The sequence below is a fragment of the Ruegeria sp. ABD4_443 genome (assembly GCF_056160865.1).
The window spans coordinates 452,115-509,029 of sequence record NZ_JBSWYA010000001.1 but is presented as its reverse complement, the minus strand read 5'-3'; the positions used below and the strand labels follow the sequence as shown (position 1 = coordinate 509,029).

The following is a 56,915-nucleotide window of genomic DNA, read 5'->3' as shown; positions in this document are numbered from 1 at the left end:
GACAGCCCATCTGACCACCGGACATATAAAGCGTCTTGGCGGCCGAGTTGATGATCTGGTCAATCGCCTGCATGGCGAAGTTGAAGGTCATGAACTCGACGATGGGTTTCAGGCCACCAAAGGCCGAACCAACTGCGATACCGGCAAAGCCATGCTCGGTGATCGGAGTGTCGATGACGCGCTTGGCGCCGAACTCGTCCAACAGGCCTTGGGAAATCTTGTAGGCGCCCTGATACTCGGCGACTTCTTCGCCCATCAGATAGACGTCTTCGTCACCGCGCATTTCCTCGGCCATCGCGTCACGCAGCGCTTCGCGGACGGTTTCGGACTTCATCTCGGCATCGGCGGGCCAGTCGGGCGACAGGTCCACAACCGGAGCGGCAGGTGCTGCGGCGGTCGCTGCGGGGGCGGGGGCCGCAGCCGGGGCGGCCTCGGGCGCTGCTGCGGGGGCAGATGCGGGCAGGGCAGAGGCGTCTTCGCCTTCTTCCACCAGCACCGCGATGGGGGTGTTCACCTTGACCCCTTCGGTGCCCTCGGCGATCAGGATCTTGCCGACGATGCCTTCGTCAACGGCCTCGAACTCCATCGTGGCCTTGTCGGTTTCAATCTCGGCCATGATGTCGCCGGACGATACGGTGTCGCCTTCCTTGACCAGCCACTTGGCCAGTGTGCCCTCTTCCATTGTGGGCGAAAGGGCGGGCATGAGAATTTCGGTTGCCATGTCTTATTCGTCCTCTCAGGCGTAGATATCTGTCCAGAGCTCGTCCAGCGACGGCTCGGGGCTTTCTTTCGAGAATTCGGCGGCCTGGTTGACGACCTCTTTGATCTCTTTGTCGATCGCCTTCAGGTCATCCTCGGTCGCGTGTTTGCCGGTCAGCAGCAGTTCGCGCACATGTTCGATCGGATCGCTCTGTTCGCGGACCTTCTGAACCTCTTCGCGGGTGCGGTACTTGGCCGGGTCGGACATCGAGTGGCCGCGATAGCGATAGGTCTTGACCTCAAGGATATAGGGGCCTTTGCCTGCGCGGCAGTGGGCCACGGCCTTTTCACCGGCGGCCTTGACGGCCATCACGTCCATGCCGTTGACGATCTCGCCCGGAATGCCGAACGCCTCGCCCCGGTGATAGATATCCTTGGTCGAGGTCGACCGCGCCTGCGACGTTCCCATGGCGTATTGGTTATTCTCGATCACGAAGATCACCGGCAGGTCCCAGATAGCGGCCATGTTGAATGTCTCATAGACCTGGCCCTGGTTCGCGGCGCCATCCCCGAAATAGGTAAAGGTCACGCCGCCGTTTTCCTTGTACTTGTCAGCAAAGGCCAGACCCGCGCCCAGCGGCACCTGCGCACCCACGATGCCGTGTCCGCCGTAGAAATGCTTTTCCTTCGAGAACATGTGCATCGAGCCGCCCTTGCCCTTGGACAAGCCGCCTTCGCGTCCGGTCAGTTCGGCCATCACGCCGCCGGGGTCCATGCCGCAGGCCAGCATGTGGCCGTGATCGCGGTAAGAGGTGATCCGCTTGTCGCCTTCGCGTGCGGCGGCCTCAAGCCCGACGACAACGGCCTCCTGGCCGATGTAAAGGTGGCAGAACCCGCCGATCAGGCCCATGCCATAAAGCTGACCGGCCTTCTCTTCGAATCGCCGGATCAACAGCATTTCACGGTAATAGGTCTTAAGCTCTTCCGCAGAAACGTTTGGTTTCTTTGTGGTTTTTCGCGCGGCCATCGTGGCGATCTCCCCCTTCCGGCAAGATAGTTTAGCGTTAAACTATCACTTAAAGCATTTCAGCCGATCTGGCGAGGGGAAATGTGACGCAGCGGTAAGCGGCGGTGTTACCCGCAGGCTATAGCCGCGCGGAATTCCTGATTTCGGGCTGTCTGCCGCTTACAAGTTGCGCTTTTCGGTGGCACTGTGTCCGGCAAATTGTTCCTGCCGGAGATGTCCCTGAAATGATGATCCTTCGCGACCCGGGTCTGGTGTTCATCAAGACCAAGAAGACGGGCGGCACGTCGATTGAAATTGCGTTGGGGCAGCACCTGAAAAAGGGCGATTTCGCCTCGCCGCTGACACCCGAGGAAGAGGCGCAGCGCAAGGGCAAGCGTCCGATCGTCAAGGACTCGGTACGGCTGTTGCGGGAAAGGTCCAACGGCGAGGTCCGCGCCCGTCAGCCGCATAATGGCCTGGACGTCGTCAATGGCTACCTGTCCGATCTGGCCGAAGGCTGTACCAGCTTTTGCGTCGAAAGAAACCCGTGGGACAAGGCGGTGTCGGCCTTCTATTTCTGGATGCATCAGCGCGGGATCGAGGTCACGAAACCTCAGCAGATGTTTGCACGGTTCTGTCAGAAACAGCTGAATTTCTTTTCGGATTTCAGATTGTATTCGATTGATGGAAACATAGCGGTCGACAGGGTTTTGCGGTTTGAAAACCTGGCAGATGACCTGAGCGCGTTTTTGACCGAACAGGGGCTGGACGGCGTGACCATCGGGGCGGTGCGGGCCAAGTCGGGTATTCGGAAGTCGCGCGGGTTCGATGTCTTCTACGGCGAGGATTGGAGCCACCCCAACGTTGATCGCGTGGCCGAGGTCTTTGCCGCCGAGATCGACGCCTTTGGGTATGACCTGCCAAAGTGACCACCGGGTGCGCCCCGGTATTGCGATCAGCGGATGACGATTTCGTCGGCGCGGATCATGCCAAGGATCGAACGGGCCTGCTGATCCAGCAAGTCAAGGTCCAGATAGGTGTCCGACAAGCGGCGGGTCAGGTTCTCCATCTGGGCGATTTCGCTGCTCAGGGCGGCAAGGTCCCGCGACAGCGCGTCCCGCTCGGCGGCGATTTCGACGCGGCGGAACAGGCCGTAATCGCCCTGGACGGCGGCAAAGGTGAAATAGACACCCAGCATGAAGGCCACCGCAAAGAATGCAACTGAGCCCAAACCGGGCCGATGAGAACGGGTCACTCTGTTACCGCCGTATGAATACTGCCTCGAAACGTGCCCTTTGGCGGGCATCTTCCGGCACTATGTCACAGGTGATTCGCCATGTGAATCCCTGAAAATGCAAAAAGTTGCGGCCTGAGTCCGGGGCGACGCGCCGCCGCCCCGGGACAAGCAAACTGGCGCGGCCTTACTGTTCCAGCGCGGCAACGCCGGGCAAGGTCTTGCCTTCCATCCACTCCAGGAACGCACCGCCCGCCGTCGAGATATAGGAAAAGTCGCTGGCCGCGCCCGACGCGTTAAGCGCGGCAACGGTATCGCCGCCACCGGCGACCGAGATCAGCGTGCCGGCGCGGGTCAGTTCGGCGGCCTTCAGGGCGGCTGCGTTGGTTGCGGCGTCGAACGGCGTCAGCTCAAACGCGCCCAGCGGGCCGTTCCAGATCAATGTCTGGCTTTGCTCGAAAATCTCGCAAATCATGGCGACGCTTTCGGGCCCGGCATCCAGGATCATGCTGTCTGCGGGGCACTGATCTGCGGCAAGAACCTGGTGCGGCGCATTGGCCTCGAATTCCTTGGCGGTGACGATGTCGACCGGCAGGACGATGCGGCAACCGGCCGACCCTGCCCGGGCCAGGATGTCGGCCGCGGTCTCGGTCATTGCGTGTTCGGCCAGCGACTTGCCCACGTCCAGCCCCTTGGCGACAAGAAAGGTGTTGGCCATGCCGCCGCCGATCACCAGGTTGTCGACTTTCTCGATCAAATTGCCCAGCAGGTCCAGCTTGGTGGAAACCTTTGCGCCGCCGACAACGGCCGTGACAGGCCGTTTGGGGTCACCCAGCGCGGATTCCAGCGCGCTCAGCTCTTGCTGCATCAGGCGGCCTGCACAGGCAGGCAACAGGCGGGCCAGCGCCTCGGTCGAGGCATGCGCGCGGTGCGCCGCCGAAAACGCATCGTTGCAATAGACGTCACCCATCTTGGCCATTCCCTTGGCCAGGTTCAGACTGTTTTGCGTTTCCTCGGCGTGAAAGCGGGTGTTTTCCAGCAGCAGAACCTCGCCTGCGCTTTGGTTGGCCGCGGCGGTTTCGGCCTCGTACCCGACGCAATCATCGCCAAAGCGGACCTTGGTGCCAAAAGCGGATTCCAATGCGGGCACCAGCTGGCGCAGCGACAGGTTCTGCCGGCGCTCGCCGCCCGGGCGGCCAAAATGGGCCAGAAGGATCGGTTTGCCGCCTGCCGCAAGAATATCGCGGATCGTCGGGACGATCCGTTGTATGCGGGTGTCATCGGTAACCACACCGTCCGCGACCGGTACGTTGATATCCACGCGCACCATCACGCGCTTGCCGTTCAGGTCCATATCATCCAGTGATTTCCAGCCCATCGTGTTACCCTCGCCCGTTGCAACAGTTGATAGGCGGTTCTTTTCCTGCATTTTGCCCTCAGGTCAATGCGTCACTTGGCTTTCGCGCGTCCGGCGCATAGGTATTTGCGCAAGACAAATCGACAGGAGGGCCAGATGGCCGAGATCAAGGATCCCGAAAACACAATCATCATCGAACTGAAGGGCGGCAATGTTGTCATCGAACTGCTGCCGGACGTGGCCCCGCAGCACAGCGCGCGCATGAAGGAACTGGCTCGCGGCGGAGAGTATGACAACGTGGCGTTTCACCGGGTGATCGACGGGTTCATGGCGCAGACCGGCGATGTTCAGCACGGCGACATGGAAGACGGGTTCAACATTCGCATGGCGGGCACCGGTGGGTCGTCGCTGCCGAACGTACCGGCCGAGTTCTCGAAGCTGCCGCATGATCGCGGCACGTTGGGCGCGGCGCGCTCGGCCAACCCCGACTCGGCAAACTCGCAGTTCTTCATCAATTTCAGCGACAACCATTTCCTGAACGGACAGTACACGGTTTACGGCCGCGTCATCGAGGGGATGGAACATGTCGATGCCATCGTGCGCGGCGAGCCGCCAGCAAGCCCCGACCGGATGATCAGTGTCAAGGTGGCCGCAGATGCGTAAGCTGGCCATTGCGTTCACTCTGCTTGCCAGCCCCGCGCTGGCAACCGGATTGCAGATTGACGTCGAAGGCGAGGGGGCCAACGGCACCATAACCATCGACCTCTTCGAGGACGTGGCGCCCGGTCATGTCGAGCAGATCACCGCTCTGGCCCGTGACGGCAAATATGACGACGTCGTGTTTCACCGGGTGATCGAAGGCTTTATGGCGCAGACGGGCGATGTCGAATACGGCAAGCTGGGCGGCGACATGCGCCGCGCTGGAACCGGCGCGTCGGACCGCCCGGACCTGACGGCCGAGTTTTCCGATGTGCCCTACGAGCGTGGCGTGGTCGGCATGGCCCGCGCAAGCGATCCCAACAGCGCCAATTCGCAGTTCTTCATCATGTTCGCGCCAGCGCCTTCGCTGAACGGGCAATATACTGTGATCGGCGAAGTGACAGACGGTATGGAGGTGGTCGACGCGATCAAGCGCGGAACCGGGCCCAACGGCGCCGTGATCGGACAGCCCGACATTATGAAAAAGGTCACCGTGATCGAGTGACCCGAATACCGGCCCCCGTCAGGGTGCCGGTCCTTCCGCGTCAGGGCAATCCGTCAACGCGGCGGGGTCAATTGACCTGTCGCTGCGCGCGGTCCCCGCCAGCGGACAGTTTGGACCGGATGCGGGCCACCAGGCCATGCCGGTCAACATGGCGCTTATAGGCCCGGTAGGACGGCGCGCGCGACAGGCACCGTTCCTCGTGCCAGGCGCGCAGGAAATAGATCCCGTTGACCCCCAGCAAAGCCAGGCAATTTGCCACCCCGGTCCAGAAATCGGCCGCGATGAACGGGATCGAGATCAGCCACCATGTCAGGTTCTTGCTGATGTATGACGGGTGCTTGCTTATGTTATAGGGAAAGTCGCAGGCCAGGCCGCGATAGGTCAGGTTCGAAAACCGCAACCCCATCCGGGCCGCGGTCAGGCAATAGATCGACAGTAGCAACAGGATCGTACCGCCCCACAGGCCGTACAGAACCGGGTAATCCCAAAGCCACGTGCCCCAGGCAAACCCGTCTTCGGTATAGTCGAAATAGCTGCGCGACATCAGTTGCCAGAACGGCGCATAGCAGATCACGCAGACCAGCCAGCCGCCCACGGTCGCCTCGGTCCAGCGGATATGCGAAACCAGCAGGCGTGTCGCGGTGGCGTAGCCAATGACCACGATTGTCAGGTCAAAGAAAAAGGCAAACCGGTAGAGGTATTGATAGATGTCAACGAAACCGGTGGCGTGCCACAGGGACCGTGTCTGTAGGAATGACCAGTCATAGACCAGGTAGCAGAACATCAACGGCAGGAAATACCCTTTGATTACCAGCGCCAGCAAATAGGATTTCAGCCCGCGCGCCCGCAGCGAGCCCTGCCCAAGCGTCAGGACCACGCGCCCCAGATGCCACATCCCGTCACGCGGGTGGCGCATGGCAAAATGCACCCCGCAGACCGTTGTCAAAACGACGGCAAGCAGCACCACCCAATAGTCACCCAGCAGCGAGAAAAAGGGGCTGTACCAATCGTCCCGGTAAAGATCGGCAGTGAAATAGAACAGGGCCAGCAGACCAAAGCTTGCCGCCAGCCCGACCAGCTTGACCCCCAGATCCGCAAGGTATCGCGGGTCCGAATAGGCCGCGGGGCGGAATACAAGCCCGCTGCCCGACCGTTGCAAAATCCTGGCCAGAAACAGCTCTGACAGGGCCAGTACGGCGAACACCGTCAGGCAAAACAGGACGGTCTGGTCACGGTCCGACACGCCGGGCATCCGCGGCCAAAGATAATGCGCCACCGGGATGGTCAGCACCGCAATCACCCCCGTGGCCGCGGGGATCGCGGATGCAGGCCGTTTGAACTTGGGCCGGGGGGTCATGAACCGGGACTTTCAGACATCATGGCCAAGGTTCCGTCTTTGCCGCGGCCATGGCAACCGCCAAGTCCCTTGGCCGGGCGATCTTTCGGGATGTGTGGCCTGTGCGGATCAATGCGCCCCGGCCGATGCAATGGCACCGCCCTTGGGCGGTGCCATGTGCTGTTCCATCGTGGTTCAGACCTCAGTCATCGGGCGCCATAAGTTTCCAGATGACGGCCCCGATGGCGCCGCCCACCAATGGCGCCACCCAGAACAGCCAAAGCTGCGCCAGCGCCGGGCCGTCGGCAAACAGCGCCACACCGGTCGACCGCGCCGGGTTCACCGAGGTGTTGGTCACCGGGATCGAGATCAGGTGGATCAGCGTCAGCCCCAGGCCAATTGCGATGGGCGCAAAGCCCGCAGGTGCCCGGTCCGATGTCGCGCCCAGGATGATCACGATGAAAAACGCGGTCAGAACGATCTCGATCACCAGGGCAGACATCATGGAATACCCCTGCGGCGAAGCCTCGCCATACCCGTTCGAGGCAAATCCGCCCACGCCCTCAAAACCGGGGGCGCCGCTGACGATCAGGTACAGGACCGCCGCGGCGACGATTGCGCCCACGACCTGTGCCACCCAATAGGGGATAAGGTCCTTGGCCGGAAACCGTCCGCCAATCATCAGGCCCAGGCTGACCGCCGGGTTGAAATGCCCGCCCGAGATGTGGCCCACCGCAAAGGCCATGGTCAGCACCGTCAGGCCAAAGGCAAACGACACGCCCAGCCAGCCGATGCCCACATCTGCAACGCCAGCCGCCAGGACCGCGCTGCCGCACCCCCCGAGAACCAGCCAGAACGTGCCGAAAAATTCGGCCAATAGTTTCTGTGACATGAAATCACCTCCTGAAATCCAAATGACATGCAGTCTAGCCCAAGTGTATCTGCTGGCACAGCTTTTCAGCACGGGGAAATTCAGGCGCAACGGCGCTACACGGCTTGCTCAGCCATCTGCCTGCCATTGGGCCGGGTCCAGCCCGAACAGTTTGGCCAGTTGGCCATAGACCGCAGAGTGGGCCGATTTCAGTGCGCGCGGCTTTTCAAAGAACACTTCGACAGCGACGGCAAAGAACTCTTCGTGACCTTCGGCCCCATAGGGGTCGATAAGGGTCGGGCGCCCTGCCTGAACCGCGTGCACATGATCGTCATAGGCAGTCAGGAACACATGTTCCCACTCGGCAAAGCTTTGACCCGGTGCCAGAACGGGTACGCCGTTTGTCCCGCCCGACAGGTCGTCGATCTGGTGGGCAAATTCGTGGAACACGACGTTCTGCCCATCATGGTCGTTCAGCGCGCCCATCCGGCTGTGGGCCCAGGACAGGATCACCGGCCCCCGGTCCCAGCTTTCGCCGGTGCGCACGACCTCTTTCTCGGTCACGACATAGCCGCTGTGCCGGGCCTGGCGCGACTTGAACGCGTTGGGGTAGATAAGAACAGTGGTCAGGTTTGAATACCACAGGTCGTTATTTGCCACCAGCAAACAGGCCTGCGCCGCAATCGACAGGCGCATTTCCTCGGTCACGTCCAGACCGTCACAGCCGTGGAACTGAACCTGATCCAGAAACAGGTTGATCTTGCCTTCCAGCCGGGCGTTCAACGCGGCGGGAATCCGTCGCAGGATCGGAACCTGCGACAGGATCAGGGCCCGCTGTTCCGCCGTCAGGGGTGCTGCCAGAAGCGTCTGGCGCGCCTGTTTCCGCGTCCAGATACGAAACCCCACGATCCCGGCGATCAGCGCCACTATGGCAAGAAATATCGTCATTGGCTGACCCTAGCGTGAACCGCGCGGCGGTGAAACTGCAATCACCGGGGCAGATACCGGGATCGGCAGGGGCCGGGGGCTGACCAAAAAGAAAACGCCGCAGGGGCAACCCCACGGCGTTTCGCGTCAATCGCACTGGGCGATGTTACTGTTTGACTTCGGCCGCCGGGTTGGCACCGGCCTTGGCGCTGCGACCGGGGTTCAGCGGATCGTCCTGACGTTGGACCGACCCTTCGAAATGCGCACCGCTTTCGATGGCGATGGTCTTGTGGATGATGTCGCCTTCGACCCGCGCGGTCGAGGTCAGACGGACCTTGAGCCCACGCACGCGGCCAACGATCCGGCCATTGATCACAACGTCATCAGCGGTGACCTCGCCCTTGATGGTCGCGGTTTCGCCGATGGTCAGCAGGTGGGCGCGGATGTCGCCCTCGACCGTGCCTTCGACCTGGATGTCGCCGGTGGTCTTGATGTTGCCGGTGATATGCAGATCAGACGACAGAACCGACGCAGGCGGTTTGGGCTTGGGCGGCGTGCTGGCCTTGGTCTCGGTCGGGGCAGGGGCCGCCGGGGTCGCCGCTGCGGCGGGTTTGGCCGCCTCGGGTGCCTTGGGTGCGGGCTCGTTGATTTTGCTCTTAGAAAACATTTCTCGCAGCCTTGATGTAAGTCATTGGATTTACGGGTTTTCCGTTCACGCGCACCTCATAGTGCAGATGCGTGCCGGTCGACCGTCCGGTGCTACCCATATCAGCAATATGATCCCCGCGCGAGACCCTTTGGCCAACCTTTACCCTGATCTTGGTGTTATGAGCGTAAAGTGTCTCAATCCCGAAGGCATGTTTTATCTTGACCAACCGGCCAAAGCCCGATTGCCAGCCCGCATGGGTGACGACGCCATCGGCGGTCGCAAAGATGTCGGTGCCCTGCGCGCCTGCGAAATCGGCCCCGTTATGCATGCGCCGGCCACCCGTCTTGGGGTCGCGCCGGGTGCCAAAGCCGCTGGTGAACCGAACTGCGTCCCGCACCGGGCTGGCGAAGGGGGCCTTTTCCGCCGCAATACGATACAGGTTCAACTGGTCCATCTGTTGCAGCAGGGTATTTGCGCGGATCTGGTCGGGGGTCAGTTCCTCACCGCGTGTGCTGAAGGATAAAGGGGTCAGCGGACCGCCCATACCGCTATATCCGCGCCGAACTTCGTCAAGGATGCGATCGGTCGGCATCCCGGCCTGGCGGAACATCTTGTCCAGCGGTTCGACCGAGATCACCATGGCCTCTTCCAGTTGCCGGAAAATCTCGTCGCTGCGTTCCTGCATCAGGCGGATTTCCAGCTCAAGCTCGTCGCGCTGGTCCAACGCCTGTTGCGCATCGGCTGCGATCTGGTCGCGTTCCGCGGCTGTTTTGGCCAGCGCGCCGGTCATGAACCCCATCTGGGCCGGGTCAACAGCCGCCGTTTGGTACATGCCGCCATCTTCGGCTTCGCTTTGCACCTCGGCCAGTTCCAGACGCGCATCTTCACGCTGTTTCATCGTGGCGCGCAGGGTGGTCTGGATGACGTCAATTCCGGTTTCCAGCTCGCGGCGGCGCGTTTCCGATTTCAAAAGCTCGGATTGCATTGCCGAAATCTGGTCAAGCGCTGCGTTGAACCGGTCATGCGCGGCCAAAGCCTCGGCTGCGCGGGCGTCGCGTTCGGATGACAGGATGTTCAGCCGTTCCTGATAGGTCGCCTGATCCCGTTTGGCCTGTTCGCGGAAATTGCCTGACCCGATGCTGTCCATCAGCAGGATCGCGGTGGCGACGGCGGTCCAGGCGATGATGACGGTGACGCCCGTGACGGCAACGATCTGCGTCTCGGAACTCAGCCGGATAAACCGGGTGTCGGTGTCGGATTTCAGAAATACCCTGCGTTCCGGAAAGTGCCGTTCCAGCAGTGAGTGAAATTTGATTCCCAGACGTGTTCGCACGCGTCTTCCCTCTAATCATCCCCAAGACTCGGGCCGGTTGTGAGTGCTTTGCCGCGCCGCCCTTGGGCGATGTGCATAGTCGGACCGGGACGATTGAGCAAGTTTGTTGCACAAGTAACGCGCTTTGACCTGTCAAACCCGCGAAATCTCGGCGGGAAATTGCCGAAACTGCGCGTGTTTGGTCACTTGTCGGCGGTTTCTGCCGGGGGCAGGTCCTCGGTCAGCGGCCAATAGAAATCGGGTGGCAACCCGGCCTCGGCCCGCTTTTCCTCGTTGAAGGGCGGTTTGAGCGTGCTGTGAAAATAGCGCCGCACCAGGTCGTGGAACACGTCCTTGGGGTCGGCATTTTCGCGACCGCACAGGAAATGAAACCATTTCGATCCATAGGCCACATGCCCGACCTCTTCGGCATAGATCACCTCAAGCGCCTGGACGGCCTGATCGGCCCCGGCTTTGCGGAACAGGTCTATCATGCCCGGTGTGACATCCAGCCCGCGCGCCTCAAGCACCATGGGAACGACGGCCAGCCGCCCCATCAGATCATGGGCGGTGTCTTCGGCGGCGCGCCACATGCCCGCATGTGCGGGCAGCGCCCCGTAGAAACTGCCGAGCTGTTCAAGACAGTCGCATACAAGATTGAAATGTTTTGATTCTTCGGCAGCGGATTTGACCCAGTCATCGTGAAATCCGATCGGCATGGGCACATGTCCGAACCGGGCAATGATGTCCCAGTGCAGATCGACCGCGTTCAACTCGATATGAGCGACGGCATGCAGCAGGGCGATCCGTCCCGCTTCGGTCCCGGGCTTGCGCTTGGGCACGTCGCGGGGCGACAAAAGCTCGGGCGCTTGCGGTCGGGCGGGCATGTCGGGGGGCGTCGCTGTCCCGATTTCGATGGCCGGTGCGTCGCCTGCGCGCGCCGCAAACCAGGCTTTGGCATATCGGTTGGACAACGCGGTTTTTTCACGGCCATCTGCGGTGTTCAGCACCTCGGTGGCCATCTGGGTCAGTGTCTTGGGCACGTCGGCACCTGTCTTTCTGTGTTTTCGCGCCGGTGACTAAACCGATTGCGCAGCCGGGTCGAGTGGGCGCGTCACAGCGCCCGCACGGCGTCGAGCACCGCATCGACATGTCCGGGAACCTTGACCTTGCGCCAGACCTGCGCAATGCGGCCTTCGGCGTCGATCAGAAACGTGGTGCGCTGTATCCCCATCGACTTGCGGCCGTACATGTTCTTTTCAACCCAGACCCCGTAATCCTCGCAAACCGTCGATCCCTCATCCGACAGCAGCGGCGTGGTCAGGTTGTGCTTGGCAACGAATTTGTCGTGCTTGGCAACACTGTCGCGCGAGATGCCGAATACCTGTGCTCCGGCATCCGCAAAGGCCTGAAGTTGCGCTGAGAAACCGATGGATTCCTTGGTACAGCCCGGCGTATCATCGCGGGGATAGAAAAACAGGACAACGGGATTGCCGCGCAGCGCCGACAGGCTTATTTGACCCCCGCCGTCGCGCGGCAGGGTGAAATCGGGGGCAATGTCTGAAATGTCGGGCATAATGCGGCTCCGGTCATGGTTCGTTACGGGTTTGCCGTATCATAGGGCGGCGCGGGCAGGTTGGAAGGTGTGGAAAGCAAATTGAACGAAACCGACCACGATAGGGACCTGCAGGCGGGCAAAGACAGGCCGCGGCGCCGGTCCCGCCGCCGAATTGCGGGCATGTGGGGCGGTGGCTTTCTTTTGCTGTTGGCCCTGATGGTCGGGGTCGTGGTGCTGGGCCAGCGGGTGCATGCCCCGCCGTGGCTGCGCGACCGGGTCGAGGCGCGGCTGGAAAGCGCAACCGGCGGTTTGCAGGTCCGGTTCGGCGATGTCAGCCTTGTGGTTCACAAGGACTGGCGCCCGCGGCTGCGACTGACCGATGTCAGCATCAGTGACGCCGACGACCGCCAGATCGCCCAGGTTTCGGACATGCAGGCCAGCCTTGCGATGCGCCCCCTGTTGCGCGGCCATGTGCGCGCCAAGCGCATCATGCTGAACGGGGCGCAAATCGCGCTGACCCGCGATCAGGACGGGGCGCTGTCGCTGGCCGTCGGGTCAGGCAGCACGCCGGTCCGCAGTGCGCCCAACCTCGCCCAACTGATCGAGCAATTTGACTCGGTGTTTCAATCGCCAGCCCTGTCGGCTCTGACATCGGTCGAGCTGGACGCGATTACGCTGGATTATCAGGATTTGCGGCTGGGCCGGTCCTGGGTTCTGGATGGCGGGCATATTCAGGCCACGCGCGACGGGGGCACGGTGCGGCTGGCCACGGGGTTTTCCGTTCTGGCCGGGCGCGACTATGTCAGCGCGATCGAGGCAAACTATACCAGCACCCTGGGCGCCCCCGAGGCGCAGTTCGGGGTTTCGATCACCGACCTGCCAGCCGAAGATATCGCGGGCCAGACCCCGGCGCTTGCCTGGTTGCAGGTGCTCAGGGCCCCCATCTCGGGCGCCCTGCGCGGCAGCATCGACGGGCAGGGCGCGATTGGCCCGGTTTTTGCGACACTGAACCTTGGCGCCGGGGCGGTGCAGCCGACCCCGGAAACACGGCCGGTGCCCTTCAGGTCGGCGCGGACCTATTTCACCTATGATCCGGCGCAACAGGCCCTGGATTTCAACGAGGTGTCGGTGGATTCAGCCTGGGGGTCGGTACAGGCCGATGGTCGGGCCTTTCTGAGCGGTATCGAAAGCGGCGTGCTTGACAGCATGGCGGCCCAGTTTCGCCTGACCGGCATCCGCATCAACCCCGCCGACCTGTTTACCGAAACGCTGGACCTGGCGCGCGCCGATCTGGACTTTCAGATGAAACTGTCGCCCTTCCGTCTGCACCTTGGTCAGGTTTCGGTCGAGGATGGCGCGCATCGGCTGCACGCAGAGGGAGAACTGGTCGGCTCACCTGCGGGGTGGAGCGTTGATCTGGATGCCCATATCGACCAGATGGACCTGGACAATGTGCAGCGCTACTGGCCGCCCAAGCTGGCCCCCAAGCCGCGCCTGTGGGTGACCGAGAACCTGTATGAAGGCGAGATGAAGGACCTTGATTTCGCCCTGCGCCTCAGGCCGGGGGAAAAGCCTGACATCTATGTGGATTTCGATTTCGACAAGGCGCGTCTGCGTTTTGCAAAAACGTTGCCCCATCTTCAGGACGCGCAGGGGCAGGCCAGCTTGATCGACAGGCGTTTTACGGTCACTGCGCATAAGGGCGTAGTGATCGCCGATAAGGGCGGGGCGGTGGATGCCTCGGGCACGTCCTTCATCATTCCCGATACCAGCATCAAGAAGGACACGCCCGGCATTGCCCGTATTCAGGCGCGTGGCGCCGTCACCGCCGCCCTTTCCTTGCTGGATCGCGCGCCTTTGCAGCTTTTGACCAAAGCGAACCTGCCTGTTGATCTGGCCGAGGGGCGGGTTTCGTTGAACGGAACATTGTCGCTGCCGCTGATCAAGGGGCTTAAGCTGGCGGACACGCGGTTTCACTTCACGGGCGAGCTAGATGGCCTTAGCACCGACCGGCTGGTGCCGGGGACGACCATCACAGCGCCGGACCTCAGCCTGTCAGGGGACCAGTCCGGTGTTTCGATCCAGGGCGATGGCCTGTTCGGGGCGGTCCCGGTCATGGCGCAATGGCGCCAGCCCATTGGCGGCGATACCGCACAGCGCAGCCACCTGGTCGGAGAGATCGAGTTGTCGCCGCGTCTGATGCAGCAGATCAATGCCGGGTTGCCGCAGGGGATGCTGACCGGGCAGGGCGTGGCGCAGTTCGAACTGGGGCTGGGCGCGGATGCGCCGCCCCGCCTGACCGCGCAATCGGACCTTGCGGGCGTGGCGCTGGCGATCCCCGAACTGGGGTGGCGCAAGTCCGCGGGAAGTCTTGGCACGATGACGACCGAGGCCACGCTGGGCGATCAGTTGGCCGTCGATGCGTTGCGGATCGACACCGCCGGGCTGCGCAGCGCGGCCTCGATTTCCTTTCGCGACGGGGCCGAACTGGACCGGGTACGCTTCAGCTCGTTCGAGATCGGCAATTGGCTGGCCGTCCCGGCCGAATTGGTCGGGCGCGGCGATGCGGCCCCCGATATTCGGGTGCTGGGCGGTGTTCTGAACCTGGGCCAGGCCACCTTTGGCGAAGGCGGCGGGGGCACTGGCGGGACGGGCGGGGCCGGTCCGCGGCTGGACGTGGCGCTGGACCGGTTGCAGGTGACCGAGACAATGGCGTTGACCGGGCTGAAGGGCAATTTTCAGACCACCGGCGGATTGCAGGGCAATTTCTCGGCCCAGGTCAATGGCGGTGCCGCGTTGCAAGGCACCGTGTCACCCGATGGCGCGCGCAGCGCCGTACGCCTGACCTCGGAGGATGCGGGCGCGGTGCTGCGCTCGGCCGGGTTGCTGACACAGGCCCGTGGCGGGGCGCTGGAGGTGCAGCTCGACCCGGTGGCCGAGCCGGGCAACTATGACCTGAACCTCGAAATTCGGAACACGCGGATCAAGGATGCCCCGGCGATGGCGGCGTTGCTGAACGCAATCAGCCTGGTGGGGCTGTTGGACGAGATGGCCGGGCAGGGCATCTATTTCTCAACCATCGAAAGCCGCATGCGGATCACCCCGACCGCCGTCAAAATCCTCAGCGGCAGTGCCGTCGGGCCGTCCATGGGCCTGTCTTTTGACGGCACCGTCGACACGGTCGCAGGAACCCTGAACCTGCGCGGCGCGATTTCGCCGATCTATCTGGTGAATGCGATCGGCAGCGTTCTGACCCGCAAGGGCGAGGGGATATTTGCCTTCAACTACACGCTCGCGGGCCCGCTGAGCGCACCGCATGTTTCGGTCAACCCGCTGTCGGGGCTGGCGCCCCTGTTCCTGCGCAACCTGATGCGCGCGCCGCCGCCAACCGTGTCGGACGAAGGGACGCCTGCGCAACCCGCCACCGAGGCACCGTCGAACCCATCCCTTGGCTCACGTGGCGAAGACAGGTGACACCGACATCAAGCGGTGGCCGAATCCCTCGGCGCGCGTTATGGCGCGGCCATGAAGCTTAGCGATTTCGATTTTCACCTGCCCGAGGCCCTGATCGCGACCCGGCCCGCCAGCCCGCGGTCGTCGGCGCGCATGCTTGTCGCCCAGGGCGATGATATTCACGACCAGCATGTGTCTGACCTGCCCGGTTGGCTGCGCCCGGGTGACCGGTTGGTTCTGAACGATACGCGCGTGATTCCGGCCCGGCTGAGCGGTCGGCGTCACCGGCACAGCGCGCAAGGTGCGGTTTCGGCCGGGATCGAGGCGACCTTGCTGGACCCGCAGGCCGATGGAACATGGGCCGCGCTGATCAAGCCGCTCAAAAAGGTGAAGCCGGGCGAAGAGATCGTGTTTTCAACCGATCTCAGCGCGGAACTTGAGCGGGTCGAGCAGGGTCAGGCCTTTCTGCGGTTCAACCTGACCGGCGATGATTTCGACGCGGCGCTGGAACAGGCCGGGGCCATGCCTCTGCCGCCCTATATCGCGGCCAAACGCCCGGCCGACGCGCAGGACAAGACCGATTACCAGACCGTCTGGGCCAAGCATTCGGGCGCGGTGGCCGCGCCGACCGCGTCACTGCATTTTGACGCGGACCTGCTGCAATCGCTTGCCGCGCGCGGTGTCGGCATGACCCATGTCACCCTGCATGTCGGGGCCGGGACATTCCTGCCGGTCAAGGTCGAGGACGTGACCACCCACAAGATGCATTCCGAATGGGGGCGCGTCAGCCAACAGGCCGCAGAGGAAATACGCGCAACGCAGGATGCCGGGGGACGGGTGATACCCGTTGGCACCACCGCCTTGCGCCTGATCGAAAGCGCAGCCCGCAGCGGCAGGATCGAACCATGGGAGGGCGATACGGATATCTTCATCTATCCCGGTTTCCAGTTCCATGTGACCGACGCGCTGATGACAAATTTCCACCTGCCCAAATCCACTTTGCTGATGCTGGTATCGGCGCTTATGGGGCAGGACCGGATGCGCGATGTGTATGATCACGCGATCAACCGGCAGTATCGCTTCTTTTCCTATGGGGATGCGTCGCTTTTGATCCCCTGAAGGGCGCGTTCACCCGACCTTATTCATCAAATGTCGTAGACAAGCGCGACCATGGCGGTTTTGATCCGATACCGCCAAGGAAGTCAGACAGTTTTCGGAGGCCCCGATGATTCAGGTTCTTTCCAGCGCGTGGGCGTTGCTGCTCGGTATGGGGTTGCTGATGGTCGGCAACGGGTTGCAGGGCACATTGCTGGGCGTGCGCGGCGAAATCGAAGGGTTCTCGACCCTTCAGATGTCCTTTGTCATGTCCGCCTATTTCGTTGGCTTCCTCGGCGGGTCGCGCCTTGCGCCCGAAATGATCCGGCGCGTCGGGCATGTTCGGGTCTTCGCGGCGCTGGCCTCGTTCATCTCGGCGGTCATGATCATGTACCCGATGCTGACGGACCCGATCGCATGGTCCCTGGGGCGGGTGCTTATCGGGTTCTGTTTCTCGGGCGTGTATGTGACGGCCGAAAGCTGGCTCAACAACGCGGCCAGCAACGAGAACCGGGGACAGGCGCTGTCGCTGTACATGATCGTGCAGATGACCGGTATCGTCAGCGCCCAGGCGTTGATGCTGGTCGGGGACCCGGCCGGGTACGAGACCTTTGTCATCGCATCGGTCCTGGTTTCGGTGTCCTTCGCGCCGATCCTTCTGTCCATTTCACCGACACCGGCCTTTGACACGACCAAACCCATGACGCTGCGCAAGCTGATGGATACCTCGCCGCTGGGCTGCGTGGGCATGTTCCTGCTGGGCGGCATCTTCTCGGCCCAATTCGGCATGAGCGCCGTCTACGGTGCCCAGGCGGGCCTGACGCTGGTCGAGATTTCGACCTTTGTCGCCGCGTTCTATGTGGGTGCAGTGCTGCTGCAATACCCGCTGGGATGGATATCGGACCGGATGGACCGTCGCCTGCTGATCATCCTGATCGCCATTGTCGGCGGGGTCGGCGCAATCATCGGGATGCTTTACGGAACCAATTTCTCGGTGCTGCTGGCTGGGGCATTCCTGATCGGCGGGATGACCAGCCCGCTCTATTCGCTGCTGATCGCCTATACCAACGACTACCTGGAATATGACGATATGTCCGCTGCCTCGGGTGGGCTGGTCTTTATCAACGGGCTGGGCGCCATCGCCGGTCCGCTGATCACCGGCTGGCTGATGGGCAATGCGGGTCTGGGGCCGGCGGGGTTCTTCCTGTTCATCGCGGTCCTGATGCTGGTCATGGCGGTATACGCCCTGTACCGGATGACCCAGCGGGCCTATGTCCCGGTTGACGAAACCGGCGCGATTGCTCCGATTTCGCCGACCTCGTCGCCGGTTGCGCTTGAGGTCGCCCAAGAAGTCGTCATCGAGGCCGCCCAGGACGAGCTGGATGCGCAGGAACCAGCCTGAGCGCCGGAATTATGTCGTCAGTGTTGCAATATGTTACTGTAACATTTTTGTAAAACGGACTTATATGACCTTACGCCCCTGGGGAGGGCAACGACGGAGTCAAGGGCATGGTTGGTCCTGAAGATGTACTGAGTTTCTGGTTGGATGAGGTCGGCCCCGAGGGGTGGTACCTGCAGGATGACGCGCTGGATGCGCAGATCCGGGACCGCTTTCTCGAAACCTGGCGGGCGGCTTGCGATGGCAAGTTTTCGCTGTGGCTGACATATCCCAGCGGATCGCTGGCCTATATCATCCTGATGGACCAGTTCCCACGAAACATGTTCCGCGGCAGCGCCCGCGCTTTTGCCTCGGACAAGGTTGCCCTTGCCGCCGCAAAATGCGCGGTCGACAAAAGCTGGGACCTCAAGATCGATGAACCGGCACGGCAGTTCTTTTACTTGCCGATGATGCATTCAGAAAGCCTGTGTGATCAGGAACGCTGTGTGCGCCTGATGTGCGAACGCATGACGCAATCGGGCCCCGGCAACCTTTTGCATGCCCGTGCACATCGCGAAGTGATCCGCAAATTCGGCCGTTTCCCATACCGCAATGCGGCGCTGGAGCGGCCAACAACCGAGCTTGAAGCCGTCTATGTCAGCAATGGTGGATACGGCGCGACCGTGCGCGAATTGCAGGCCGCGGGTTAAGACGCAGGTTCGCAGCCACGCACCGTCAGGACACGGTCGGTGACGGTATCGGCGGTCGTCGTGATGGCGTAATCAATCAGGTCCTCGGGCTTTTCGGCCAGACCCGCCAGGCGTTCCTGTGCCGTGGACATGCGGTCCTCCAGCCCATCAAGGCGCGCAAGGGTTGCGTTCAGCTTTTGCGCGGTTGCACTGTCCGCCACGCCGCCTTGCGACCGGATTGCGTCCAGATCACTGCGCAGAGCGGCCAGTTCCCCGCGAATTCCCTGGGCCTGATCCTTCAACGGCGCAACGACCTGAAGGTTTTCTGCGAATCCCGCGCGAATGTTTTCGACCGATTGGGCCAGCTTCCACCCCAGAAACAGGCAAAGTGCCAACAGGATGAGGGTTGCGTTCAGCAGGGCGAGCAAAAGGTCTTTGAGTGTCTTGGCCATGACATCCCTCTTGGAAATCAATTGAAATCACAGTCCCGACGGCGCGGGGCAATCCCGTTCTAGCCGCTGACAATTCGCGGGTATAGGCTGAAATCCCTCTGTGCGGCACAATCTTACCTAGCGTCACATATGTCGCGCCGAGCGATATTGATGCGTGCGGAAAATTAGTTTAACGGTAAACTAGTTTCTGAACCGACTTGCGCCGAGAGGGACCCATGGCTGCACAATCTTTTGATCTGATCGTAATCGGGGCGGGCCCCGGCGGCTATGTCGCGGCAATCCGCGCGGCGCAGCTGGGCCTGAAAACAGCCGTGGTCGAACGCGAACATCTTGGTGGCATCTGCCTGAACTGGGGCTGTATCCCGACCAAGGCGCTGCTGCGGTCCTCGGAAGTGTTTCACCTTATGGAACGCGCCAAGGACTTTGGTCTGACGGCCGACAAGATCGGGTATGACCTGGGCGCCGTCGTCAAACGCTCGCGCGGGGTCGCGGCGCAGCTTTCCGGCGGTATCGGCCACTTGCTGAAAAAGAACAAAGTGACCGTCGTGATGGGCGAGGCGACGATCCCCGCCAAGGGCAAGGTCAGCGTCAAAACCGACAAGGGCAGCGAAGAGCTGACCGCAAAGAACATCGTTCTGGCCACCGGTGCGCGCGCGCGCGAACTGCCCGGGCTCGAAGCCGATGGCGATCTGGTCTGGACCTACAAACATGCTCTGCAACCCCCGCGGATGCCGAAAAAGCTGCTTGTGATCGGCTCGGGCGCAATCGGGATCGAGTTTGCAAGCTTCTACAACACGCTGGGGGCCGACACGACCGTGGTCGAGGTCATGGACCGCGTGCTGCCGGTCGAAGACGCCGAAATCAGCGCCTTTGCCAAGAAGGCCTTTGTCAAACAGGGCATGACCATCATGGAAAAGGCGATGGTCAAGCAGCTCGACCGCGCCAAGGGCAAGGTAACGGCCCATATCGAAAGCAAAGGGAAAACCGAAAAGCACGAGTTTGACACGGTGATTTCGGCGGTGGGCATTGTTGGAAATGTCGAGAATCTGGGGCTTGAGGCCTTGGGCGTGAAAATCGACCGGACCCATGTCGTCACAGATGCATACTGCCGCACCGGCGTGGATGGCCTGTATGCCATCGGCGATATTGCCGGGGCGCCGTGGTTGGCCCACAAGGCAAGCCACGAAGGCGTAATGGTCGCCGAACTGATCGCAGGCCAGCACGCCCATCCCGTCAAACCCGAAAGCATCGCCGGCTGTACCTATTGCCAGCCGCAGGTCGCGTCTGTCGGATATACCGAAGCCAAGGCCAAGGAATTGGGTTACGACATCAAGGTTGGGCGGTTCCCGTTCATCGGCAATGGCAAAGCCATCGCATTGGGCGAACCCGAGGGGCTTATAAAGACCGTGTTTGACGCCAAAACGGGCGAGCTGTTGGGGGCTCATATGGTTGGCGCCGAGGTGACCGAGCTTATTCAGGGCTACGTGGTCGGGCGACAGCTGGAAACCACGGAAGAAGACCTGATGAACACCGTTTTCCCGCATCCCACATTGTCGGAAATGATGCATGAAAGCGTGTTGGACGCTTATGGGCGCGTGATTCACATGTGATCCGATGGCTGTGCCAGGCGGGGGCTCTGCCCCCGTCGCGCAGGCGCGACTCCCCCGGGATATTTATGGCCAGATGAAGAGCGGGATCCTCACTTCATCTGGCTGAAAATATCCCGGAGCGCGAGGCAGAGCCTCGCTGAAACCCTGCTTACCTGGACAAGGCGTCGAGGATTCGGGCCCAGGACCGGATACCTTTGTGAAAGCTCTTCACGTCGTATTTTTCGTTGGGCGAATGAATGGCGTCGTCGTCATTGGCAAAGCCGATCAGCATGGAATCCAATCCCAGTTCGCTGTTGAAATAGCCCACAACCGGGATCGAGCCGCCCATACCGGTAAACACGGCCTCGCGGTCCCATTCGTCGGACAGGGCGCCGCGCGCGGCCTCGAATTCGGGGCGGTCAAGGTTCATCACCGATGCGGCGGCCCCTTCAAGATCGTTGTCCCATTCCACTTTCGCGTCGGGCGAAAGCCGGGTTTCGACATGGTGCCGTATCCTGGTTCGCAGTTTATCGGGGTCCATGTCTCCGACAAGGCGACAGGTGATTTTGCAATGGGCCTGCGACGGGATAACCGTTTTCGAGCCCGCGCCGTTATATCCGCCCCACAGCCCGTTGACCTCAAGCGTCGGTCGGGCCCATTGCTGTTCGAGCGTGGAATACCCCTTTTCGCCATGCGGTTGGGTGTACCCGACCGAATTCAGGTATTCGCTCTCGTCAAAGCCGCAGGTTTCCCATTGCCGGAGTTGGTCTGCCGGAACCTCGTGAACCCCGTCATAGAATCCATCTACCGCGACGCGGCCGGTCTGCGGGTCGTGGAACGAGGCCACGATCCGTGAAATTTCGCGCAGCGGGTTCAGGCCCGGTCCGCCGTAATGGCCCGAATGCAGATCGATGCGGGGGCCGGTGATGGTGAACTCATCCTTGAGCATTCCGCGCAGTTGCGACGCGATCGAGGGAACGCCGCGCGATACCATCGATGTGTCGCAGACCAGCGCCAGGTCAGCTTGCAGCATGTCGCGGTTTTGTTGCAGGAACGGAACCAGCGAGGGCGAGCCGGATTCCTCCTCGCCTTCGAAAAAGAATGTCAGGCGGAAGGGCAGGGAGCCATGCACCGCTTTCCAGGCACGGCAGGCCTCGATGAATGTCATCAACTGGCCCTTGTCGTCAGATGCGCCGCGCCCGCGGATGACCTGCCCGGCCGCGGTGTCCTCTAGCGCCGGGTCGAACGGGTCGCGGGTCCACAAGTCCAGCGGGTCCACTGGCTGCACGTCGTAATGGCCATAGAACAACAGGTGCGGCTTGGCATCGTCCTGCCCGACCTGTCCGACCACCATCGGATGTCCCTGCGTGGGATGTTTGCGCGCCGTGATGCCCAGGCTTTGCAGATCCGCCACCAGCCAGTCCGCTGCCTGGTCGACCTTGTCCTTGTAGGCCGGATCGGTCGAGATTGACGGGATTCGCAAGAACTCCATCAGCCGGTCGATCGAGGGGGCAAGATCGGCGTCGATCCTGTTCAAGACAGCGTCAAGCGACATGCGGTATTTCTCCTGCGTTGGGATGGTGACACGCGCGACCCTAGCAGCGGCAGCGCCGCCGTCCAGTCCTGCGCGGGCGGAAATCCGTTCCTTATCGGAAACCTGCGCCTGATTTCCGTCCGGGGGCTGCGGCGTTTCCTCACGTCTAATTGCCTTTACGTGGCTTGCCGGACATGACCTGAGCGGATATTTGATGCAAATCAAAGTTGTGATACCTGCCTGCACGTTAGGCAGGTGGCCTAAAGTAGGCGCAGATGTTCACGGAAATTTCGGTTATACTGAGCATCACCAAATAACGCCTGACCGCGCCGGACACAGCGGTTGGGTTATGAAGGAGGGTCCGTTGGACTATACTGCTCAGCTCGATACTGCGATTGCCAGGCTGCATGACGAAGGACGTTACCGGACCTTCATCGATATTGAACGCTCCAACGGCCATTTCCCTCATGCGGTGCGGACCTGCCCGGATGGCTCACAGCAAAACGTGACCGTCTGGTGCGGCAACGACTATCTTGGCATGGGGCAGCATCCGGTCGTGCTTGAGGCCATGCATGATGCGATTGACGCCGCCGGTGCCGGCTCGGGGGGGACGCGCAACATCTCGGGGACAACCGTTTACCACAAACGGCTTGAGGCGGAATTGGCCGACCTTCACGGCAAGGAATCGGCCCTGCTGTTCACCAGCGCCTATATCGCCAACGACGCCACGCTGAGCACGTTGCCCAAGCTGTTTCCCGGTCTGATCATTTATTCCGACGCGCTGAACCATGCCTCGATGATCGAAGGGGTGCGGCGCAATGGCGGGGCCAAGCGTATCTTCCGCCACAATGACGTGGCGCATCTGCGCGAGCTGCTTGAGGCCGACGATCCCGCAGCGCCCAAGCTGATTGCCTTTGAATCGGTCTATTCGATGGATGGCGATTTCGGCCCCATCGAACAGATTTGCGACCTTGCGGACGAATTTGGTGCCTTGACCTATATCGACGAGGTTCACGCAGTTGGCATGTATGGCCCGCGCGGTGGCGGCGTGACAGAACGCGATCGCCTGGCGCATCGGATCGACATCATCAACGGAACCCTGGCTAAGGCCTATGGCGTGATGGGCGGCTATATTGCGGCCAGCGCAAAAATGTGTGACGCCGTGCGGTCTTACGCGCCGGGGTTCATCTTTACGACCTCGCTTCCGCCGGCGGTTGCCGCCGGGGCGGCGGCCTCGGTTGCGTATCTCAAGCGCGCGCCGGAACTGCGCGCACAACATCAGACCCAGGCCAATGTGCTCAAGCTGCGGCTCAAGGGGCTGGGCATGCCGCTGATCGACCATGGCAGCCACATCGTGCCTGTCATTGTCGGCAACCCGGTTCACACCAAAAAGCTGAGCGATATGCTGCTGGATGATTACGGCATCTATGTTCAGCCGATCAATTTCCCGACCGTGCCCCGCGGGACCGAGCGCCTGCGCTTTACCCCGTCGCCGGTTCATGGCCCGAACGAGATGAACCGTCTGGTTCAGGCGATGGACGAACTTTGGTCACATTGTGCGCTAAATCGCGCCGAACTTGCCGGATAAGCTCAAACCGAAGTGTGCAACGTGTTTGACGCGTGTTAAGCTTACGCTAACAAAAGTACGGGACGAATCGTTTTGGGTACGATTCGCCGTTGGCGTGAAACGCGCGAAGGCAGAATGGGGCAGCAGGGATGATTGGGCGCAGATCACAGCGCGAATCCGACGATGATGTGAACGTCAGGCCAAAGGGCTACGACGATTACGAAGTACGCCTTGGCGACACGATGCGCGGCGAACGCGCCACCATGGGCAAATCGCTGCTGGATGTGCAACGCGAACTGCGGATCAAGGCCAATTACATCGCTGCCATAGAAAACGCCGACCCTGATGCGTTTGATACACCCGGCTTTATCGCCGGGTATGTGCGTTCCTATGCCCGGTATCTGGGCATGAACCCGGATGAAACCTTTGCGACATTCTGCGAAGAAAGCGGTTTCGAAGTCGCGCATGGGATGTCGGCCGAGGCATCGGTCGTCAAAAAGGCCGCAGGTGACCTGCCGTCGCGCGGCCCGATGGGGCGTGATCCGTTCATCTCGCCCAATACGCCCTATGTGCCGGGCAAGGAATCCGTTCTCAGCCAGATTGAACCGCGCGCCGTTGGGTCGTCGCTGGTGTTGCTGGCGCTGATCAGCGGCATTGGCTATGGCGGCTGGACCGTTCTGAACAAGATCCAGCAGGTTCAGGTGTCGCCGGTCGAACAGGCCCCGGTCGTATTGTCCGATCTGGATCCGCTGGACCAGGTGCGCAGCCCGACGGATGAGGCTGAACTGGCCGGGTCCTCTCTTCCCAGTGCCGAGGCGCTGGATCGTTTGTACCGGCCACAGGCGCTGGATGTTCCGGTGCTGGTCGCGCGGGATGCCCCGATCTCGACGCTGGACCCGCGGACCGTTGGCACCTTCCTGCCGCCGGAACTGCCCGAGGTGCAGGTGGCGGATGTGCATACTGTTGAACGCTCGGCCCTGCCGCAGGTGGTCGAGCAGTTGGACACCACATTGCGCATTGTCGCGGTGAACCCGTCCTGGATGCGGGTCACGGCAGCGGATGGCAGCGTAATCTTCGAAGGAACGCTGGGCACCGTCGAACAAGGCAGCACCTTCGAAGTGCCCCTGACCGAAGAGCCGCCGCAATTGCGGGCGGGCGCGTCGGGGGCCGTGTATTTCTCGATGAATGGCGAACATTTCGGCCCGGTCGGTGCGCCGGGAACCGTGACCAAGGGCGTGGTCCTGTCCAAGGACGCCGTTGCCGACCGGTTCGAGGTCGCCGATCTGGAATCCGACCAGAACAGCGCGCTGAAACAACTCGTCGCCGAGTTGAAGACCCAGGCGACTCAGGCCCCGACCGAGTGATCTTGCCATTGCAGCAGCGCCGCTGCCGGACTATCTAAAGGCGTAACGGCGCAACTCAGGCAGACGCGGACCCGCATTCATGTCTCTTAATCACGTACGCCCCTGGCGTGACATCTATCGGCGCAAGTCTCGTCAGATCATGGTTGGCAACGTCCCGGTTGGCGGCGATGCCCCGATTGCGGTCCAGACCATGACCAATACGCTGACGACCGATGTGGCCGCCACCGTCGCGCAGGTTCAGGCCGCGGCCGAGGCCGGAGCGGATATCGTGCGCGTATCCGTCCCCGATGAGGCATCGTCGGCCGCGCTGAAAGAGATCGTGCGCGAAAGCCCGGTGCCAATCGTGGCAGATATTCATTTTCACTATCGCCGCGGGATCGAGGCCGCCGAGGCCGGTGCGGCCTGCCTGCGGATCAACCCCGGCAATATCGGCGACGAAAAGCGGGTGAAAGAGGTGATCGCGGCGGCGCGCGACCACAATTGCTCGATCCGTATCGGGGTCAATGCCGGAAGCCTGGAAAAGCACCTGCTTGAGAAATACGCAGAACCATGCCCCGAGGCGATGGTCGAAAGCGGGTTGGAACATATCCGCATTCTCGAAGACAACGATTTCCACAACTTCAAAATCAGCGTGAAGGCCAGCGACGTCTTTTTGTCGGCGGCGGCCTATCAGGGGATCGCCGAAGCCACCGACGCACCAATTCACCTTGGCATAACCGAGGCGGGCGGGCTGGTCTCGGGCACCATCAAATCGGCCATTGGCCTGGGCAACCTGCTGTGGATGGGGATCGGCGACACGATCCGCGTCAGCCTTTCGGCCGATCCGGTCGAAGAGGTCAAGGTAGGCTATGAAATCCTGAAATCACTGGGCCTGCGCCACCGCGGGGTCAACATCATCTCGTGCCCGTCCTGCGCGCGCCAGGGCTTTGACGTGATCAAGACGGTCGAAGCGTTGGAGCACCGGTTGGAACACATCAAGACACCGATGTCCCTGTCGATCATCGGTTGCGTGGTGAACGGCCCCGGCGAGGCGCTGATGACCGATGTGGGCTTTACCGGCGGCGGGGCCGGGTCGGGCATGGTCTATCTGGCGGGCAAGGCCAGCCACAAGATGTCGAATGACCAGATGATCGATCACATCGTGGATGAGGTCGAAAAGAAAGCCGCCGAGCTGGATGCCGCTGCTGAGGCGGCCGAGTAGGGCGCGACCGCGCGGCCGGACGCGGCGCCCAATCTTGCACTGTAATCAGCCTGTGTTGGGGCGGCAGGGGGCCGCCCCGGTTTGTTGTGTCAGCCCTGTTCGGCGCGAACAGTGTCGGCGATTTCCTGCATCTGGTCAGCAGGCAGATAGCCGCGCAACATTTCCGTTCCCAACACGAAAGAGGGTGTGCCCGAAATGTTCATGCGCTGCGCCAGCGCGCGGGTGCGGTTGATTTCCTCTGATACGTCATCGCTGTCCATCGCTGCCAGAATCGCATCGCTGTCCAGCCCAAGCCCGTCCGAGATCCGGCGCAGGGTGACGTCGGACACGTCGCCACTGAATTCCAAAAGCGCGTCATGTACCTGTTTATAGGCATCGTCGCCCGCGACCTGCTTGGTTGCCACGGCAAAGCGCGCGGACGTGACGGATGCATCGCCAAGGATCGGAAGTTCCTTGATCACAAGCCGAATATTGCCGTCCTCAGCCAGCAGGCTGGCCACTTCGGGCACGGCACGGCGGCAATAGCCGCAGCGGTAGTCCATGAATTCCACCAGCGTGATGTCGCCATCGGGGTTGCCGCCGACCCAGCTGTAGCCATCGTTGAACAACTCATCGGCATTCTCGGCCACCAGGGTCTTGTCCGCCTGCGCGCCCGCGGCGGCCTGGCGTTGTTCCAGGATCGTGATCGCCTCGACGATAACTTCGGGGTTTTCAAGCAGATAGTCCCGCACCTGTGCCCCGAACTCGGCCTTTTCCGCGTCGCTCATCGCGCTCAGGTCCAGCGCCTGCACGGGGGCGGACATCAGGGAAAGCCCCAGCAGGGCCGGCGCAGCGTGTCTGAGGATCATTACCTTTTCCTTTTCGACTTTTTCTCTAGGTCTTCGGCGGCAATCAACACATCCTGCGCCCTTTGCCAACCCGGTGAGCCGACGGGCAGTTGCGCAACGGCCCGCCTTGCGTGAATTCCGGCGTCGGACAGACGCCCCAGCAGGGCATACCGCTCGGCTGTGACGGTCGCGGCCATGCCATTGTTTCCGACCTTGGCATAAGCCGCACCGAGGTCCTGCATCAAGCGCGCATTTCGATAATCACGCGCTCGTGCTTTTTCCAGCGCCTCCAGCGCGGCTTTGGTTTGCCCATTCGCAAGCAGGGCCCGGCCATATCCCGCCAGGATCAGCGGATCGCGCGGGGCCAGGTCGACCGCCTTGCCATAGGCCGTGACAGCCTGCGAGACGCGGCGGTTTTCCAACAGGATCTGGCCTTTCAGCTCGTAATAGAACGGATCATCGGGGCGGTGGGCCAGCGCGCCGTCTATTGCCGCCTGTGCGCTGGCAAGGTTGCGGTTCTGGTGATGGGCGGCGGCCTCGCGCATCAGGCGAATATCGGGGTGGGTCTCGTCCATGGCGCGGCGCAGGGTCCAGCCCGGTGCGCGCAGAAAGGCGGACAGCTTTCCCTTGATACGGGCAAACCAGTAATCCGCGTTCTGGTTCTGCTGTGCCTGGTCGCCGAATTCGTCCAGAAAGGCTTCGGCCGCGCGCAGGCGCTCGCGGCTGGTCGGGTGCGAGCGCATATACGGGTCTTGGTTGGCGCTGCTCAGCAGCTCTTGCCCGGCAAATTTTCGATGCAGCGCCACCAATCCCCCCGGCGAAATACCGGCCCAGCGTAGGTAGCTGGCGGCGCTGCGATCGGCCGAGGCTTCCTCGGCCCGCGTGTGGCCCAGAAAGCTGCGCAGAGCGGATGCGGATGTACCGGCCGCGATCCCCGCCGCCGCTTCTCCGCCACCAGCGGCTGCCGCAATCAACGCCATCGCGGTTCCGAAGGTGGCGGCACGCTGCGCAGCCCTGAGGTTCTCGGTCCGCCGGGCCAGATGGCCGTTGGCGATATGGGCGGCCTCGTGCGCGATGACGGCCTGCAGCATCTCGGGGGTGTCGACGCCAAGGATCAGGCCGTAATTGACGTAGATTGTGTTGTAGTCGATGACAAAGGCGTTGAACGCGCCATCATTGACCACCAGAACGCGCACCCGGTTGGTGTTCAGCCCCGCAGCCCGCAGGATCGGAAACGCAAGCTCGCGCAGACCATGTTCGATATCCGGATCCCGTATCAGGCTTTGCGCGGCACTTTGCGCCGCCATTGATATCCAGACCGCAGCGGTCAGTATCAGGGCCGGGATTGACGCCAGCCGGGATACACGTTCAAAAGCCATGCCAGCAACATGGGAGATGGGCATGCGAAACTCAACCCGGTCCGGGGTCGATCCTTTTATCGTGATGGACGTGATGGAGGCCGCGCGCCGCGCCGAAGAGGCCGGACGGCACATCATTCACATGGAGGTCGGCCAACCCGGAACCGGTGCGCCCAAAGGCGCGGTTGCCGCGTTGGCAAAGGCCATGGACCAGGGGCCGTTGGGTTATACGGTGGCGTTGGGCCTGCCTGCGTTGCGCCAGCGCATCGCCCGGCTTTACGGCGAATGGTACGATGTGGACCTGAACCCCGAACGGGTCGTGATTACGCCGGGCTCATCGGGCGGTTTCCTGCTGGCCTTTACGGCGCTGTTCGACAGCGGCGACCGGGTCGGCATCGGCGCGCCGGGCTATCCGTCCTATCGGCAGATTCTCAGGGCGCTGGGGCTGGTGCCGGTCGATTTGCCCACGGCGCCGGAAAATCGCCTTCAGCCCGTGCCTGCGGATTTTTCCGGGCTGGATTTGCAGGGCCTGATGGTGGCCTCGCCGGCCAATCCGACCGGAACGATGCTGGACCATACTGCGATGGGCGCCTTGATCGAGGCGGCACAGGGGCAGGGCGCGTCCTTTATCAGCGACGAAATTTACCACGGGCTGGAATACGAGGCCAAGGCGGTCACCGCGTTGGAACTGACGAATGACTGTTATGTCATCAATTCCTTTTCCAAGTACTTCTCGATGACCGGTTGGCGCGTCGGCTGGATGGTGGTTCCCGAGGACCAGGTGCGCGTGGTCGAGCGAATTGCCCAGAACATGTTTATCTGCGCACCGCATGCCAGCCAGGTTGCCGCGCTGGCCGCGATGGATTGCCAGGACGAACTGCAAAAGAACCTGAGCGTCTATCGGGAAAACCGGGACTTGATGCTGACGGGGCTGCCGCAGGCCGGGTTCACCCGGATTGCCCCGCCGGACGGCGCCTTTTACGTCTATGCGGATGTGTCCGACCTGACCGATGACAGCCGCGCTTTTGCCGCGGAAATCCTGGACCAGGCCGGGGTCGCGGTCACGCCCGGGCTGGATTTCGACCCCCTGCGGGGCCACACGACCCTGCGGTTTTCCTATGCCCGGTCAACAGAGGATATCCGCGAAGGACTGGCACGGTTGCGCAGCTTCATGGCCAAACGTGTACCCCGGACCGTCGCGGACTCCGGGGCCTAAGGGCGTTCACAAAACCCGGGCGATGCTATAGGCTCGGGACAAGGGGATCTCGGGACAACTTGAGGCTATGAGCAGGATTTTCATTGCATTCGCGCTGGTTCTGGCGCTGGCGGGCAGCGTGTTCGCACAGGATTTCAACGCCCTGGCGCGTATTGACCCGGCCATCAGCCGGATCGAGGATGACGGACCGGCAGGTGTGCAGGTGCGGCTTGGTCTCAACCAGGGCGTACCGTACCGCGTGTTTACCCTGCAGGACCCGTACCGGATGGTCGTCGACTTCAAAGAGGTCGACTGGAGCGGGCTGAGCCGGGACACGTTTCTTCAGACCAACCGCATCAGCGGGGTGCAGTTTGGTGCCTATGTACCCGGTTGGTCGCGCCTTGTTCTGCAACTGGGCGCGCCCCTGGCGGTAGAGACCGCGGATATGCGCATTGACGGATCCACCGGTGCGGCGGTCCTGTCCCTGCACCTGCGGGGCACGGATTTCGACAGTTTCGCCGCCAGCGCAGGCGCGCCACGTAATCCGGGGTGGGACCTTCCCGAACCCGCGCAGACACCGCAGATTGCCCAGCGTGACGGCGGGCGTCCGCTGCGGGTCATGCTTGATCCGGGCCATGGCGGGCTTGATCCGGGGGCCGAGGTGCCGGGCACGAATGAGAAAACGCTGATGCTGACATTCGCCCGCGAACTGCGCGAGCTGTTGCTGCGGACCGGAGGGTACGAGGTGCTTTTGACGCGGGCGGATGATCATTTCGTGTCGCTGGAACGGCGGATCGCGCTGGCACATCGCGCCGGGGCGGACGTGTTCATCTCGTTGCACGCGGATTCGCTGGCCGAAGGGCAGGCGCATGGCGCGGCGGTCTATACCCTGTCCGATGATGCCTCGGACGTGGCCAGCCAGAAGCTTGCAGAGCGGCATGACCGCAATGACCTGATCGCGGGCATTGATCTGAGCGGCTCGGACGACCAGATAGCGGATGTTCTGCTGGATCTGGCGCGGCAGGAAACCCGGCCGCGTACAAAGGCGTTGGCGCAGGCGCTGGCCGATGGCATGGCGCAACAGGGCGGGCCGATGAACAGGCGCCCGATCCGTACCGCATCTTTTTCAGTTCTCAAGGCGGCGGACATCCCGTCGGTTCTGGTGGAACTGGGCTTTCTCTCCAGCCCGCGCGACCTGAAAAACATTCAGGACCCGGACTGGCGTGCGGGCATGGCCCGTGGCCTGGTCCAAGGCCTGGACCAGTGGCAACAGCAGGACCTGGTCAGGCGGTCGCTGATTGGCCAGTGACCCGGCAGCACAAAATCGCTAGAATGCCGCTCGTGTTTTGACCCTTCGGCGGAGCGACACTATATAGACGTCACCGCGAACAAAAGGCAGCAACGTGATCCGGTTCATTCTTTCGATTTTCGGGGCGATTTTCAGCCTCGTGACCTTGGGTATCTTCATGGCCGCGCTGACGGTGGGCGCGGTCTTCTGGATGTATGGGCGCGACCTGCCCAGCCATGAATCACTGGCGCAATACAAGCCGCCCACCATCAGCCGGATCTATTCGGGCGAAGGGCAGCTGATTGACGAGTTCGCGCAGGAGCGGCGCCTGTTCACCCCGTCCGAGGAAATCCCCGATCTGGTGAAACAGGCCTTTATCTCGGCCGAGGACAAGAATTTCTATACCCATCAGGGCTATGACCCGCGCGGGATCATCGCAGCCGGTGTCGAAGCGGTGCGGTCAAAGGGCGAAACCGTGCGGGGGGCGTCGACCATTACCCAGCAGGTGATGAAGAACTTTTTGCTGTCGGGCGACCGCCGCGCCGAACGGAAAATCAAGGAAATCATCCTGGCGACCCGGCTTGAGGACACGCTGGACAAGGAACAGATCCTTGAACTGTACATGAACGAGATTTTTCTGGGCCAGAACTCTTATGGCGTGACCGCCGCAGCCCAGACCTATTTCAACAAAACGCTTCAGGAACTGGCCCCGCACGAGGCCGCGACGCTGGCCGCAATGCCCAAGGCACCGTCAGATTATCACCCCGTCCGGCAAAAAGACCGGCTGCTGGCGCGCCGCAACTATGTGCTGCGGGAAATGCAGCAGAACGGGTATATTGATCAGGCCACCTATGAGGCCGAAGTCGAGATGCCCCTGCGCTCGGTCCAGAATGGTGACTTCGAAAGCTTCCGCACCGCGTTGCCGCCGCGCGACTATTTCACCGATGAAATCCGCCGCCAGCTGAGCGAGGATTTCGGCGAGGGCGAATTCTTTACCGGCGGCTTTACCGTGCGCGCTTCGGTCGATGAAGAGATGCAGCTTGAGGCGGCGCGTGCGCTGCGCGAGGCCTTGCAGAAATACGACCGGTCGCGCGGAAAATGGCGCGGCACCGGCGATGTCCTCCCCGAGGATGCGCTGGCCGAAGAAGACCAGTGGCGCACGGCTCTGTCGGCGATGGAAATCCCCCGTGATGTTGTCCTGCCGACCCAATGGTACCCGGCCGTGGTCCTGGATGTTGCCGATCAGGCATTGACCGTCGGGGTCGAGGACGGCCCCGCCGATGGCGTCGTGCCCCGGTCCGACATCAAATGGATGCAGGGCGATTTCCACGCCAATTTCAAGCGCGGCGATGTCATCCTGGTGATGGCTGGCGAAGATGGCCAATGGTCGGCCCGTCAGGTGCCCGAAGTGCAGGGCGGCTTTGTCGCGATGGATGTGAACTCGGGGCGCGTTCTGGCGATGCAGGGCGGGTTCTCGTATCAGGACACCGTGTTCAACCGCGCCACGCAGGCGCAGCGCCAGCCCGGCTCCAGTTTCAAGCCCTTTGTTTATGCCGCCGCGCTGGACAGTGGCTATAGCCCGGCAACCATCGTCGTGGATGCGCCGATCGAGGTGAACACCCCGCAGGGCCTGTGGCGTCCCAAGAACTCGTCGAACAAGTTTTATGGCCCGACCCCGCTTAGGACGGGGATTGAACAGTCGCGGAACCTGATGACCATCCGTTTAGCACAAGAGGTGACGATGCCGGTGGTTGCCGGTTACGCCGAACGGTTTGGCGTCTATGACCATATGGGGGCCTTCCTGGCCAACTCGCTGGGGTCCGAGGAGACCACGCTTTACAAGATGGTTGCGGCCTATGCGATGTTTGCCAATGGTGGCGAGCGGGTCGAGCCGACGCTGGTTGACCGCATCCAGGACCGGTTTGGCAAGACGATCTATCGCCATGATGACCGGCAATGCCTGGATTGCACCTCAAGCCTGATCGCGCCGGACGAGGCGCCGCAGATCGTTACTGACCGCGAACAGGTGATGGATGCGATTACCGCCTATCAGCTGACGTCGATGATGAAAGGTGTCGTCGACCGTGGCACCGCGTCGCGCTATGTGAACCTGCCGGTGCCGACGGCGGGCAAGACCGGTACGACCAACGACTCCAAGGATGCGTGGTTCATCGGCTTTACCTCGAACATCGTGGCCGGATGCTATATCGGCTATGACCGCCCGCGCGCGATGGGCCGGGGCGCCTATGGCGGCACGATGTGCGGACCGGTCTTCCAGAGCTTTATGGAAAAGGCTGTTGAAAAATATGGCGGCGGTCCGTTCGAAGTGCCGCCGGGCGGCCACTTTATCAAGATCGACCGTTTCAGCGGCGCGCGCCTGCCACAGGATGCAAGCGGCGAATACGTCGTGGCCGAATATTTCCGCGACGGCGTCGATGGCTTTATCGACCGCATCTACGATGGCGGTTTTGCCATCGGGTCCGACCTGCCATTGTTCGAAGAAGCGCAACGCGCGGGCGTTCAGGTGCAGACCTCGACCGGCGAAACGGTCATCGTGGGGCCAAAGGCGACGCAGGGCGATGTCTCGACCGGCGGGCTTTATTGACCCGCCGCGTCCAGAAACAGCCCAAGCAGATCGGCCTCCGAATCCCCCGCGACGGGGCCGTTCGCGCGCCAAAAGATCGACAAGGCACATTTTGCCGCGGCCCATTTGGCAACCCGATTGCGCGGCTGGTCCAGCGCCCGGGCATAGAGCGTCAGGCAGGTTTCAATCAGCGCCGGCTGGCGCACCCATTCCGGCAGGCCCTTTGGGTGGCGCATCGCATTGGCAAGCTCAAAAGCGGGATCGCCCAGATATCCCTTGGCGTCTATGACCCGCGGTCCCGTTCCTGTCAGGATGACGTTGTCGGGATGCAGATCGCCATGCAGCGGAACCCGCGGGTGCGGGGTCGCCAGCAGCGTCCGCGCCAGATCGGTCGCGCAGGTCATGTCACGGGCCAGGCTGTCCGGGCAATCATCGGCAAAAGTGCAGGTGAACAGGGGGGCGAATACCGCATCCAGCGGTTTCAACCCGTCGACGTGCCCCTTTGGTTCACTGTGCAATTGCCGTGCCACACTTGCCAGCAGGGTCAAGGCGGTCTCTGGCTGGCCGTTGCGCGCAAGTTCGCCCAGGGTTGGCCCATCCAGCCATTCCATCAGCACCGCTCTGTCGGCCTCTTTCAGGATGCCGACGGCGCCGCGCGCCTGCCACAGGGACAAAAGCCGGGTTCCGGGCGCTTCGTTGCCCCGGTCGGCGCGGCGATACAGCTTTAGCGCAGCGTCCGATCCGTCGGCCTGCCGGACCTTCCAGACACGCGCCGCCCCGGTATCGGCGACCAGGTCAGGCCGGTCGAGCTCCCAGCGGCCCAAAAACTCGGTCAGTGTGGATTGCATTCGCGCCTCGTCCGTCTTGTGGTGGCCTGCACCTCTTGCTATCACGCAGGCCTGATTGAGCAAGTTGGGACCAGACCATGCGCGCCGAAACCCAGAATATCGTGGCGGAAATCCAAAAATCGCTGGAGCTTCTGGCGCAGCGCATGGACTATGAAACCGCGCCGCACCGGCTGGAGGAGTTCAACGCGCGGGTCGAAGACCCGAACCTGTGGGACAATCCCGAAAACGCCCAGAAACTGATGCGCGACCGCCAGATGCTGGTGGATGCAATCGAAACCTACGAGTCGATCAAGACGGACCTGAACGACAATGTCGAACTCATCGAACTGGGTGAGATGGAAGACGACGACGAGGTCGTTTCCGACGCCGAGGGCGCCATCCGGGCGCTAAAGGAAAAAGCCGCCAAGAAAGAGCTTGAGGCGCTGCTGGATGGCGAGGCGGACGGCAATGATACGTTCCTCGAAATCAACTCGGGTGCGGGCGGCACCGAAAGCTGCGACTGGGCCTCGATGCTGGCGCGGATGTATGTGCGCTGGGCCGAGAAGAAAGGGTATACCGTCGAACTGCAATCCGAAACCGCGGGCGAAGAGGCGGGGATCAAATCGGCGGCCTACAAGATTTCGGGTCACAATGCCTATGGCTGGCTGAAATCCGAAAGCGGCGTCCACCGTTTGGTGCGCATTTCGCCCTATGACTCGGCGGCCAAGCGGCACACCTCGTTCAGTTCGGTCTGGGTCTATCCGGTGGTGGATGACAATATCGAGATTGACGTGAACCCCTCGGATATTCGGATCGACACGTATCGGGCCTCGGGCGCGGGCGGTCAGCACGTCAATACCACCGACTCGGCGGTGCGGATCACCCACATCCCCACCGGGATCGTGGTCACCAGTTCCGAAAAATCCCAGCACCAGAACCGCGATATCGCCATGAAGGCGCTGAAATCGCGCCTGTACCAGCAGGAACTCGACCGTCGCAACGCCGAGATCAACGCAGCCCACGAAGCCAAGGGCGATGCGGGTTGGGGCAACCAGATCCGGTCTTATGTCCTGCAGCCTTACCAGATGGTCAAGGACCTGCGGACCAATCACGAAACCTCGGATACCAAGGGTGTTCTGGACGGGGACCTGGACGGGTTCATGGCCGCGACGCTGGCCCTTAAGGTTTCGGGGAAAAGCCGGTCCGAGGCGCAGTTGGACGAGTGATCCGTCAGCGCGCCCGCCGGCTTGCAACCCTTGTTTCGGGCCATTGGCAGTTGTTTGCGATCACCCTGGTGGTGTTCGTGTTCTGGGGCTCTCAGCTGGTGCTTCCGCTGAAGATACTGGTCGTTTTCCTGCATGAATTTTCCCACGCGCTGGCCATCATCGTGACCGGGGGATCGGTCGAAAGCCTGTCAGTGTCGCCGCAGCAGGGCGGGATGGTCGTGGGGCGTGGCGGTAGCCGTTTCATCAGCCTGTCGGCGGGGTATCTCGGGTCGCTGGCCTTTGGTCTGGGATTGCTGCTTGCCGCATTGAAGACCCGTTGGGACAAGGCCCTGCTGGGGGTGTTTGGCGGGATCATGGTGGCCGTCACGGTTTTATATGTTCGCCAACCCTTTGCGGTGGCGTTCTGCGCCGGAACCGGTGTGGCCATGCTGGCCATGGCCCGGTTCCTGGATCGTGCGGTCTGCGATATGGTGCTGCGGATCATCGGTTTGACCAGCATGATCTATGTGCCCTACGACATTTTTGACGACACGATCCGCCGTTCGGGGATGCGGTCGGACGCATTCATGCTGGCCCAGGAATTTGGCGGGACCGCCGCGCTGTGGGGCGCGGTATGGCTGTGCATCAGCCTTGTGGCAATCGGGGTCTGCCTGCGGCACGGGTTGGGGTCGGACAGCAACCTGCGGTTCAGCCTCAAGGTCAGATAGGGGCCTTGGCAGTCCGAAAAGATACATTGAAACAGTGGGTTTAAATGCATCCGGTGCGCCGCTAGGCTGACAGAAACAGCCAGAGGACAGGCCAGGTGGATCTGACCACAGCAACAGCAAGGGGCTTGCTTGGCGCGCTTGAGCGCCAAGAGCTGTCCGTCAGCGACCTTATGCGCGCGACGCTGGATCGGATCGCCGCGGTCAACGGGCAGGTCAACGCCATCGTCGCGCTGCGCGACGAAACGGACCTGATGGCCGAGGCCCGCGCGATGGATGATGCGCCGCGCCGGGGCGCGCTGCATGGTCTTCCGATTGCCATCAAGGACCTTGTCAACGTGGCCGGGATCGCCTCGACGCAGGGCTCACCGCTTTTGCGCGACAATATACCCGCCAGCGACGACGAGGTTGCGGCCCGGCTGCGGGCGGCGGGCGCGATTGTGATTGGCAAAACCAACACGCCGGAATTTGGTCTGGGTTCGCACACGTTCAACCCGGTCTACGGGGCGACACGCAACCCCTATGACCCGTCGCGGTCCTGTGGCGGGTCATCGGGCGGTGCCGCCGTGGCGCTGGCCACCGGCATGGTGGCGCTGGCGGACGGATCGGACATGATGGGCAGCCTGCGCAACCCGGCGGCCTGGAACAATGTCTACGGGTTTCGGCCCAGTTGGGGGCGTGTTCCATCCGAGCCGGTCGGAGACCTGTTCCTGCATCAGCTGGCAACCCTTGGGCCCATGGCACGCGACCCGCAGGACCTGGGCCTGTTGCTGGACGTGATGTCCGGGCCGGACCCGCGTCAACCGCTTTCGGTGCCGTCCGCGCCCGTGTCGCCCGTGCAGGCGCGGGACCTCAACGGCCTGCGGATCGGCTGGCTGAGCGACTGGGACGGCGCCTTTGCGATGGAGGGGGGCATCCTGGATCAGTGCCGCACGGCGCTGGATTGTTTTGCCTCGCTTGGGGCCCAGGTCGTCGACATGCCGCCGCCCTTTGATGCCGACAGGATCTGGGACAGCTGGATCACGTTGCGCTCTTTCAGTGTTGCGGCCGGGCTTGCGCCGCTGGCCGAACAGAAGGCACAGTTGAAAGACACCGCGCAATGGGAACTTGACCGAGGCCTGGCGCTTGGCGCGATGCAGGTTCACCGCGCCAGCCTTGTCCGCTCGGACTGGTACAGGAAAGCAGAGCGTGTGTTTGCCGAATACGACGCGCTGATCCTGCCCGCGGCGCAGGTCTGGCCCTTTGAGATCGACCTGCCATACCCGTCGCAGATCGCCGGGCGGCAGATGGACAGCTATCACCGCTGGATGCAGGTGGTGACGCCGGTCAGCCTGCTGGGTTTGCCCTGCGTGTCTCTGCCTGCGGGGTTCGGGCCCGCGGGCCTGCCGATGGGCGTTCAGATGTTCGGTCCGCGCGGGGCCGATGCCAACCTGCTGTCCATCGCGGCGGCCTATCATGCGGCCACGCAATGGCCGCAGAAAAGACCGACGATGTAGCTGGCAAAGAACAGGCGAGGAGGAGGAGATCATGGAAAGGCCCTTTGGCGTTCCCGAGTTAAGACCGGTCGAGGCATCCATGCTGCGCGAGGCACTGCGCAGGGCATGGGCGGATTATCGGCGCGCGCCGGTTTTCGGGCTGATATTTGGCGGGTTCTACGTGTTGGCCGGGTGGCTTATGGCGTGGGTGACCCTGCGGACGGGAACAAGTTACTGGCTGGTCCTGGCCGCGATTGGCTTTCCGTTGATCGGGCCCTTTGCGGCGGTCGGGCTGTACGAGGTTTCGCACAGGCTGGAACAGGGCGAGCCGCTGGATTTCGGCTCGATCTTCGGTGTCGTTCTGCAACAAAGCCGGCGGCAATTGCCGTCGATCTGCGCCATCATCGTGGTGATGTTCCTGTTCTGGTTCTTTCTGGGCCACATGATCTTTGCCCTGTTCATGGGCCTGTCGACAATGACCAACATATCCTCGTCGGTCGAAGTCTTCCTGACCGCAAATGGCCTGACGATGCTGGCCGTGGGAACCGTGGTCGGTGCGCTGTTTGCGGTTCTTCTCTATATGATTACGGTTCTTTCGATCCCGATGCTGCTGGACCGCGAGCTTGATTTCGTGACGGCCATGATCACCAGCTTTTCCTATGTCCGCGATAACGCGCGCATCATGCTGGGGTGGGGGGCGGTCATCGCCGTGCTGACCTTTCTGGCCATGATCCCCTGGTTCCTGGGGCTTTTGGTCGTATTGCCCTTGCTGGGTCATGCCAGTTGGCACCTGTACCGCCAGATCACCGTGGGCGCGCCGTCCTCTGACCCGGCGTGACCGTGCCGGGACCGGGCGCGCGCCCGGACGGGGTCAAGGGTCGGGGACTTCGCGGCCCAGGCTGACAAGCCGGTGTTTCAGGCGCGCCGCTACGCAGGGCAGGGGCGCTTCCAGCGCGTGAACATAGGCATGGGTCAGGAAAAAGGCGGCGGCGTCTTCGTCTGGGCCGGTGTCTGCCGCCTCTTCATACAAGGCCGCCAGGGCGCTTGTGTCCCCGGCCGCATGTGCCCGCACAAGGCGTTCATCCAGATCGGTCATTCCGCCGCCAGGGTCGTCCGATAAGCCTGCAGCCGCCCGGCAACCCAGTCATGGAACAGGTGGGTCGGCCCATCCATCACCGGCGAGAAATGCCCGCCGTCAAAGCCCGGCGCCGCGCGGCCGCGCTGCATGCCTTCGACCACGAACACGTCCTCTTCGAAGACAAGCTTCCATTGCCGGGTGTTGCGCGCCCGCAGCGCCGCATCTGTTTCCGGGGTGGCATAGAACAGGTGCACATGTTCTGACGTCCGGTCCTGGGCTTCGGGGCGCAGGATGATGGCAAAGCTGTGATCGCGGTGAACACCCAGCAGCACATTGGGAAAGACCGAGATGTATTCAGCCGCCGTATCCCATTTCGCGGCCAGCCCGGCGAAATCGGGAAAGGTCTGGCCTTCATCACCGACCAATTGCCGGTAAACCAGCGTGCCCTGACCGGAAAACAGGCCGGGTTCCTCGATATGGTAATGGTCTTCCAACCGGGAATAGCTGTTGAGACCGGGGTGAACCCAGGGCAGGTGATAGCTTTCGCAATAGTTTTCGACCGCCAGTTTCCAGTTGCAGTTCACATCCAGCCGAAAGGTGCTGTCAGCGCCGCCGTGATACATTGGCTGGTCAAACTCGGCCCAGCGTTCCAGCAACCGGGCATTTGCATCCTCAAATGCAGGCGCGGTGCCGGAAACGTTGATCCACACCAGGCCCTGCCAGATATGGCTGCGCACCTCGATCAGGCCAAGTTCGGATTTCTGAACCCGTTCATGCGCATTCTGACCGGGGCCGCCGACATGGGGGGTGACCACCAGCCGACCCTCGGTCGAATAGCACCAGCTGTGATAGGGGCAGCGGATCGCGCCTTCGATTTTGCGGGGTTCTTCCACAAGGATCATGCCGCGATGGCGGCAGATATTCTGAAACACCCGGACGGTGCCCGACCTGTCACGCAGCAGCAACAGGGGAATGCCCATGAAATCCAGCGGTACGGCGTCGCCGGGTTCCGGCACGTCCTGGGTCGCGGCCAGACCGGACCACCCGTCGATCAGCAACGCCTTGCTTTCCTCGGCGTGCAGGGCAGGGTCGGTATAGTGGGCATTGGGCAACCCGAGCGCGGTTTCGACGGGCTGACGGACGGCGGACAAATCCGTTGGTGTGCTGGTCATGGCTGTCTCCCTAACTGGGTCAAGGTTAGGGGGTCAGCGGGTTCCGTGCTGACAAGTCTGCGACTTGGGTTTTTCTCACAACGACACTTTGTCAGGCATCAGTTCCGGGATCTGCCTGGTCACCGGCCCGCAAAGCGTTCGCGTGAACAGCGGCTGATATCGCGCTGCGCGCTGTGTGCAAGGCGGCGCCAAGGTCCTGTCCAAGATAGCTGAGGTCCAGCCGTCCGGGGGCCAGCGGCCTGTCTGCTGTTTCGCCAAGCGGGAAGGTCTGTCCCACCCAGCGACCCTTGTCCGCCTTGTCGTCGCGGCTTAGCAGGTACATCCGGCCGCCGATGCCGCCGCGATGTGACACCAGCGCATAAAGCCGGTGACCCGCGTTTGCCACGAACCCCCTGACTTCGCGGTCCTGCGACGCGCGCCCCTGCGCGCGCGCCACGGGGCAAAAGCCGCGCAACAGGGTGCAATTCTGCACACGCGTGGCATGGTACAACCGGTGCGATACCGTGCCATGGTCACCGGGGCTCTGCTCTGTGGCGCGGTAGAACCCCACGGGAAAGGCCTCGGGTGCAGGTGTGCCCGACCCAAGGAAGGGAGCAAGTGTCGCGTCCGAGGGATGCGGTGAACCGTCAGGGATTTCGGCCAGTGGCTGCAACAGAATCCGCGCATCGACGTTGAAGAAGGTGCAAATCCGGTTCAGGACATCGGGCCGGGGAAAGCTTTCGGCCGCGAGGTAGCGGTTGAACTGCGTGCGGTTGATGCCCAGGTTCCGGCTCAGGTCGGTAATAGACGAATGGCTGCTTGCGAGCCGCTTGAGGTTTGCGCTGAACATAGTGCGCAATTCCGCAGGAGTAGGAGTGGCTTCGGTCATGCATATTCCGGGTCTTTAGGTATTTCGGGAAAAACACGACCAAGGCGGCCCTGTGGGCCGCGTTCAGTCAAAAATCGTACAGATTACCCCAAACAACGCACGAAACGTAACGCTGCACCCAAAGGCTACTGCCGTTAATGATAAACGCAATAGGCTTTATGGTATTTTGCATGATCTTTTTCGGCCATGTGGCCAAGATATCCGACATATATCAGTTTGAGATTTCTGGTCGGATCGGCAACCCAGGCCCGGTTTCCCTGCCCGACGGGGTCGGCGGGCAGGGGGCAGAGGCGTGGATCAGTCGCCGCGCAACAGGGCGGCAACACCGGTGCGGGCGACCTCGATCAGACCCAGCGGGCGCATCAGGTCGGCAAAGGCGTCGATCTTGTCAGGCGCGCCGGTGATTTCGAAAATGAATGAATTCAACGTGCTGTCCACGACGTTGGCGCGAAAGATATCGGCCAGACGCAGGGCTTCGACGCGTTTGTCGCCTTCGCCTACCACCTTGATGATCGCGAGTTCCCGTTCGACCGAGGGGCCTTCGACCGTCAGGTCATGCACATCATGTACCACGACGATCCGGCCCAGCTGTGCCTTGATCTGCTCGATCACCTGCGGTGTGCCGGTGGTGACGATGGTGATCCGGCTGAGGTGGCCGGTGTGATCCACCTCGGCCACGGTCAGGCTTTCGATGTTGTAGCCACGGCCCGAGAACAGCCCGATCACACGGGCCAGAACACCGGGTTCGTTTTCCACCAGAACCGCGATTGTGTGACGTTCCTGCACGTCCGAAAAGGTGGGCCGCAGGTTATAGGCCGAATGGCGGTTGGAGCCTTTTTTGATATGTAGGGCAGACATTAGCGATACCGACTCTAGTTTGCAGTGAAAGGAACTGCGTTACCAGCTCCTAGCGATTTGATTACAGTTTGAATCCTTGCATTCGGATCAGCTTTGGCTAGCGCGGCCGGATACCGGTTTCTCCCAATCTTTGCCACGTCGCCTCGGTATAGTTTGACGTCGTCGCCCTCGCGAAGATATGAGGACGGCCAACGACATATGGTATCCGAAGGAAGCTGTGGAAAATCGGTACATATCCGTGGATAAGCTTTACCAAATTGATCAATGCTCCAAGTCCCAGAATACACTTTTGAACCCGCGGAATGCGCGATGTACGCCTTTCCATCTGGCGCCAAGTACTCAATGGTGTAGCCATCTGCCTTGTAGGTAGATCCAACTGGAATCTTGCCATCAGAAATTAGTGTTCCATCAGGCGAATAGAAGCCATGTGTTCGAACTATGAGCGTTGAATTCGGATAAAAGGCCTTTGCTTTCTCGACTGAGTTTACGCGTTGGTAACCTGGACCATGCTCAGGATTGACGAGATTTACATAGTCTGGAGAGGCGCAATTGCTCAGCCCAAAAATGGCAGCTGCAAGTAGGGCAATTGAAGTTATGCGCCTCATACTAGCACACTCCCCTTGCTATCGATCACGCCCTGCGTCTCGGCCTCGCCCAGCAGCATCTCGTTGTGGGCTTTGCCCGACGGGATCATGGGGAAGCAGTTTTCGTGCTTTTCGACCAGACAATCAAAAATCACCGGACCGTCATAGTTGATCATCTCCATGATCGCGTCGTCCAGATCGGCGGGGTCGGAACACAGGATGCCCTTGGCGCCAAACGCCTCGGCGAGTTTGACGAAATCGGGCAGGGCCTCGGACCAGCTATGCGAATACCGCTCGCCATGCAGCAATTCCTGCCATTGGCGGACCATGCCGAGGCGTTCGTTGTTCAGGATGAACTGCTTGACCGGCAGGCGGTATTGAACGGCGGTGCCCATTTCCTGCATGTTCATCAGCCACGAGGCCTCACCCGCGACGTTGATCACCAGCGCGTCGGGATGCGCCATCTGCACGCCGATTGACGCGGGTGTGCCGTAGCCCATCGTGCCCAGACCCCCGGAGGTCATCCAGCGGTTGGGATCTTCGAAACCCAGATATTGCGCGGCCCACATCTGGTGCTGGCCAACCTCGGTCGTGATATAGCGGTCATGCTTTTTGGTCAGTTCTTCAAGACGTTGCAGCGCGTATTGCGGTTTGATCGTCTTTTCACTGTTGGTGTAGGCAAGGCAATTGACCTTGCGCCAATCGCTGATCTGCGCCTGCCATTCCTGCACCGCTGCGGCATCTGTCTTGCGCCCGCGTGCTTTCCAGACCTTCAGGATGTCTTCCAGAACATGGGCCACATCGCCAACAATCGGGATGTCGACACGGATCACCTTGTTGATCGACGAGGGATCGATGTCGATATGCGCCTTTTTCGAGTTCGGCGAGAACGCATCAATCCGGCCGGTGATCCGGTCGTCAAACCGCGCGCCGATGTTGATCATCAGGTCGCAGTCATGCATCGCCAGGTTGGCCTCATACAGACCATGCATGCCCAGCATGCCCAGCCAGTTTTTGCCCGAGGCGGGATAGGCGCCCAGCCCCATCAGGGTCGAGGTGATCGGGAAACCGGTCGCATCCACCAGCTCACGCAGAAGCTGGCTGGCCGCAGGGCCAGAGTTGATGACGCCACCGCCCGTATAGAAAACGGGTTTTTTCGCGGTCTCCATCGCGGCGACCAGCTCGGTGATTTCCTCAAGATCGCCCTTCAGAACGGGCTGATAATGCGAGGTGGACGGCTTTGGCGCGGCATAGGTCCCCGAGGCGAATTGCACGTCCTTGGGAATGTCGATCAGAACCGGTCCGGGCCGGCCAGCCGTGGCGACGTGAAACGCCTCGTGCATGGTCTCGGCCAGCGAATCCGTGTCTTTGACCAGCCAGTTATGCTTGGTGCAGGGGCGGGTGATGCCCACGGTGTCGGCCTCTTGGAAGGCATCCGAGCCGATCATGAAGGTCGGAACCTGGCCGGTCAGAACCACGATCGGGATCGAATCCAGCAAGGCATCCGTCAGCCCGGTGACCGCGTTGGTCGCGCCGGGGCCGGATGTCACCAGCGCAACGCCGGGTTTGCCGGTCGAGCGGGCATAGCCTTCGGCGGCATGAACCGCGCCCTGTTCGTGGCGTACCAGGATGTGGCGAATGTCGTTTTGCAGAAAAATCTCATCATAGATCGGTAGCACGGCGCCGCCGGGGTATCCGAATACCGTGTCCACGCCCTGATCCTTGAGGGCCTGAACCACCATCTTTGCGCCGGTCATCTCACGTGTCATCTGCTTTGCTCCGTTCGCGACATGTGTCTTGCGTTTCGCATAAAAAAAGCCCCCGAGTTTGTCGGAGGCGCATGGGTTCGATTATGGTTTACCGTTACCGGCCCATGCGCGTGGTTCCTACGATTACGACTAGCGTTCTCATCGCCAGAGGCTCCTTCTTTGCGTGTGGGGGACATTATGAGCGGTCGGACGGGGCGTCAACAGGCAATCGTACCAATTTTCTAACTCCAGGGGTGAATTTTGCGACATTTTATTGCGCAGATTGCAGCAGGTTGGGAATTTCCGCGAAGCTGACCGTTGGGAGGCCACGTTTTCGGTCAAAAAGCGTCAGGCCAATGTCCGAAACGGGCATGATCTGCCGCGGGCCATGCGTCAGGCTGGGTCTGACGGTGCCTGAACAGGAGGTGGACCATGCTGCACGATCTGGTGGACCTGGGGCGATACCCTATCGACCGGCCGAACTCGCGGGCTTACGGTGAAATGATCAATGACCTGCGCAGGGAACTGGATCTGGATGGCTGTGCGGTCTTGCCGGGTTTTGTGCATGACAGCGGCGTCGCCCTGCTGCGGCACGAGGCGGATGCGGTGGCCCCAATGGCGCACAGGTCCTTTAGCCGGACCAATGCCTATTTCACCAAGGATGATCCGCAATACGGCATCGGGCATCCCATCCGCCGCTTTTATGACCGCTCGAACGCCTTTGTTCCGGCCGACAATTTCCCGGCAACCGGCCCCTTGCGCCGGATTTATGAATACCAAGGCTTTTTGCCATTTGTCCGCGAGGCGCTGAGCGAACCAAAAGATCGCTTCTTTCGCTATGATGATCCGCTGGCGGATGTGATCATCAATGTCGTCGAAGAAGGGCAGGGCTTTCCCTGGCATTTCGATACCAACAATTACACCGTGACGCTGGCCATCCAGAACGGCGAGGCGGGCGGTGCATTTGAATATGTTCCCAACCTGCGCGATTGCGGGAACGAGAATTTTGACCAGGTGGCCGCGGTTCTGGACGGGAACATGACCCGGGTTCGGCAACTGGAACTGGGCCCGGGCGATCTGCAGATATTCAAGGGCCGCTATGCGTTGCACAGGGTCGCCCCGGTAACCGGCGCGCGCAGCCGGTATGTCGGGATATTCTCGTTTGTCGAAGCCGAAGGCATGTGCGGCGGTGTCGAGAGGACGCGTCAGCTTTACGGGCGGGTATTGCAGCATCACCATGACCGCGAAGGGCGGCGAGAGGATGCCTTGCTGGACTGAGATCTGGTATAGAATGGGCCACACCAACAGGTTTGAACAGGAGTGACCCGTGCCCCGCATCTTGCAATTGACGCCCTTTGTCCTGTGTTCGTCGCTGCAACGGCAGGTCGATTTCTATTGCGATTGCCTGGGGTTTGCTTGCGGCTTCACGCAGGACAATTACGCCTTTCTGACCCTCGGGCCGGTAGCGATCCGGCTGCTGGAATGCCCGCCACGAGAGGACGGCCGCCCGCTGGGGTCGGATCAGTCGTTTTACATTGATGTTCAGGATATCGACGGGCTGTTCCGGCAATTGCATCCGCGCCTGGCCACTTTGCCGCCCGAGCGCGTGCGCGCGCCCTTTGACCAACCCTATGGTCAGCGCGAATTTCATGTTCTGGACGAGGATGGCGCGCTGGTGTTCTTTGGCGAAGGTATCGGTGGCGGCGAATAGCGCGAAGGCTCCCGCCCGTCATCACCGCGCCTTGCGGCGCGTCTTTTCCGGTTGGGCCGGGCAGCGCGTCCCGCGCTGCGGTCAGAACCCCGGGCTGGTGCCCTGCAAAACACCATGTTCCAGCGCATAGCGGGTCAAACCGGCGGTCGAGGAAATCCCCAGTTTGCGCTTGATGTTCTTGCGATGCGTTTCAACCGTGCGCACCGAGATTTCCAGCGTCTGCGCGACCTCTTTGTTCGACTTGCCCTGGGCCAGTTCTAGCAGGATCGTCTGTTCCCGCCCGGTCAGCGCCTCGCGTGCGGCGGTGCCCTTTGGCTCCAACGATCCGCTGGCACCGGTGCACAGGTAGCGTTCGCCGCGCATCACGGCGTCGATGGCCTGCTTTATCTCCTCGGTGGGCACATCCTTGAGCACATAGCCTTTGGCCCCGTGGCTGAGCGCCGTCGAAATATATTCGGGGCTGTCATGCATCGACAGGATAAGGATGCGCGTGTCCGGCAGGCGTTCAAGGATCAGTTCGGTCGCGCTGAGCCCGCCGAGGCCCGGCATGTTCAGGTCCATGAGGATGACATGCGGTTGCAGGCCTGCGACCTGATCGACGGCCTCTTGCCCGTTGGAAAGGGTTCCGACCACGTCAATCTCGTCATAGCTTTCCAGGATCGACTGAATCCCTTCGGCAACCATGGGATGGTCATCGACAATAAGCACGCGGATCGTGTCGGGGGTCATGCGCCCGCCTTCCGTTTGGGGGTTGTGTCGTCCTGCGGCGACAGCAGGTGGCTCAGCGGCAGGCTGGCCTCGATCACGGTGCCGCTCTGCGCCCCGCGTGATGACAGAATACGCAAGGACCCGTCAAGCTGTTCGATCCTTTCCTGCATGTTGCGCAGCCCGATACCGCTGTTTCCCGCGCCGGGATTGCTGCCAAGCCCGCGACCGTTATCGGTAATCCGCATGGTCGCGCCTTTCTTGTGACCGCGCAGGTCCAGCGTGACGCGCGTGGCGCCGGAATGGCGTTCGATATTGGTCAGCGCCTCCTGCGCAATCCGGTAGAGCGCGATCTTGCTGTCCTGGTCCAGCCGGTTGCGGAAGACCACGGTCGTGAACTCGGTCTCGATGCCGGTGCGTTCGCGGAAATCGTCGGTCAGCGCCTTGAGCGCCGGGCCAAGGCCCAGGTCATCCAGGACACCCGGGCGCAGGTCGCGGCTTATGCGGCGCACCTCGGTGATGGCCGACACCAGGTGATCGATCCCCTTGTCCAGCGGTGCGCGCGCGCCTGCATCATCGCCGCGCGACAGCCTGCGCCGGGCATTGTCCAGCGCATAGCGCACACCAACCAGGATTTGGCTGATACCGTCGTGCAATTCGCGCGCAACACGCCCGCGCTCTTCTTCCTGTGCGTCGATCACGCGCTTTGTCAGGTCCTTGAGCTTGGCATCGGCCAAGCGTCTTTCGCGGATGTTCAGCAACATCCCCGACGCGAACACGATCAGCACCGCGGCCAGAACGATGCCGCCGATATACAGGAATGTCCGTTGTACCCGTGCTTCGACCTCGGCGCGGGCATTGGCCACGGTGGCGACGATGTCATCGATGAAAACACCCGTTCCGACGGCCCATTGCCAATCCTGCAGGCCAAGGACATAGGCGATCATCGTCGCCTCTTCGCCGGTCGAAGGTTTCTGCCACATAAAACTGTGCCACCCCGCGCCCTGCCGGGCCAGACGGATGAATTCGTCGACAACCGGTGTGCCGTCGCTGTCGGTCAGCCCCTCCCAGTTGCGGTTGATGAATTCCGTCTGGCGCGGGCTGACCAGGTTGTTGCCGTCATAATCGTAGACAAAAAAGAACCCATCCTTGCCATAGATCATGGCCGACAGGATCTGGGTCACCAGGTTTTTGGCCTCGGCGTCGTCCGGGTCAGCGCGCCCATAGATATAGGCAAACCCGTTGCGCGCCTGGGTGACATAGTTTCTCAGCTCGGCTTTCTTGGCCTCGATCAGGCGCCGTTCAAGCGCGTGTATCTCGCGCTCGGCCGTGGCGCGGGATTCGTGGGCCACCATGAAGGCAATCGCAGCCACAGCCACGATCAGCGGGACCGCAGCCACCAGCGACAGCTTTTGCGCATAGGTCAATGTCACAAGATTGCGGAATCCCTTCATGGTCGAATCGATACGCAAGCCGGGCGCCAAATGCAAAAAGATTGGGCGCAGGGCGGCCCCGCAGGCCGAAAATCTGGTGATATGCCGCCTTTTCCGGCAGGATTTCTGCGCTGAAATCGCAAAAACCCGTGCGGTCTACGCAGTAATAGGTATTCCCTTTGCCGCCCCTCCCATTAGTCTGGCGCGCATTGGAAACGACTGGTTCCGGCCTGGGCCGGAGCAAATAGTATGTAGGGGAGGACTACTCATATGGATCGTCGTAAGTTTCTGAAAACGTCTGCTCTGGGCGGCTCGGCTGCCGCAGCGACCGCGCTGGCGGCTCCGGCTTATGCACAGGGCAAGCGCACGCTGACCATGGTGACATCGTGGGGCCGTGGCCTTGCGGGCGTGTTCGACAGCGCACAGCGCTGTGCCGACAGCATCACCGCCATGTCGGATGGCAACCTGAACGTTGAAATCAAGGCGGCCGGTGAACTGGTTGGCGCGTTCGAGGTTTTCGACGCCGTATCGTCCGGTCAGGCCGACATGTATCACGCGGCTGACTATTACTTTGTCGGCCAGCATCCGGGCTATGCCTTCTTTACCGCTGTTCCGTTCGGCATGACCGCGCAGGAACTGGTAAACTGGTACTACCAGGACGGCGGCATGGAGCTGCATGATGAGCTGGGCGAAATCTTCGGCCTGAAGTCCTTCCTGGCCGGCAACACCGGCGCGCAGGCAGGTGGCTGGTACTCGAAAGAGATCAACAGCCCCGAAGATTTCAACGGTCTCAAGTTCCGTATGCCGGGTCTGGGCGGCAAGGCCCTGGGTAAACTGGGCGCATCGGTTCAGAACATTCCGGGCTCGGAAGTGTACCAGGCACTGTCCTCGGGTGCGATCGACGGCACCGAGTGGATCGGTCCGTGGGCCGACGAAAAGGCCGGTTTCCAGGAGATCACCAAGACCTATTACACCGCGGGCTTCCACGAGCCGGGTGCGGGTCTGTCGCTGGCAACCAACCGCGAAGTGTTCGACGGTCTGACCGCGGCGCAGCAGAAGATCATCGAGATCGCAGCCGCCGAAGCACACCAGTGGAACCTGTCGCAATTCCTGGCCAACAACGGTGCGGCCCTGCAGCGTTTGCAGGCGGGCGGCGTCAAGGTCATGGAATTCCCGGATGCCGTCTGGGACGCGTTCGGCAAGGCCAGCCAGGAAGTTCTGGACGAAAACATGGGCGACGAGCTGTTCAAGAAGATCCACGACAGCGCCATGGAATCGATGGCCGCATCGTCGGCCTGGAACAACCTGTCGTCGGGTGTCTACACCGCACAGCGCGACCGCGTACGCGGCTAAACAGCCACCAAAAACCACATCGGTTCCCCCGCCCAAGCGGGGGAGCCTTTCCTGTTGCTAATGCGCGGACCCATCAATTCCGCCTAAAACAGCAGAGCAACTGACGCGACCTGGGGACAACATGCAGGACGAAAACGGTATCTCGTTCTTCGGCGCCCTGTGGAATGGACTGATCTGGTTCATTCAGAACATTGCCGAAGCCTTCATCAATTTCGGATACGCGATCACGCATCCGCAGCTCTGGCTGGACTGGTCGGACAAAGAGGCGATCATGCGCTTTGTCTATTACGGCGGGTCGGTCGAGTTCTTCTTTGTGATCTTTGCCTTGTTTCTGGTGCTTACGGCCATCGGGCTGTATTTCCGGAACTTCATGTGGGGCATGGTGCGGGTCCTTGAGGGGTTTGCCAACACGACCGGACGGTTCTTTGCCTGGGCCGGGTTGCTGATGGTCATCCAGCAGATCGTCATCGTGTTCATGCAGCGCGTCTTTGCACGGCCCGACATGGCCTTTGGCTTTGGCATCCCGATCCAGATGGATATCAGCTGGTATGCCGAGGAACTGAAGCTGTACAACGCCATGGTTGTCTGCCTGTGCTGCACCTACACCTTTGTGCAGGGCGGTCACGTGCGCGTTGACCTGATCTATGCCGGGATCAGTCACCGGGCCAAGCGCGTGGTCGACATGTGCGGCGCGGTTCTGTTCATGATGCCCATGGCCGTGCTGACCTGGATGTATGGCTGGTATTTCATGTGGCGCCACCTGATCGTGCCGAAACCGTCGGCCAGCGATACGCTGGACCGCCTGGTGGCCAAGTCGCGCGCGCTGCGCTGGAACGTGGAAACCATCGGGTTCAGCCCCAACGGGTTCAACGGGTATTTCCTGTTCAAGATCCTGCTGATCGCCTTTGCCGCCATGGTGTTCCTGCACGCAATCGCATTCCTCTACCGGTCGTACCTTGAGTTCGTCGAAGGGCCGGAAAGCGTTGGAAAATACCTCGACAGGGACAGCCTGGGCGAGGGTGAAGAAGCCTACGAAGGCACTCATTAAGGACGGAGACCAAGACAATGCTATTCGGACTTGATGGCGTCGAGATAGGCCTCATTATCGTATTCTTCTGCCTGTTCGGCGGAATCCTGTCGGGTTTTCCGGTGGCCTTTGCCATCGGCGGGGCCGGTATCATCTCATTCGGAATAATCGCCGCGCTGGACAGTGCCGGTTTGCTGATTCACCAGGCAATCGACACCGGTTCGCAGGCCTATCGTGACGTGGTGAATTCCGGCATCAAGCCGGACGTCATCTCGGTGTTCCGATATCCCGACCTGCCCAGGATCGCCGAGCCGGTCTTTGCCGCAGGCTGGGAAACCGCGCTGGACCGCAACGTTTCGTTCATCGTGAACCGCATGAACGAGCGGGTTCTGGCCGGGCAATCCATCGAGACCCTGCTGGCCGTGCTGATGTTCGTGCTGATGGGGATCACGCTTGAACGCTCGAAAATCGCCAATGACCTGCTGACCACGATGGCGCGGGTCTTTGGGCCGCTGCCCGGTGGTCTGGCGGTGTCGATCGTTGTGGTGGGGGCATTCCTTGCGGCCTCAACAGGTATCGTGGGCGCGACCGTTGTGACGATGGGCCTGCTGGCGCTGCCAACCATGCTGCGCAACAACTATTCGCCGGAACTGGCGACGGGTGTGATCGCAGCGTCCGGTACGCTGGGGCAGATCATTCCGCCGTCGATCGTGATCGTTCTGCTGGGGACATTGGCGGGGGATCTCTATTCGACCGCCCAGGAAACCCGTGCGGTCGAAGCCGGTTGTACCGACGCGCTGACCTATCTGGGGGAACCGGCGGTTGTGTCCGTCGGAACCTTGTTCCAGGCCGCGCTGTTGCCGGGGATCATGCTGGCGCTGCTTTATGCGCTGTACGCGTTCGGTTACGCGCTGCTCAACCCCGACAAGGCACCTGCGGTTGCCATGACTGGCGGAAGCGGTGAACCGATCACCCGCGCCGAAGGCCTGACCTGGCTACTGGCCGCGCCAGTCGGTCTGATTGCCGGTGCGTTCCTTCTGGGCAGCGTCGGTGTGATCGGCAGCCAGAACATCACGGTTTCGGGCTTTTCCGATGTCGGGCAGGGCGCATCGCTGCGGACAAATGTCTCGGCCGAGTGCCAGGCCTCGATGATCGAGCTGCATGGTCAGTCGGCCTGGGATCAGGCCGTGGCCGAGCAGGAAGCGATTGACGAGGCGGGCGGGGTATCCCAGGCGGAACGCCTGAGCGAGGAAGACCTTGCCGCCGCCCGCGAGGCCAAGATTGCCGCAGCGGCCCCGATCGGGACCGGTGTTGCCGTCATCGTCGTGCTGTTGGGCCTGACGCTGGTCATGGGTCGGGGCATCGCCCCGTCGCGGCCGGCCCAGCCCCTGATCCTGGGCGCGATCGGGTTGCTCTTGATGTTGCTGGTGGATGTTCTTCTGGTGGCACCGACAACATCGTCGGGGGCGGCGTTCCTGTTGCTGGCCTTGCCTTTTGCGCTGGCCATCTATGGCTGTAAAGAGGCCGCCGCACGCTGTGCGACCAATGACCTGATCCGCGTGGTCTTTCCGCCGCTGGTCCTGATCATTGCCGTTCTGGGGTCGATCCTGGGCGGTGTCACCAACCCGACACCTGCCGCGGCACTGGGTGCGGGCGGGGCCATCATGCTGGCGGCCTATCGCAAATTGCAGGATGAGGGCCGGTCCGGGAAGATCATCATCTGGTCGACCTTTGCTGTCATCATCTGCCTGCTGATGGGGGTGAATTTCGATCTGCGCATCAACCAGGGTGGGGTTTCCGCCGAAACCTGGATCGCGTTCTTCATGGCCTATTCCGCGTATCTGTATGCGCTGTTCGGCCTGTTGTTCGGGTGCTGGGTTCTGTTTGCCAGCGGGGTTCTGACCCCGGTCGTGCGCGAAACCGCCAAGGTGACGTCGATGGTCTTTACCATCCTGATCGGGTCGCAGTTGCTGAACCTGGTGGTGATCTCGTTCGGTGGAGAGCATTATATCCAGCAGTTCCTCAAGAGCTTTGACAACGAGTTCACGGTCTTCCTGATCGTGATGCTGGTGCTGTTCTTCCTGGGCTTCGTGCTGGATTTCCTCGAGATCATTTATATCGTTATCCCGATTGTTGGGCCGGTCATCTATGGCGGTTCCTTCGATCCCAAATGGGTGACGATCATGGTCGCGGTGAACCTGCAAACCTCGTTCCTGACGCCGCCCTTCGGGTTTGCGCTGTTCTATCTGCGGGGCGTGGCACCCAAAGAGGTGACGACCGGCCATATCTATCGCGGGATCATTCCCTTTGTTCTGATCCAGGTGGTCGGGATCGGGATCTTGTGGTTCTTCCCGTCGATCGTGACCATCGTGCCGGACCTGATCCCCAACTGATGGGGGCGGGACAGTCAATGGAAAAGGGGGCCTGAGGGCCCCCTTTGCTTTGGTGCGGGGGCAGAAGGGGCCAGCCCCTTCTTGGCCGCTGGCCAATTCATCCCCGGGATATTTTGCGCCAGGTGAAGTGCGGATCAGGAGAACTGGATCAGGTCCCACCTGTTGCCGAAAGGATCGCGCCAGACCGCCACGACGCCATAGGATTCGCGGCGTGGGGGTTCTTCGAAATGCACCTTTCTGGAAACCATGTCGGCGTGGTCGCGTTCGAAATTGTCGGTTTGCAGGAAGAAGCCGACGCGCCCGCCGGTCTGGTTGCCGATTGCGGCCTGCTGATCGCTGTCGGCGGCGCGGGCCAGCAGCAATGCGCAGCCGTCAGAGCCGGGCGGGGTGACCAGCACCCAGCGCTTGCCCTGACCCAGATCGATATCGGCAGTCAGGTCGAAATGCAGGGTCTCCGTATAGAAAGTGATCGCCGCGTCATAGTCGGGCACCACCAGGGTTGCGGCGTGAAGGTTTTGGCGCATTGGGGATCAGCCCTTGGTGGGGTGACGGTCGGGCAGTTGGATATTGGCAACCTGTTCGGCAATCGGTGGCGAGGCAAGCGGGTCGCGATCCTTGCAGGAAAACTGTTCGGGGTTCGCGATGGATTGCCAGTGCCCATTGTGGTAGATTTCGAGCCCCGAGAACTTGGCCTTGTAGCCCATTTTCGGGCTGCCGGGCACCCAATAGCCCAGATAGATATAGGGCAGCCCGGCCTCGCGGGCGATGTCGATGTGATCGAGGATCATATAGGTGCCCAGAGAGTTTTGCGGCAGGTCCGGGTCGTAAAACGAATAGACCATGCTGAGCCCATCATCGAGCACATCGGTCAGGCTGACGGCGACAAGGGCGCCGGTTTCTGGATTTGCGTATTCGACGACGCGGCTGCGGATCGGTGTTTCCTCGATCATCGCGGCGAATTCGAACACGTCCATATCGGCCATGCCGCCATCGGCGTGGCGCGTATCCAGGTATTTGCGGAACAGGTCATATTGCTCGTCCGTGGCCCAGGGCGAGGTGGCGCGCCGTTGCAGATAGCCATTGCGCCTTGCAGAACGTTTCTGGCTTTTGCTGGGACGGAATTTCGAGACATCGATCCGGGCCGACAGGCAGGCTGCGCAATCGCTGCACGAAGGGCGGTAAAGCACGTTCTGGGACCGGCGAAACCCTTGTTGTGACAGGGCATTGTTCAGCTGATCCGCGCTTTCGCCCTGCAGGGCGGTGAACAGCTTGCGCTCCATCCGGTCCGCAAGATAGGGGCAGGGCTGGGGGGCTGTCACATAGAATTGTGGCGCAATAGGCAGCGTATGTCGCATGTCGGTCCTGTGTTTCCTCGGACCGGATGATAGCAACCGTTCCGAGGGCCGCCAAGTGTTTCGGGGCAGGCGGGGGTTCAGGCGCGCTGGTTGATCATCACGGTTCCCAGGAACGCGTCGGTCAGGCCCTGGCAGCGGGCGCTGGTCAGCATCATGATGACGGAAATGATCTGGATGACCGGGATGGCCATGCTGACGAAATACCCCGCCGTGTGGGCAAGCGCTTGGCCGCTGTTGAGGCGTTCTCCAAACGGGTCGCGCAGTTCGATGCCCATGAACCGCATGCCCAGCGTGGCCGAGCCACCCGATAGTGTCACCACGCGGTAGACAAAGCTGATGACCGCATAGATCAGGGCCAGGATCAGCAGCCCAAAGCCGAAGGTCAAAAAGATCGCCACCGTGCAAAGAAGCGAGACAAAGGCGACATCAAAAATCCAGGCGAAAAAGCGTTTGATCGCCACCGATTGGTAGAATTCGGGCTGGCGGTCAGGGTCAGGCAAATGGTTCATTTCACGGTGTCCGGCAAAAGGGTGGTCGGGGGCGCCCTGCCGGGTATGTCGCCGGCAGGGCCAATTTGCAATCAGGCGGGGTCGCCTTTGGGTGCATCTTCATGGGTGTCGCTTGCGCGTTCGTTCATGAATGCATCGAACTCGGCCTTGTCCTTGGCTTCGCGCAGGCGGTGCAGGAAGGCTTCGAATTCCTGTTGTTCACGTTCCAGCCGGGCCAGAGTGTCGGATTTATACGCGTCAAAGGCGCTGTTGCCGGACGGTTTCATGGCGCTCATGTGAGAGTGCCAGGTTTTGCGGCGGCTGCAGGATTTGCTGAACATGCGTTTGCTCCAGATCATATAGGCAAGAAGGGCAAGGCCGATGGGCCAGAAGAAGATGAAGCCCAGAACCATGACCGCGATCCAGGCGCCTTTGCCCTTGTCGTCAAGCCAGGCCTCACAGCGGTACAGCCAACCCGGGTTGTTTGGGGCGGCAGGGTTGGACAATGCAGTCATTTCGGGTCTCCCGTTGATGTAAATGGTGTTCACATTGATCTAGATGGGCGTTTTTGCGGGCGTTGCAAGAGGGCGATGTTAAAAAGTTTTACATAACGGCACGTGCCGGTATTCTGGCGGTTGACGCAAGGCGGGATCACGCGCATTTTTCGGCCATGGACCCAATTGAACAGATACCGGCACCATCGCTTGACGACATCCTGACGCTTGAAAAGAAAGTCTGGAGCGCATTGGTGGACGGGAATGCCGAAGCCGACCGGGCTTTGCTGAGCGCGGATTTCCTGGGCGTTTACCCAAGCGGGTTTGCCAACAGGGATGACCATGTCGGGCAGTTCGCGGATGCGCCGACCATGGCCGAGTTCCGGCTGAGCGATGCCCGTCTGCGGGTTGTGGCCCGCGGGGTCGTCCTGCTGTCCTACAGGGCTGATTACCTGCGACCGGGTGCAGCGCGGCACGAGGCAATGCTGATTTCGTCGCTTTGGGAAAGGCGCCATGACGTCTGGGTCAACAGCTTTAGCCAGGACACGCCGTTAACTGGCGGGTGATGGGCTTGACCCATTGACGTTGCGGCGCGGCGATGCGCAATTTGCAGCTATGAGCGATGAACTTTCCATTCAGCGGGTGCCGCGCGCCTATGACCCTTCGCTGGGGGACGAGGCCGCAGCCGCTGTTGCCGACCTGACATCCCAGCAATCCGAGTTGATCCGGGGGGCGGCAGGGTCCAGCCCCTATCTCAAGGGCCTGATCGAGGCTGAAAGGGATTGGCTGCCGCAGGCGCTGCAGGGGCCCGACGGGGCGCTGGCCGAAATTCTGGACATGGTGCGGGGGCTGGAACGTGACGCGCTGCGCCCCGGGTTGCGGCAGGCCAAGCGCCGGCTGGCCTTGCTGACGGCACTGGCCGATCTGGCCGGTGCTTGGCCTCTTGAGAAAGTGACCGGTGCGCTGACCGATTTCGGCGCCCTGGCCGCCGACCGGGCCGCAAAATCCGAAATCGGGGCGCTGATCCGGCGCGGCAAGTTGCCGTCCATGACAGAGGATGACGTCGAAACCGCGGCGGGAATGGTCATTCTGGCCATGGGCAAGATGGGCGCGGGCGAGTTGAACTATAGCTCGGATATCGACCTGATCGTCCTGTTTGACGAAACCCGGTTCGACCCCGATGAGTTTTACGATGCCCGTCACGCCATGGTGCGCGCGACCCGGAATTTCTGCTCGGTCCTCAGCGACAGGACACAGGACGGATATGTCTTCCGAACCGATCTGCGCTTGCGACCGGACCCGGCGGTGACACCGGTTTGCATGGCGATGGAGGCCGCCGAGCGGTATTACGAAAGCCTTGGCCGCACCTGGGAACGTGCAGCCTATATCAAGGCGCGGGCCTGCGCGGGGGACATTGCCGCGGGCGAACGGTTCCTCGAAGCTTTGCGGCCCTTTGTCTGGCGGCGTCACCTGGATTTCGCAGCCATCCAGGATGCCCATGACATGCGCTTGCGCATTCGGGAAAACAAGGGAACCGGCGGCGCGGTGTCCATTCCGGGGCATGACATGAAGCTGGGGCAGGGCGGTATCCGCGAGATCGAGTTCTTTACCCAGACGCGGCAATTGATTGCCGGGGGGCGCGATACCGATCTGCGCGTGCGAGGCACTGTTGACGGGCTTGCGGCGCTG

52 protein-coding genes (2 of these 52 cut by a window edge) are annotated in these 56,915 nt (G+C 61.6%); 25 read left to right on the top strand and 27 right to left on the bottom strand.

What is annotated here, in order from left to right:
* Positions 1 to 721: the 5' portion of a pyruvate dehydrogenase complex E1 component subunit beta gene (locus ACXAG8_RS02535; RefSeq protein WP_475221884.1), read on the bottom strand. The gene continues 647 nt to the left of window position 1, outside the view; the window shows 721 of its 1,368 coding nt (coding positions 1-721); it begins with the start codon at positions 719 to 721; its stop codon lies off the left edge, out of view.
* 15 nt (positions 722 to 736) lie between these two features.
* Positions 737 to 1,726: a pyruvate dehydrogenase (acetyl-transferring) E1 component subunit alpha gene (pdhA, locus tag ACXAG8_RS02530; protein ID WP_475221883.1), complete on the bottom strand. Its 990-nt coding sequence runs from the start codon at positions 1,724 to 1,726 to the stop codon at positions 737 to 739.
* A 224-nt stretch (positions 1,727 to 1,950) separates the two neighbouring features.
* Between pdhA and ACXAG8_RS02525 the strand changes: the two genes are divergently transcribed.
* On the top strand, positions 1,951 to 2,634 hold the full coding sequence (locus tag ACXAG8_RS02525) for a hypothetical protein (protein WP_475221882.1): 684 nt from the start codon (positions 1,951 to 1,953) through the stop codon (positions 2,632 to 2,634).
* Positions 2,635 to 2,660: 26 nt separating this feature from the next.
* Here the strand turns inward: ACXAG8_RS02525 and ACXAG8_RS02520 are convergent, their stop codons facing one another.
* Complete coding sequence (locus ACXAG8_RS02520) at positions 2,661 to 2,960, bottom strand: FtsB family cell division protein (RefSeq protein ID WP_475221881.1); 300 nt, start codon at positions 2,958 to 2,960, stop codon at positions 2,661 to 2,663.
* A gap of 166 nt (positions 2,961 to 3,126) precedes the next feature.
* Complete coding sequence (locus ACXAG8_RS02515) at positions 3,127 to 4,317, bottom strand: phosphoglycerate kinase (protein ID WP_475221880.1); 1,191 nt, start codon at positions 4,315 to 4,317, stop codon at positions 3,127 to 3,129.
* A 135-nt stretch (positions 4,318 to 4,452) separates the two neighbouring features.
* Between ACXAG8_RS02515 and ACXAG8_RS02510 the strand changes: the two genes are divergently transcribed.
* Positions 4,453 to 4,959, top strand: a complete 507-nt coding sequence (locus ACXAG8_RS02510) for a peptidylprolyl isomerase (RefSeq protein ID WP_475221879.1) — start codon at positions 4,453 to 4,455, stop codon at positions 4,957 to 4,959.
* Positions 4,952 to 5,500 (top strand): peptidylprolyl isomerase, encoded by a 549-nt coding sequence (locus ACXAG8_RS02505; protein WP_475221877.1) that lies wholly within the window; start codon positions 4,952 to 4,954, stop codon positions 5,498 to 5,500. The genes ACXAG8_RS02510 and ACXAG8_RS02505 overlap by 8 nt, the downstream gene beginning before the upstream one ends.
* Before the next feature lie 67 nt (positions 5,501 to 5,567).
* On the opposite strand, the gene ACXAG8_RS02500 is transcribed toward ACXAG8_RS02505, so the two are convergent.
* The 7 genes from ACXAG8_RS02500 to ACXAG8_RS02470 all read right to left on the bottom strand — a co-directional run bounded on the left by ACXAG8_RS02500 (position 5,568) and on the right by ACXAG8_RS02470 (position 12,171).
* On the bottom strand, positions 5,568 to 6,857 hold the full coding sequence (locus ACXAG8_RS02500; RefSeq protein ID WP_475221876.1) for a hypothetical protein: 1,290 nt from the start codon (positions 6,855 to 6,857) through the stop codon (positions 5,568 to 5,570).
* Positions 6,858 to 7,038: 181 nt separating this feature from the next.
* A complete protein-coding gene (aqpZ, locus tag ACXAG8_RS02495) occupies positions 7,039 to 7,728 on the bottom strand; it encodes an aquaporin Z (protein ID WP_475221874.1) in 690 nt (229 codons plus the stop codon).
* 108 nt (positions 7,729 to 7,836) lie between these two features.
* Positions 7,837 to 8,655, bottom strand: coding sequence for a M90 family metallopeptidase (locus tag ACXAG8_RS02490; protein ID WP_475221873.1), 819 nt, complete (start codon positions 8,653 to 8,655; stop codon positions 7,837 to 7,839).
* 145 nt (positions 8,656 to 8,800) lie between these two features.
* Positions 8,801 to 9,301, bottom strand: coding sequence for a bactofilin family protein (locus ACXAG8_RS02485; protein ID WP_475221872.1), 501 nt, complete (start codon positions 9,299 to 9,301; stop codon positions 8,801 to 8,803).
* Complete coding sequence (locus tag ACXAG8_RS02480; protein WP_475221870.1) at positions 9,291 to 10,616, bottom strand: DUF5930 domain-containing protein; 1,326 nt, start codon at positions 10,614 to 10,616, stop codon at positions 9,291 to 9,293. Before ACXAG8_RS02480 ends, ACXAG8_RS02485 begins: the two co-directional genes overlap by 11 nt.
* Positions 10,617 to 10,798: 182 nt before the next feature.
* Positions 10,799 to 11,617 (bottom strand): ferritin-like domain-containing protein, encoded by an 819-nt coding sequence (locus tag ACXAG8_RS02475; protein ID WP_475222402.1) that lies wholly within the window; start codon positions 11,615 to 11,617, stop codon positions 10,799 to 10,801.
* A 92-nt stretch (positions 11,618 to 11,709) separates the two neighbouring features.
* Entirely contained in the window at positions 11,710 to 12,171 is a 462-nt protein-coding gene (locus tag ACXAG8_RS02470; protein ID WP_475221868.1) for a peroxiredoxin, read from the bottom strand.
* A gap of 69 nt (positions 12,172 to 12,240) precedes the next feature.
* Here ACXAG8_RS02470 and ACXAG8_RS02465 point away from each other — a divergent pair, with 69 nt between their 5' ends.
* The 4 genes from ACXAG8_RS02465 to ACXAG8_RS02450 all read left to right on the top strand — a co-directional run bounded on the left by ACXAG8_RS02465 (position 12,241) and on the right by ACXAG8_RS02450 (position 18,789).
* Entirely contained in the window at positions 12,241 to 15,627 is a 3,387-nt protein-coding gene (locus ACXAG8_RS02465) for a YhdP family protein (RefSeq protein WP_475221865.1), read from the top strand.
* 51 nt (positions 15,628 to 15,678) lie between these two features.
* The gene (gene queA, locus ACXAG8_RS02460) at positions 15,679 to 16,725 is read left to right on the top strand and encodes a tRNA preQ1(34) S-adenosylmethionine ribosyltransferase-isomerase QueA (protein WP_475221863.1); all 1,047 of its coding nucleotides are present in this window, start codon (positions 15,679 to 15,681) and stop codon (positions 16,723 to 16,725) included.
* A 106-nt stretch (positions 16,726 to 16,831) separates the two neighbouring features.
* On the top strand, positions 16,832 to 18,103 hold the full coding sequence (locus ACXAG8_RS02455) for an MFS transporter (RefSeq protein ID WP_475221862.1): 1,272 nt from the start codon (positions 16,832 to 16,834) through the stop codon (positions 18,101 to 18,103).
* 107 nt (positions 18,104 to 18,210) lie between these two features.
* On the top strand, positions 18,211 to 18,789 hold the full coding sequence (locus tag ACXAG8_RS02450) for a DUF924 family protein (RefSeq protein WP_475221860.1): 579 nt from the start codon (positions 18,211 to 18,213) through the stop codon (positions 18,787 to 18,789).
* Here the strand turns inward: ACXAG8_RS02450 and ACXAG8_RS02445 are convergent.
* Positions 18,786 to 19,220 carry a hypothetical protein gene (locus ACXAG8_RS02445; protein WP_475221859.1) on the bottom strand — a complete coding sequence of 145 codons (435 nt, stop codon included), beginning with the start codon at positions 19,218 to 19,220 and terminating at the stop codon, positions 18,786 to 18,788. The two genes, ACXAG8_RS02450 and ACXAG8_RS02445, sit on opposite strands and share 4 nt — an antisense overlap.
* A 215-nt stretch (positions 19,221 to 19,435) precedes the next feature.
* On the opposite strand from ACXAG8_RS02445, the gene lpdA reads away from it, so the two are divergent.
* Entirely contained in the window at positions 19,436 to 20,830 is a 1,395-nt protein-coding gene (lpdA, locus tag ACXAG8_RS02440) for a dihydrolipoyl dehydrogenase (protein WP_475221857.1), read from the top strand.
* A 148-nt stretch (positions 20,831 to 20,978) separates the two neighbouring features.
* On the opposite strand, the gene ACXAG8_RS02435 is transcribed toward lpdA, so the two are convergent.
* Positions 20,979 to 22,364, bottom strand: a complete 1,386-nt coding sequence (locus ACXAG8_RS02435; protein WP_475221855.1) for a dipeptidase — start codon at positions 22,362 to 22,364, stop codon at positions 20,979 to 20,981.
* A 343-nt stretch (positions 22,365 to 22,707) separates the two neighbouring features.
* On the opposite strand from ACXAG8_RS02435, the gene hemA reads away from it, so the two are divergent.
* The 3 genes from hemA to ispG all read left to right on the top strand — a co-directional run bounded on the left by hemA (position 22,708) and on the right by ispG (position 26,475).
* A complete protein-coding gene (gene hemA / locus ACXAG8_RS02430) occupies positions 22,708 to 23,931 on the top strand; it encodes a 5-aminolevulinate synthase (RefSeq protein WP_475221853.1) in 1,224 nt (407 codons plus the stop codon).
* Between the two features lie 128 nt (positions 23,932 to 24,059).
* Positions 24,060 to 25,274 carry a helix-turn-helix domain-containing protein gene (locus ACXAG8_RS02425; protein WP_475221852.1) on the top strand — a complete coding sequence of 405 codons (1,215 nt, stop codon included), beginning with the start codon at positions 24,060 to 24,062 and terminating at the stop codon, positions 25,272 to 25,274.
* Positions 25,275 to 25,353: 79 nt separating this feature from the next.
* The gene (gene ispG / locus ACXAG8_RS02420) at positions 25,354 to 26,475 is read left to right on the top strand and encodes a flavodoxin-dependent (E)-4-hydroxy-3-methylbut-2-enyl-diphosphate synthase (protein ID WP_475221851.1); all 1,122 of its coding nucleotides are present in this window, start codon (positions 25,354 to 25,356) and stop codon (positions 26,473 to 26,475) included.
* Between the two features lie 89 nt (positions 26,476 to 26,564).
* On the opposite strand, the gene ACXAG8_RS02415 is transcribed toward ispG, so the two are convergent.
* Together ACXAG8_RS02415 and ACXAG8_RS02410 are read right to left on the bottom strand one after the other, a co-directional pair.
* Positions 26,565 to 27,323 carry a DsbA family protein gene (locus ACXAG8_RS02415; RefSeq protein WP_475221849.1) on the bottom strand — a complete coding sequence of 253 codons (759 nt, stop codon included), beginning with the start codon at positions 27,321 to 27,323 and terminating at the stop codon, positions 26,565 to 26,567.
* The gene (locus ACXAG8_RS02410; RefSeq protein ID WP_475221848.1) at positions 27,323 to 28,705 is read right to left on the bottom strand and encodes a M48 family metalloprotease; all 1,383 of its coding nucleotides are present in this window, start codon (positions 28,703 to 28,705) and stop codon (positions 27,323 to 27,325) included. The genes ACXAG8_RS02415 and ACXAG8_RS02410 overlap by 1 nt, the downstream gene beginning before the upstream one ends.
* On the opposite strand from ACXAG8_RS02410, the gene ACXAG8_RS02405 reads away from it, so the two are divergent.
* The 3 genes from ACXAG8_RS02405 (at position 28,704) to ACXAG8_RS02395 (ending at position 33,748) form a co-directional block, all read left to right on the top strand.
* Complete coding sequence (locus ACXAG8_RS02405; protein ID WP_475221846.1) at positions 28,704 to 29,876, top strand: pyridoxal phosphate-dependent aminotransferase; 1,173 nt, start codon at positions 28,704 to 28,706, stop codon at positions 29,874 to 29,876. The two genes, ACXAG8_RS02410 and ACXAG8_RS02405, sit on opposite strands and share 2 nt — an antisense overlap.
* Positions 29,877 to 29,943: 67 nt before the next feature.
* Positions 29,944 to 31,164 (top strand): N-acetylmuramoyl-L-alanine amidase, encoded by a 1,221-nt coding sequence (locus ACXAG8_RS02400; RefSeq protein WP_475221844.1) that lies wholly within the window; start codon positions 29,944 to 29,946, stop codon positions 31,162 to 31,164.
* A gap of 94 nt (positions 31,165 to 31,258) precedes the next feature.
* A complete protein-coding gene (locus ACXAG8_RS02395; RefSeq protein ID WP_475221842.1) occupies positions 31,259 to 33,748 on the top strand; it encodes a penicillin-binding protein 1A in 2,490 nt (829 codons plus the stop codon).
* Here the strand turns inward: ACXAG8_RS02395 and ACXAG8_RS02390 are convergent.
* Positions 33,742 to 34,575 (bottom strand): aminoglycoside phosphotransferase family protein, encoded by an 834-nt coding sequence (locus ACXAG8_RS02390; protein ID WP_475221840.1) that lies wholly within the window; start codon positions 34,573 to 34,575, stop codon positions 33,742 to 33,744. The two genes, ACXAG8_RS02395 and ACXAG8_RS02390, sit on opposite strands and share 7 nt — an antisense overlap.
* Positions 34,576 to 34,652: 77 nt before the next feature.
* Between ACXAG8_RS02390 and prfB the strand changes: the two genes are divergently transcribed.
* The 4 genes from prfB to ACXAG8_RS02370 all read left to right on the top strand — a co-directional run bounded on the left by prfB (position 34,653) and on the right by ACXAG8_RS02370 (position 38,797).
* Entirely contained in the window at positions 34,653 to 35,780 is a 1,128-nt protein-coding gene (prfB, locus tag ACXAG8_RS02385) for a peptide chain release factor 2 (protein WP_475221838.1), read from the top strand.
* A 50-nt stretch (positions 35,781 to 35,830) separates the two neighbouring features.
* Entirely contained in the window at positions 35,831 to 36,487 is a 657-nt protein-coding gene (locus tag ACXAG8_RS02380; RefSeq protein WP_475221836.1) for a M50 family metallopeptidase, read from the top strand.
* Between the two features lie 95 nt (positions 36,488 to 36,582).
* Positions 36,583 to 37,980, top strand: coding sequence for an amidase (locus ACXAG8_RS02375; protein WP_475221835.1), 1,398 nt, complete (start codon positions 36,583 to 36,585; stop codon positions 37,978 to 37,980).
* 31 nt (positions 37,981 to 38,011) lie between these two features.
* Complete coding sequence (locus tag ACXAG8_RS02370) at positions 38,012 to 38,797, top strand: DUF2189 domain-containing protein (RefSeq protein ID WP_475221834.1); 786 nt, start codon at positions 38,012 to 38,014, stop codon at positions 38,795 to 38,797.
* 33 nt (positions 38,798 to 38,830) lie between these two features.
* Here the strand turns inward: ACXAG8_RS02370 and ACXAG8_RS02365 are convergent, their stop codons facing one another.
* The 5 genes from ACXAG8_RS02365 to ACXAG8_RS02345 all read right to left on the bottom strand — a co-directional run bounded on the left by ACXAG8_RS02365 (position 38,831) and on the right by ACXAG8_RS02345 (position 44,288).
* Positions 38,831 to 39,055: a hypothetical protein gene (locus ACXAG8_RS02365; protein WP_475221833.1), complete on the bottom strand. Its 225-nt coding sequence runs from the start codon at positions 39,053 to 39,055 to the stop codon at positions 38,831 to 38,833.
* On the bottom strand, positions 39,052 to 40,209 hold the full coding sequence (locus ACXAG8_RS02360; protein ID WP_475221831.1) for an aromatic ring-hydroxylating oxygenase subunit alpha: 1,158 nt from the start codon (positions 40,207 to 40,209) through the stop codon (positions 39,052 to 39,054). Before ACXAG8_RS02360 ends, ACXAG8_RS02365 begins: the two co-directional genes overlap by 4 nt.
* A 91-nt stretch (positions 40,210 to 40,300) precedes the next feature.
* Complete coding sequence (locus ACXAG8_RS02355) at positions 40,301 to 41,077, bottom strand: helix-turn-helix domain-containing protein (protein ID WP_475221829.1); 777 nt, start codon at positions 41,075 to 41,077, stop codon at positions 40,301 to 40,303.
* Between the two features lie 297 nt (positions 41,078 to 41,374).
* A complete protein-coding gene (ilvN, locus tag ACXAG8_RS02350) occupies positions 41,375 to 41,935 on the bottom strand; it encodes an acetolactate synthase small subunit (RefSeq protein ID WP_475221828.1) in 561 nt (186 codons plus the stop codon).
* 601 nt (positions 41,936 to 42,536) lie between these two features.
* The gene (locus tag ACXAG8_RS02345; RefSeq protein WP_475221826.1) at positions 42,537 to 44,288 is read right to left on the bottom strand and encodes an acetolactate synthase 3 large subunit; all 1,752 of its coding nucleotides are present in this window, start codon (positions 44,286 to 44,288) and stop codon (positions 42,537 to 42,539) included.
* Between the two features lie 411 nt (positions 44,289 to 44,699).
* On the opposite strand from ACXAG8_RS02345, the gene ACXAG8_RS02340 reads away from it, so the two are divergent.
* A complete protein-coding gene (locus tag ACXAG8_RS02340; RefSeq protein WP_475221824.1) occupies positions 44,700 to 45,545 on the top strand; it encodes a HalD/BesD family halogenase in 846 nt (281 codons plus the stop codon).
* Positions 45,546 to 45,594: 49 nt separating this feature from the next.
* Positions 45,595 to 45,978 (top strand): bleomycin resistance protein, encoded by a 384-nt coding sequence (locus tag ACXAG8_RS02335; protein ID WP_475221822.1) that lies wholly within the window; start codon positions 45,595 to 45,597, stop codon positions 45,976 to 45,978.
* Between the two features lie 81 nt (positions 45,979 to 46,059).
* Here the strand turns inward: ACXAG8_RS02335 and ACXAG8_RS02330 are convergent, their stop codons facing one another.
* Positions 46,060 to 46,707: a response regulator transcription factor gene (locus ACXAG8_RS02330; RefSeq protein WP_475221821.1), complete on the bottom strand. Its 648-nt coding sequence runs from the start codon at positions 46,705 to 46,707 to the stop codon at positions 46,060 to 46,062.
* Entirely contained in the window at positions 46,704 to 48,137 is a 1,434-nt protein-coding gene (locus tag ACXAG8_RS02325) for a cache domain-containing protein (RefSeq protein ID WP_475221818.1), read from the bottom strand. The genes ACXAG8_RS02330 and ACXAG8_RS02325 overlap by 4 nt, the downstream gene beginning before the upstream one ends.
* 249 nt (positions 48,138 to 48,386) lie before the next feature.
* Here ACXAG8_RS02325 and ACXAG8_RS02320 point away from each other — a divergent pair, with 249 nt between their 5' ends.
* The 3 genes from ACXAG8_RS02320 (at position 48,387) to ACXAG8_RS02310 (ending at position 52,889) form a co-directional block, all read left to right on the top strand.
* A complete protein-coding gene (locus ACXAG8_RS02320) occupies positions 48,387 to 49,469 on the top strand; it encodes a TRAP transporter substrate-binding protein (protein WP_475221816.1) in 1,083 nt (360 codons plus the stop codon).
* A 121-nt stretch (positions 49,470 to 49,590) separates the two neighbouring features.
* A complete protein-coding gene (locus tag ACXAG8_RS02315) occupies positions 49,591 to 50,517 on the top strand; it encodes a TRAP transporter small permease subunit (RefSeq protein ID WP_475221815.1) in 927 nt (308 codons plus the stop codon).
* 17 nt (positions 50,518 to 50,534) lie between these two features.
* On the top strand, positions 50,535 to 52,889 hold the full coding sequence (locus tag ACXAG8_RS02310; protein WP_475221813.1) for a TRAP transporter large permease subunit: 2,355 nt from the start codon (positions 50,535 to 50,537) through the stop codon (positions 52,887 to 52,889).
* Positions 52,890 to 53,023: 134 nt separating this feature from the next.
* Here the strand turns inward: ACXAG8_RS02310 and ACXAG8_RS02305 are convergent, their stop codons facing one another.
* From ACXAG8_RS02305 to ACXAG8_RS02290, 4 genes are all read right to left on the bottom strand, one after another.
* Positions 53,024 to 53,413 carry a VOC family protein gene (locus tag ACXAG8_RS02305; protein WP_475221812.1) on the bottom strand — a complete coding sequence of 130 codons (390 nt, stop codon included), beginning with the start codon at positions 53,411 to 53,413 and terminating at the stop codon, positions 53,024 to 53,026.
* Positions 53,414 to 53,419: 6 nt separating this feature from the next.
* Complete coding sequence (locus tag ACXAG8_RS02300; RefSeq protein ID WP_475221810.1) at positions 53,420 to 54,244, bottom strand: arginyltransferase; 825 nt, start codon at positions 54,242 to 54,244, stop codon at positions 53,420 to 53,422.
* 77 nt (positions 54,245 to 54,321) lie between these two features.
* The gene (locus tag ACXAG8_RS02295) at positions 54,322 to 54,753 is read right to left on the bottom strand and encodes an RDD family protein (protein WP_475221808.1); all 432 of its coding nucleotides are present in this window, start codon (positions 54,751 to 54,753) and stop codon (positions 54,322 to 54,324) included.
* 71 nt (positions 54,754 to 54,824) lie between these two features.
* A complete protein-coding gene (locus ACXAG8_RS02290; RefSeq protein WP_475221807.1) occupies positions 54,825 to 55,247 on the bottom strand; it encodes a DUF2852 domain-containing protein in 423 nt (140 codons plus the stop codon).
* 155 nt (positions 55,248 to 55,402) lie between these two features.
* Here ACXAG8_RS02290 and ACXAG8_RS02285 point away from each other — a divergent pair, with 155 nt between their 5' ends.
* Together ACXAG8_RS02285 and ACXAG8_RS02280 are read left to right on the top strand one after the other, a co-directional pair.
* Positions 55,403 to 55,792 carry a DUF4440 domain-containing protein gene (locus ACXAG8_RS02285; protein ID WP_475221806.1) on the top strand — a complete coding sequence of 130 codons (390 nt, stop codon included), beginning with the start codon at positions 55,403 to 55,405 and terminating at the stop codon, positions 55,790 to 55,792.
* A 49-nt stretch (positions 55,793 to 55,841) separates the two neighbouring features.
* On the top strand, positions 55,842 to 56,915 hold the 5' end (the start) of the coding sequence (locus ACXAG8_RS02280) for a bifunctional [glutamine synthetase] adenylyltransferase/[glutamine synthetase]-adenylyl-L-tyrosine phosphorylase (RefSeq protein ID WP_475221804.1). Its footprint extends 1,725 nt past the window's final position; 1,074 of the gene's 2,799 nt are visible here — the first part of the coding sequence; it begins with the start codon at positions 55,842 to 55,844; its stop codon lies off the right edge, out of view.

Coding starts and splice junctions, on each gene's coding strand:
- pdhA (WP_475221883.1), bottom strand. CDS start 1,726: ATGGCCGCGCGAAAAACCACAAAGAAACCAAACGTTTCTGCGGAAGAG.
- ACXAG8_RS02525 (WP_475221882.1), top strand. CDS start 1,951: ATGATGATCCTTCGCGACCCGGGTCTGGTGTTCATCAAGACCAAGAAG.
- ACXAG8_RS02515 (WP_475221880.1), bottom strand. CDS start 4,317: ATGGGCTGGAAATCACTGGATGATATGGACCTGAACGGCAAGCGCGTG.
- ACXAG8_RS02510 (WP_475221879.1), top strand. CDS start 4,453: ATGGCCGAGATCAAGGATCCCGAAAACACAATCATCATCGAACTGAAG.
- ACXAG8_RS02505 (WP_475221877.1), top strand. CDS start 4,952: ATGCGTAAGCTGGCCATTGCGTTCACTCTGCTTGCCAGCCCCGCGCTG.
- ACXAG8_RS02500 (WP_475221876.1), bottom strand. CDS start 6,857: ATGACCCCCCGGCCCAAGTTCAAACGGCCTGCATCCGCGATCCCCGCG.
- aqpZ (WP_475221874.1), bottom strand. CDS start 7,728: ATGTCACAGAAACTATTGGCCGAATTTTTCGGCACGTTCTGGCTGGTT.
- ACXAG8_RS02490 (WP_475221873.1), bottom strand. CDS start 8,655: ATGACGATATTTCTTGCCATAGTGGCGCTGATCGCCGGGATCGTGGGG.
- ACXAG8_RS02485 (WP_475221872.1), bottom strand. CDS start 9,301: ATGTTTTCTAAGAGCAAAATCAACGAGCCCGCACCCAAGGCACCCGAG.
- ACXAG8_RS02475 (WP_475222402.1), bottom strand. CDS start 11,617: ATGGCCACCGAGGTGCTGAACACCGCAGATGGCCGTGAAAAAACCGCG.
- ACXAG8_RS02470 (WP_475221868.1), bottom strand. CDS start 12,171: ATGCCCGACATTTCAGACATTGCCCCCGATTTCACCCTGCCGCGCGAC.
- queA (WP_475221863.1), top strand. CDS start 15,679: ATGAAGCTTAGCGATTTCGATTTTCACCTGCCCGAGGCCCTGATCGCG.
- ACXAG8_RS02455 (WP_475221862.1), top strand. CDS start 16,832: ATGATTCAGGTTCTTTCCAGCGCGTGGGCGTTGCTGCTCGGTATGGGG.
- ACXAG8_RS02450 (WP_475221860.1), top strand. CDS start 18,211: ATGGTTGGTCCTGAAGATGTACTGAGTTTCTGGTTGGATGAGGTCGGC.
- ACXAG8_RS02445 (WP_475221859.1), bottom strand. CDS start 19,220: ATGGCCAAGACACTCAAAGACCTTTTGCTCGCCCTGCTGAACGCAACC.
- lpdA (WP_475221857.1), top strand. CDS start 19,436: ATGGCTGCACAATCTTTTGATCTGATCGTAATCGGGGCGGGCCCCGGC.
- ACXAG8_RS02435 (WP_475221855.1), bottom strand. CDS start 22,364: ATGTCGCTTGACGCTGTCTTGAACAGGATCGACGCCGATCTTGCCCCC.
- ACXAG8_RS02425 (WP_475221852.1), top strand. CDS start 24,060: ATGATTGGGCGCAGATCACAGCGCGAATCCGACGATGATGTGAACGTC.
- ispG (WP_475221851.1), top strand. CDS start 25,354: ATGTCTCTTAATCACGTACGCCCCTGGCGTGACATCTATCGGCGCAAG.
- ACXAG8_RS02415 (WP_475221849.1), bottom strand. CDS start 27,323: ATGATCCTCAGACACGCTGCGCCGGCCCTGCTGGGGCTTTCCCTGATG.
- ACXAG8_RS02405 (WP_475221846.1), top strand. CDS start 28,704: ATGCGAAACTCAACCCGGTCCGGGGTCGATCCTTTTATCGTGATGGAC.
- ACXAG8_RS02410 (WP_475221848.1), bottom strand. CDS start 28,705: ATGCCCATCTCCCATGTTGCTGGCATGGCTTTTGAACGTGTATCCCGG.
- ACXAG8_RS02400 (WP_475221844.1), top strand. CDS start 29,944: ATGAGCAGGATTTTCATTGCATTCGCGCTGGTTCTGGCGCTGGCGGGC.
- ACXAG8_RS02390 (WP_475221840.1), bottom strand. CDS start 34,575: ATGCAATCCACACTGACCGAGTTTTTGGGCCGCTGGGAGCTCGACCGG.
- prfB (WP_475221838.1), top strand. CDS start 34,653: ATGCGCGCCGAAACCCAGAATATCGTGGCGGAAATCCAAAAATCGCTG.
- ACXAG8_RS02370 (WP_475221834.1), top strand. CDS start 38,012: ATGGAAAGGCCCTTTGGCGTTCCCGAGTTAAGACCGGTCGAGGCATCC.
- ACXAG8_RS02365 (WP_475221833.1), bottom strand. CDS start 39,055: ATGACCGATCTGGATGAACGCCTTGTGCGGGCACATGCGGCCGGGGAC.
- ACXAG8_RS02360 (WP_475221831.1), bottom strand. CDS start 40,209: ATGACCAGCACACCAACGGATTTGTCCGCCGTCCGTCAGCCCGTCGAA.
- ACXAG8_RS02355 (WP_475221829.1), bottom strand. CDS start 41,077: ATGACCGAAGCCACTCCTACTCCTGCGGAATTGCGCACTATGTTCAGC.
- ilvN (WP_475221828.1), bottom strand. CDS start 41,935: ATGTCTGCCCTACATATCAAAAAAGGCTCCAACCGCCATTCGGCCTAT.
- ACXAG8_RS02345 (WP_475221826.1), bottom strand. CDS start 44,288: ATGACACGTGAGATGACCGGCGCAAAGATGGTGGTTCAGGCCCTCAAG.
- ACXAG8_RS02340 (WP_475221824.1), top strand. CDS start 44,700: ATGCTGCACGATCTGGTGGACCTGGGGCGATACCCTATCGACCGGCCG.
- ACXAG8_RS02330 (WP_475221821.1), bottom strand. CDS start 46,707: ATGACCCCCGACACGATCCGCGTGCTTATTGTCGATGACCATCCCATG.
- ACXAG8_RS02325 (WP_475221818.1), bottom strand. CDS start 48,137: ATGAAGGGATTCCGCAATCTTGTGACATTGACCTATGCGCAAAAGCTG.
- ACXAG8_RS02320 (WP_475221816.1), top strand. CDS start 48,387: ATGGATCGTCGTAAGTTTCTGAAAACGTCTGCTCTGGGCGGCTCGGCT.
- ACXAG8_RS02315 (WP_475221815.1), top strand. CDS start 49,591: ATGCAGGACGAAAACGGTATCTCGTTCTTCGGCGCCCTGTGGAATGGA.
- ACXAG8_RS02310 (WP_475221813.1), top strand. CDS start 50,535: ATGCTATTCGGACTTGATGGCGTCGAGATAGGCCTCATTATCGTATTC.
- ACXAG8_RS02305 (WP_475221812.1), bottom strand. CDS start 53,413: ATGCGCCAAAACCTTCACGCCGCAACCCTGGTGGTGCCCGACTATGAC.
- ACXAG8_RS02300 (WP_475221810.1), bottom strand. CDS start 54,244: ATGCGACATACGCTGCCTATTGCGCCACAATTCTATGTGACAGCCCCC.
- ACXAG8_RS02295 (WP_475221808.1), bottom strand. CDS start 54,753: ATGAACCATTTGCCTGACCCTGACCGCCAGCCCGAATTCTACCAATCG.
- ACXAG8_RS02290 (WP_475221807.1), bottom strand. CDS start 55,247: ATGACTGCATTGTCCAACCCTGCCGCCCCAAACAACCCGGGTTGGCTG.
- ACXAG8_RS02285 (WP_475221806.1), top strand. CDS start 55,403: ATGGACCCAATTGAACAGATACCGGCACCATCGCTTGACGACATCCTG.